This window comes from Bradyrhizobium sp. BRP56 (genome assembly GCF_020194035.1).
GTDB lineage: Bacteria > Pseudomonadota > Alphaproteobacteria > Rhizobiales > Xanthobacteraceae > Bradyrhizobium > Bradyrhizobium australafricanum.
In genome coordinates this window covers 112,269-164,803 of sequence record NZ_JADYVV010000009.1, presented here as the reverse complement: position 1 = coordinate 164,803, position 52,535 = coordinate 112,269, and the positions used below count along the sequence as shown (strand labels likewise).

The 52,535-nt window shown below is 64.9% G+C and carries 46 protein-coding genes (1 of these 46 only partly in view); 20 read left to right on the top strand and 26 right to left on the bottom strand.

Features of this window, described 5'->3' with window-relative positions; genetic code table 11:
• Positions 1–465: 465 nt before the first annotated feature.
• The gene (locus I6F38_RS09340) at positions 466–678 is read left to right on the top strand and encodes a hypothetical protein (RefSeq protein ID WP_057019242.1); all 213 of its coding nucleotides are present in this window, start codon (positions 466–468) and stop codon (positions 676–678) included.
• 139 nt (positions 679–817) lie between these two features.
• Here the strand turns inward: I6F38_RS09340 and I6F38_RS09335 are convergent, their stop codons facing one another.
• Both I6F38_RS09335 and I6F38_RS09330 read right to left on the bottom strand, forming a co-directional pair.
• Positions 818–1,168: a hypothetical protein gene (locus tag I6F38_RS09335; RefSeq protein ID WP_057019241.1), complete on the bottom strand. Its 351-nt coding sequence runs from the start codon at positions 1,166–1,168 to the stop codon at positions 818–820.
• A 168-nt stretch (positions 1,169–1,336) separates the two neighbouring features.
• Positions 1,337–2,695, bottom strand: coding sequence for a metallophosphoesterase (locus I6F38_RS09330; protein WP_225160117.1), 1,359 nt, complete (start codon positions 2,693–2,695; stop codon positions 1,337–1,339).
• Positions 2,696–2,844: 149 nt separating this feature from the next.
• On the opposite strand from I6F38_RS09330, the gene I6F38_RS09325 reads away from it, so the two are divergent.
• From I6F38_RS09325 to I6F38_RS09295, 7 genes are all read left to right on the top strand, one after another.
• Positions 2,845–3,939 carry a mandelate racemase/muconate lactonizing enzyme family protein gene (locus I6F38_RS09325; protein ID WP_225160116.1) on the top strand — a complete coding sequence of 365 codons (1,095 nt, stop codon included), beginning with the start codon at positions 2,845–2,847 and terminating at the stop codon, positions 3,937–3,939.
• 219 nt (positions 3,940–4,158) lie between these two features.
• A complete protein-coding gene (locus I6F38_RS09320; RefSeq protein WP_225160115.1) occupies positions 4,159–5,577 on the top strand; it encodes a M20 family metallopeptidase in 1,419 nt (472 codons plus the stop codon).
• 445 nt (positions 5,578–6,022) lie between these two features.
• The gene (locus I6F38_RS09315) at positions 6,023–7,813 is read left to right on the top strand and encodes a peptide ABC transporter substrate-binding protein (protein ID WP_225160114.1); all 1,791 of its coding nucleotides are present in this window, start codon (positions 6,023–6,025) and stop codon (positions 7,811–7,813) included.
• Between the two features lie 280 nt (positions 7,814–8,093).
• On the top strand, positions 8,094–9,050 hold the full coding sequence (locus tag I6F38_RS09310) for an ABC transporter permease (RefSeq protein WP_016842735.1): 957 nt from the start codon (positions 8,094–8,096) through the stop codon (positions 9,048–9,050).
• Positions 9,016–9,933: an ABC transporter permease gene (locus I6F38_RS09305; protein ID WP_028334911.1), complete on the top strand. Its 918-nt coding sequence runs from the start codon at positions 9,016–9,018 to the stop codon at positions 9,931–9,933. The genes I6F38_RS09310 and I6F38_RS09305 overlap by 35 nt, the downstream gene beginning before the upstream one ends.
• Positions 9,930–10,910 carry an ABC transporter ATP-binding protein gene (locus I6F38_RS09300; RefSeq protein ID WP_141340051.1) on the top strand — a complete coding sequence of 327 codons (981 nt, stop codon included), beginning with the start codon at positions 9,930–9,932 and terminating at the stop codon, positions 10,908–10,910. The genes I6F38_RS09305 and I6F38_RS09300 overlap by 4 nt, the downstream gene beginning before the upstream one ends.
• Complete coding sequence (locus I6F38_RS09295) at positions 10,907–11,875, top strand: dipeptide ABC transporter ATP-binding protein (protein ID WP_057019236.1); 969 nt, start codon at positions 10,907–10,909, stop codon at positions 11,873–11,875. Before I6F38_RS09300 ends, I6F38_RS09295 begins: the two co-directional genes overlap by 4 nt.
• A gap of 188 nt (positions 11,876–12,063) precedes the next feature.
• On the opposite strand, the gene I6F38_RS09290 is transcribed toward I6F38_RS09295, so the two are convergent.
• Entirely contained in the window at positions 12,064–13,026 is a 963-nt protein-coding gene (locus I6F38_RS09290; protein ID WP_225160113.1) for a LysR family transcriptional regulator, read from the bottom strand.
• Positions 13,027–13,126: 100 nt separating this feature from the next.
• Here I6F38_RS09290 and bla point away from each other — a divergent pair, with 100 nt between their 5' ends.
• A complete protein-coding gene (gene bla / locus I6F38_RS09285) occupies positions 13,127–14,026 on the top strand; it encodes a class A beta-lactamase (RefSeq protein ID WP_225160112.1) in 900 nt (299 codons plus the stop codon).
• Positions 14,027–14,060: 34 nt separating this feature from the next.
• Here the strand turns inward: bla and I6F38_RS09280 are convergent, their stop codons facing one another.
• Positions 14,061–15,482: an amidase gene (locus tag I6F38_RS09280; RefSeq protein WP_225160111.1), complete on the bottom strand. Its 1,422-nt coding sequence runs from the start codon at positions 15,480–15,482 to the stop codon at positions 14,061–14,063.
• A 207-nt stretch (positions 15,483–15,689) separates the two neighbouring features.
• Here I6F38_RS09280 and I6F38_RS09275 point away from each other — a divergent pair, with 207 nt between their 5' ends.
• Positions 15,690–16,622 (top strand): ankyrin repeat domain-containing protein, encoded by a 933-nt coding sequence (locus I6F38_RS09275; protein ID WP_225160110.1) that lies wholly within the window; start codon positions 15,690–15,692, stop codon positions 16,620–16,622.
• Positions 16,623–16,736: 114 nt separating this feature from the next.
• Here I6F38_RS09275 and I6F38_RS09270 read toward each other — a convergent pair whose 3' ends face one another.
• From I6F38_RS09270 to I6F38_RS09220, 11 genes are all read right to left on the bottom strand, one after another.
• Positions 16,737–17,303, bottom strand: coding sequence for a c-type cytochrome (locus tag I6F38_RS09270; protein WP_225160109.1), 567 nt, complete (start codon positions 17,301–17,303; stop codon positions 16,737–16,739).
• An 89-nt stretch (positions 17,304–17,392) separates the two neighbouring features.
• Complete coding sequence (locus I6F38_RS09265) at positions 17,393–19,102, bottom strand: PQQ-binding-like beta-propeller repeat protein (protein ID WP_225160108.1); 1,710 nt, start codon at positions 19,100–19,102, stop codon at positions 17,393–17,395.
• 407 nt (positions 19,103–19,509) lie between these two features.
• A complete protein-coding gene (locus I6F38_RS09260) occupies positions 19,510–20,448 on the bottom strand; it encodes a carbohydrate kinase (protein ID WP_225160107.1) in 939 nt (312 codons plus the stop codon).
• A 10-nt stretch (positions 20,449–20,458) separates the two neighbouring features.
• Positions 20,459–22,111 carry an FGGY-family carbohydrate kinase gene (locus tag I6F38_RS09255; RefSeq protein ID WP_225160106.1) on the bottom strand — a complete coding sequence of 551 codons (1,653 nt, stop codon included), beginning with the start codon at positions 22,109–22,111 and terminating at the stop codon, positions 20,459–20,461.
• Between the two features lie 42 nt (positions 22,112–22,153).
• Positions 22,154–22,927 (bottom strand): SDR family oxidoreductase, encoded by a 774-nt coding sequence (locus I6F38_RS09250; RefSeq protein ID WP_225160105.1) that lies wholly within the window; start codon positions 22,925–22,927, stop codon positions 22,154–22,156.
• A 93-nt stretch (positions 22,928–23,020) separates the two neighbouring features.
• Positions 23,021–24,028, bottom strand: coding sequence for an ABC transporter ATP-binding protein (locus I6F38_RS09245; RefSeq protein ID WP_225160104.1), 1,008 nt, complete (start codon positions 24,026–24,028; stop codon positions 23,021–23,023).
• A 16-nt stretch (positions 24,029–24,044) separates the two neighbouring features.
• Entirely contained in the window at positions 24,045–24,875 is an 831-nt protein-coding gene (locus tag I6F38_RS09240; RefSeq protein ID WP_225160103.1) for a carbohydrate ABC transporter permease, read from the bottom strand.
• A 4-nt stretch (positions 24,876–24,879) separates the two neighbouring features.
• Positions 24,880–25,752, bottom strand: coding sequence for a sugar ABC transporter permease (locus tag I6F38_RS09235; protein WP_225160102.1), 873 nt, complete (start codon positions 25,750–25,752; stop codon positions 24,880–24,882).
• Between the two features lie 188 nt (positions 25,753–25,940).
• Entirely contained in the window at positions 25,941–27,254 is a 1,314-nt protein-coding gene (locus I6F38_RS09230; RefSeq protein ID WP_225160101.1) for a sugar ABC transporter substrate-binding protein, read from the bottom strand.
• Between the two features lie 366 nt (positions 27,255–27,620).
• Complete coding sequence (locus tag I6F38_RS09225; RefSeq protein WP_057019228.1) at positions 27,621–28,574, bottom strand: sugar-binding domain-containing protein; 954 nt, start codon at positions 28,572–28,574, stop codon at positions 27,621–27,623.
• A 9-nt stretch (positions 28,575–28,583) separates the two neighbouring features.
• Positions 28,584–29,249, bottom strand: coding sequence for an HAD family hydrolase (locus tag I6F38_RS09220; protein WP_225160100.1), 666 nt, complete (start codon positions 29,247–29,249; stop codon positions 28,584–28,586).
• A 114-nt stretch (positions 29,250–29,363) separates the two neighbouring features.
• Here I6F38_RS09220 and ybaL point away from each other — a divergent pair, with 114 nt between their 5' ends.
• Together ybaL and I6F38_RS09210 are read left to right on the top strand one after the other, a co-directional pair.
• Entirely contained in the window at positions 29,364–31,085 is a 1,722-nt protein-coding gene (gene ybaL, locus I6F38_RS09215; protein ID WP_225160099.1) for a YbaL family putative K(+) efflux transporter, read from the top strand.
• A gap of 61 nt (positions 31,086–31,146) precedes the next feature.
• On the top strand, positions 31,147–31,380 hold the full coding sequence (locus tag I6F38_RS09210; protein ID WP_028343292.1) for a hypothetical protein: 234 nt from the start codon (positions 31,147–31,149) through the stop codon (positions 31,378–31,380).
• Positions 31,381–31,640: 260 nt separating this feature from the next.
• Here the strand turns inward: I6F38_RS09210 and I6F38_RS09205 are convergent, their stop codons facing one another.
• The 5 genes from I6F38_RS09205 to I6F38_RS09185 form a co-directional block, all read right to left on the bottom strand.
• Complete coding sequence (locus I6F38_RS09205) at positions 31,641–31,865, bottom strand: hypothetical protein (protein ID WP_016843345.1); 225 nt, start codon at positions 31,863–31,865, stop codon at positions 31,641–31,643.
• A 64-nt stretch (positions 31,866–31,929) separates the two neighbouring features.
• Positions 31,930–32,205 carry a chaperone modulator CbpM gene (locus I6F38_RS09200; protein WP_225160098.1) on the bottom strand — a complete coding sequence of 92 codons (276 nt, stop codon included), beginning with the start codon at positions 32,203–32,205 and terminating at the stop codon, positions 31,930–31,932.
• Positions 32,202–33,104: a J domain-containing protein gene (locus I6F38_RS09195; RefSeq protein WP_212056530.1), complete on the bottom strand. Its 903-nt coding sequence runs from the start codon at positions 33,102–33,104 to the stop codon at positions 32,202–32,204. The genes I6F38_RS09200 and I6F38_RS09195 overlap by 4 nt, the downstream gene beginning before the upstream one ends.
• A 125-nt stretch (positions 33,105–33,229) precedes the next feature.
• Positions 33,230–33,412, bottom strand: a complete 183-nt coding sequence (locus I6F38_RS09190) for a hypothetical protein (RefSeq protein ID WP_028343296.1) — start codon at positions 33,410–33,412, stop codon at positions 33,230–33,232.
• Positions 33,413–33,495: 83 nt separating this feature from the next.
• Complete coding sequence (locus I6F38_RS09185) at positions 33,496–34,908, bottom strand: hypothetical protein (protein ID WP_225160097.1); 1,413 nt, start codon at positions 34,906–34,908, stop codon at positions 33,496–33,498.
• Positions 34,909–35,575: 667 nt separating this feature from the next.
• Here I6F38_RS09185 and clpB point away from each other — a divergent pair.
• From clpB to I6F38_RS09160, 5 genes are all read left to right on the top strand, one after another.
• Positions 35,576–38,188, top strand: a complete 2,613-nt coding sequence (clpB, locus tag I6F38_RS09180) for an ATP-dependent chaperone ClpB (protein ID WP_225160096.1) — start codon at positions 35,576–35,578, stop codon at positions 38,186–38,188.
• Between the two features lie 100 nt (positions 38,189–38,288).
• Positions 38,289–38,543 carry a DUF2171 domain-containing protein gene (locus I6F38_RS09175; protein WP_057019219.1) on the top strand — a complete coding sequence of 85 codons (255 nt, stop codon included), beginning with the start codon at positions 38,289–38,291 and terminating at the stop codon, positions 38,541–38,543.
• A 147-nt stretch (positions 38,544–38,690) separates the two neighbouring features.
• Positions 38,691–39,749: a Dyp-type peroxidase gene (locus tag I6F38_RS09170; protein WP_225160095.1), complete on the top strand. Its 1,059-nt coding sequence runs from the start codon at positions 38,691–38,693 to the stop codon at positions 39,747–39,749.
• On the top strand, positions 39,742–40,557 hold the full coding sequence (locus tag I6F38_RS09165) for a family 1 encapsulin nanocompartment shell protein (protein WP_225160094.1): 816 nt from the start codon (positions 39,742–39,744) through the stop codon (positions 40,555–40,557). Before I6F38_RS09170 ends, I6F38_RS09165 begins: the two co-directional genes overlap by 8 nt.
• 82 nt (positions 40,558–40,639) lie before the next feature.
• On the top strand, positions 40,640–40,831 hold the full coding sequence (locus I6F38_RS09160) for a hypothetical protein (protein WP_028334885.1): 192 nt from the start codon (positions 40,640–40,642) through the stop codon (positions 40,829–40,831).
• Positions 40,832–40,846: 15 nt separating this feature from the next.
• Here I6F38_RS09160 and I6F38_RS09155 read toward each other — a convergent pair whose 3' ends face one another.
• Positions 40,847–42,136, bottom strand: a complete 1,290-nt coding sequence (locus tag I6F38_RS09155; protein WP_225160093.1) for an MFS transporter — start codon at positions 42,134–42,136, stop codon at positions 40,847–40,849.
• A gap of 118 nt (positions 42,137–42,254) precedes the next feature.
• On the opposite strand from I6F38_RS09155, the gene I6F38_RS09150 reads away from it, so the two are divergent.
• Positions 42,255–43,466 carry an amidohydrolase family protein gene (locus tag I6F38_RS09150; RefSeq protein WP_225160092.1) on the top strand — a complete coding sequence of 404 codons (1,212 nt, stop codon included), beginning with the start codon at positions 42,255–42,257 and terminating at the stop codon, positions 43,464–43,466.
• 27 nt (positions 43,467–43,493) lie between these two features.
• On the opposite strand, the gene I6F38_RS09145 is transcribed toward I6F38_RS09150, so the two are convergent.
• The 3 genes from I6F38_RS09145 to I6F38_RS09135 form a co-directional block, all read right to left on the bottom strand.
• Positions 43,494–44,516, bottom strand: coding sequence for a cellulase family glycosylhydrolase (locus I6F38_RS09145; RefSeq protein ID WP_225160091.1), 1,023 nt, complete (start codon positions 44,514–44,516; stop codon positions 43,494–43,496).
• Entirely contained in the window at positions 44,513–45,802 is a 1,290-nt protein-coding gene (locus tag I6F38_RS09140) for an O-antigen ligase family protein (RefSeq protein WP_225160090.1), read from the bottom strand. The genes I6F38_RS09145 and I6F38_RS09140 overlap by 4 nt, the downstream gene beginning before the upstream one ends.
• Before the next feature lie 75 nt (positions 45,803–45,877).
• A complete protein-coding gene (locus I6F38_RS09135) occupies positions 45,878–46,732 on the bottom strand; it encodes a WecB/TagA/CpsF family glycosyltransferase (protein WP_225160089.1) in 855 nt (284 codons plus the stop codon).
• Positions 46,733–47,264: 532 nt separating this feature from the next.
• On the opposite strand from I6F38_RS09135, the gene I6F38_RS09130 reads away from it, so the two are divergent.
• Positions 47,265–48,326, top strand: coding sequence for a GNAT family N-acetyltransferase (locus I6F38_RS09130; protein ID WP_225160088.1), 1,062 nt, complete (start codon positions 47,265–47,267; stop codon positions 48,324–48,326).
• A 24-nt stretch (positions 48,327–48,350) separates the two neighbouring features.
• On the opposite strand, the gene I6F38_RS09125 is transcribed toward I6F38_RS09130, so the two are convergent.
• The gene (locus I6F38_RS09125) at positions 48,351–49,571 is read right to left on the bottom strand and encodes an NAD(P)/FAD-dependent oxidoreductase (RefSeq protein WP_225160087.1); all 1,221 of its coding nucleotides are present in this window, start codon (positions 49,569–49,571) and stop codon (positions 48,351–48,353) included.
• 597 nt (positions 49,572–50,168) lie between these two features.
• On the opposite strand from I6F38_RS09125, the gene I6F38_RS09120 reads away from it, so the two are divergent.
• Positions 50,169–51,515, top strand: coding sequence for a polysaccharide biosynthesis C-terminal domain-containing protein (locus tag I6F38_RS09120; RefSeq protein WP_225160086.1), 1,347 nt, complete (start codon positions 50,169–50,171; stop codon positions 51,513–51,515).
• A 74-nt stretch (positions 51,516–51,589) separates the two neighbouring features.
• Here the strand turns inward: I6F38_RS09120 and I6F38_RS09115 are convergent, their stop codons facing one another.
• Positions 51,590–52,535: the final stretch of a GumC family protein gene (locus I6F38_RS09115; RefSeq protein ID WP_225160124.1), read on the bottom strand. 992 nt of this gene lie beyond the right edge of the window; only the last 946 of its 1,938 coding nucleotides appear in the window; its start codon lies beyond the right edge, outside the window; the stop codon is at positions 51,590–51,592.

Here is a 52,535-nt window from a genome sequence, read left to right as displayed (position 1 = left end):
CGCAAAACTCGGCGGATGGACCGGCTACGCCTCCCACCGTCCACCTGGACCAATCACCTTCCACACCGGAATGGCCCGCTTCCAAATCCTCGCAAATGGCCCGACAAACGTGTAGATGCACTAGTGCGAAAGCAAGGACCCATACGCCGCGACGGATGTTGCAGGCGGGACTCGTCATTGTCGTCCTGGCGAAAGCCGGGACCTTAACCACCGCATTTGACGGTGAACGAGATCGTGGCCCTAGCGTCGCGCAACAGTGCGCACTTGGGGTAATGGGTCCTGGCCTTCGCCAGGACGACTGCGAATCTTCGTGCGCACTCGTCAGTTGCACGCAGCCACTGCACAGCGACCCCAAATCAGTGATTTGGAAAATTCCGCCCTGCGGACACCCGACTCAGTATTCGACCGGATACAGACGCCTTCACGATCTGGCTATGCAATCTTCAGCCAACAAGAAGAAACGGCATGAAGAAGCTGATCGGTCGTCATCGGGACATTCAATACACACTCACCAACATCGAACCCGACCTCTGGGCCTGGTCGTTCGACATCAACGGCAAGACCAGGCAAGGCACCACGCGCGCGCGGCTCGACCTGCTGGCGCGGCGGCGCGTCTGCACGCTGATCGATCGCGAGTTGAAACGCGCGGAACGTACCAGGCCCAACGAGCCCGACTGATCGCTCTCCCCGGTGAAGGTCCATTGGACGGGCCGCGCCTATCAGAAATGAAAACTCCCGCAGCGCCGGCTGCGGGAGTTGTTGGCATCGGTGACCGCGGGGAGGTCCAACCACCGATACCGACATTCGCTGACCCTGGTCAGGCTGTTTTGGCGAACATCGTCAGCACGCCATCGGCGATGTTGATAGCGACGACCTGCGACGAAGTCAGGCCCTTGGCCTTGAGCGCGGAGACCGCCTGCGGTGTCGCGTCAATCGACTTCCGAAGCGACTGGATGTCGTCCTCCTTGGTCTTTGCCATCGCATCCTCGATCTTCGATCGCATCTCGGGCTTGAGGTCCTTGATGTCGACGACCTGTATGCTCCGGATGACGGTGGACTGATCAGATGACTGCGGCGGCGCATTGGGTTGCGTGCCTTGCGCTTGCACCAAGGCGGGCGTTCCGAGGACGAGCGCGGCAACAGTGACGAATGCTGTGAGATTGCGCATGGTCGATTCCTTTTCGAGGTCAGCAAGCGATAAAACCTACGCGCGAAGTTTGGCTGGCATCTGATTTTTCCATGGCCATTCATTGGAGCCAATGCGACCGCAATGCGGGCGTCGAAGCCCGCTCAGCCGCAGCGCCGACGTCCAGCGCGTCGGCCCGGGCGCGATTGACTACAATGCGATGACGGAAATAGCGATCTCGAGCCGTGGTCCGGCATAGCGCCTGTCATCCGGCCCACCCTCGCCGCACCCGACGTTCCAGACCGCCGGCCATGCGAACCGCTCCAGCCCCGTTGCCGATATCGCCGCGCACGACGTCCAGCGCGTGTCACCGCTGCGTCGCCACAGCACGCCGCCCGGTCCCATGTCCGGATAGAAGGCGATGTCGAGGTCGAAATCGCTGTTGGCACCGAGATCGGGACCGATCCAGTAATAGGGACTGCGTCCACGCTCGCGTCCAAGGATCAAGGTGAGCGTCTGATTCGGCCCGCGCAAGCCAAGCCAGAGCGGTGCGATCACGCCGGGCGCGGGCGTGCAGAGCAGCGTTTGTGGCGCGGCGGTTCCCGCAGCGGTGCGGCCCGCCAGTTTCAGCGCGATGACCGTCGCGGGCGCCAATGTCCCCGACAGCGGTGCAGGGCTGGTCCCGCGCGGCAGCGGCGACCACGCGGCCTGGTCCAGCGATGGCAGCGGCCATGCCAGCTGCTCGCGCGCCACACCTTCGGTATCGAGCACCTGATAGCGGAACCCATCCTGATCGAGCGCGGCCTGCACGCAATGCAGATACTCGACGCCTTCGGGCATCCGGTGCGCGGTGCCGGCGCCCGCCGTGCAGACCTGCAGCACACCGCGATGAACCTGGACGTCGAATGCGAGAATGTGGCTGCACAGATAGGCGGTGACATCGGCGCGGACGAGGATATCCCAGAACCGCTCGCGGTATTCGTGGCCGATCTCGCGCTGATAGCTGCCGCTGTAGCCGTTGATGGCGTACACGGGATGATGGCCCAGCACCAGCTTGTGCCTGGCGTGCTTGTGCTGTGCGAGGACCGCTTGCAGCCAGTCGGTCTCGACGTGCCCCTCGCCGCCGAGGCCGCTCCAGAGCGTGTGCACGAACACCATCACGAGATCGCCGCGGCGAACCCAGTAGGACAGCCCCTCCTGACCGGGCGGGCCGTTGCGCGGCAGCTGCAGCACCTCGCGGAACACCGCCTCGCTCATCTCGTCATAGGTGGTGTGGTTGCCGGTCGTGTGCCACAGCGGCACCGCGCGCCGGTCGAACCAGGACATCTCGACCTCGAACCAATGCCGCCATTGCGCGCGCAGCGCGTCGGCATCGGCGGTGAGGCCGATGATCTCGTCGCCGGGGAACAGAATGAATTCGGGCGCAGGATGCAGCCGGCGCACCACATCGTTCACCGATGCGAAGGTGCGCTCATGCAGCGCGCCCGGAACGCCCGAGCAGGCATCGGCATAGATCACGAACTGGTGGCCCGAATATCTCGGTAACAGAGCCGGAATTGCATCATCCATGGTCGGACCACGTCCTCGCGAGCCACATCATAAAGGAAGGCAGACCAATCGCTCAAGGCAGACATTCGCAGGCGCAAGGTTGCAGGCAGCCGGGGCTTTTGAGATCGTGTGTCACGCATTGCAGTCGTCCCATGACAAGGAGTTCCGGCGTGGCCATCCTCAAGGACCTCAGCATCGGATTCTACAAGATCCCGCTCCCGGTGGTGCTGAGCGACAGCACGCATGGCGAGATCAAGGCGTTCGAGCTCGTCACGATCCGCGCCCGCGATGCCGACGGCGCGGAAGGCACCGGCTACACCTACACGGTCGGCCGCAATGGCGGCGCCATCGCCGATATCCTGGGCCGCGAAATCACCGAGATCGCGCGCGAGATGGAGGCCGACGACACCGAGCAGCTTTGGCACAAGGTGTGGTGGGCGCTGCATTATGGCGGCCGCGGCGGCCCGGCGGTGCTGGCGCTGTCCGCGCTCGACATCGCGTTGTGGGACCTCAAGGCGCGGCGGGCATCGCTGCCGCTGTGGCGGCTGCTCGGCGGCTTCGACCGCCGCGTGCCCTGCTATGCCGGCGGCATCGATCTCGATCTGCCGCTCGATCGCCTGCTCAAGCAGACCGACGACAATCTGGCCAAGGGCTTTCGCGCCATCAAGATGAAGGTCGGCCGGCCGAGCCTTGCGTCCGACGTGGCGCGCGTGAAGGCGATGCGCGGCCATCTCGGCGACGAGTTTCCGCTGATGGCCGACGCCAACATGAAATGGACCGTCGAGGAAGCGATCCGCGCCGCGCGCGCCCTGCAACCGTTCGACCTGACCTGGCTCGAGGAGCCGACGATTCCGGACGACGTCGCGGGACACGTCCGCATCGTGCAGGCCGGCGGCGTGCCGATCGCGGCCGGCGAGAACCTCCGCAGCCTGTGGGAGTTCAAGCCGTATATCGCCGGTGGCGCGCTGTCCTATGCCGAGCCCGACGTCACCAATTGCGGCGGTGTGACCAGCTTCATGAAGGTCGCCCGGCTCGCCGAGGCCTTCAATATTCCCGTCACCAGCCATGGCGCGCATGACATCACCGTGCATCTGCTGGCTGCGTGCCCGAACCGGTCGTATCTCGAGGCGCACGGCTTGGGCCTCGACCGCTATATCGAGCACCCGCTGGTTCTGGAGCAGGGCATGGCGATCGCGCCCGATCATCGCCCGGGGCACGGCATCGCCTTCGACTGGAAAGGCCTTGAGCGGCTCAGCGTCGCCTGACGCAGAAACATTTCTGCACACCAAGACGTGACATTCGGAAATGCAGGTCTGCCGACGCGCGCTAGGCGGCGTCGCGACAAGCTGCTAGCGTTTCGCGCTTCAGATTGCCCAAAGCGCGATGAGATCATCGCGCTTCGGCTCATTGTCTGAGCATGATCTTTTCGGAAAACCGCTTCACACTTTTCCGGATCATGCTCTAGCGTTAAGGGATCGGAGCAAATGGACAACCGTAGTGATGTTTGGCGCGGCGTCGACGCGATCAAGCCGCGTTTCATCGAATTGAGCGACCGGGTCTGGGCGATGCCCGAGGTCTGCTACACCGAGGCGCGCTCATCCGCCGAACATCTGGCCGAACTGCGCCATCAGGGTTTTCGCATCACCGAGAACGTCGCCCAGATCCCGACCGCGGTGATGGGCGAATGGGGCGAAGGCGGCCCGGTGATCGCCTTCCTCGGCGAATATGACGCCCTGCCCGGCCTCAGCCAGGAGGCCGGAATCGCCGAGCATCGCCCGGTCGAAAGCGGCGGCCACGGCCATGGCTGCGGACATAATCTGCTCGGCTCCTCCGCGCTGCTCGCCGCGACCGCGGTGAAGGACTGGCTGGCCGCCAACAAGGTGCCGGGGCGCGTGCGCTATTACGGATGCCCCGCCGAGGAAGGTGGCGCGGCAAAGGCCTTCATGGTGCGCTGTGGCGCGTTCGAGGACGCCGACATAGCCATCACCTGGCATCCGCACAGCTTCTGGGAGGTGGCGGTGACGCCGTCGCTCGCCAATACCCGCGCCGATTTCATCTTCACCGGACGCACCTCGCATGCGGCAGCCTCGCCGCATCTCGGCCGCAGCGCGCTCGATGCGGTGGAATTGATGAATGTCGGCGTCAACTACATGCGCGAGCACATGCCGAGCGACGCCCGGGTGCACTACGCACTGCTCGACACCGGCGGCATCGCGCCCAACGTGGTGCAGGCCCATGCCCGGGTGCGCTATTCGATCCGCGCCCGCGACCTGCCCGGCATGAACGAGCTGGTCGAGCGCGTGCACAAGATCGCACAGGGCGCGGCGCTGATGACCGAGACCAAGGTGGAGATGAAGATCATCTCCGCGGTCTCCAACATCCTGCCCAACACGCCGCTGGAACAGACGCTGCACCGGATCATGGAAGAGCTCGGCCCCCCGCATTTCGACGATGCCGACAAGGATTTCGCCGGCAAGATCCGCGCGACCCTGACCGACAAGGACATCGCTTCGGTCTATTATGCGATCGGCATGGAGCCGACCGACCGGCCGCTCGCCGATTTCCTGGTGCCGATCGACGCCACACGCAATCCGCTGATCGGCTCGACCGACGTCGGCGACGTCAGCTGGGTGGTGCCGACCGTGCAGGTCCATGCACCGACGGTTGCAATCGGCACGCCGTTCCACACCTGGCAGGTTGTGGCGCAGGGCAAGACGCCGGCCGCGCACAAGGCGATGGTGCAGGCCGCCAAGGCGATGGCAGGCCTCGGCGTCAAGGCGCTGATGGAGCCGGAGCTGATCGCGGCCGCCAAGGCCGACCTCAAGAAGCGGACCACAAGAACGCCTTATGTCAGTCCGCTGCCGGCGAATGTTGCACCGCCGTTGGACATGTCGATCGCCTGAGAGCCGCGTGTGCGGGCCGGACCTGCTCTCCGGGATCAAGCAATCGCATATCCCCATCGTCATGGCCGGGCTTGTCCCTGCCAACCACGACTTTCTCACGCGGAAACGGAGACGTGGATGCCCAGCACAAGGCCGGGCATGACGAGTTTGTGGACGGATCGCTTCAGACGCGAACTCCGGCCTGCGTGGCAAAAGCATCTCGGAACAAAGGATAACGAACAAATTTTCCGCACTGCGAGGCGCGCAAGGGCGCGCTTTTGGCGCCGATCTGCTGAACCGGTGTGCGGCAAGGGGAGGTTCTGCACAAGCGATAGCCAAAAGACCTAGGCGCTGAAGGGCGGGAGGCGTTGACCTTCGCGGTCATTCGGTGTGCCATCCTGCCGCCAACACGGCGGCCGGTTCCACGGCCCGCCGCAATAACCAATTGAGCCGGACCGAGGGGACAATGTTCGACAGGAATCTGCGTGGCATGATCGACGACGTGAAGGACTGGCGGATGGATCGCCGCGCCTTCGTCAAGCGAATGATTGCCGTCGGCCTCACCGCGCCGATGGCCAACCAGATCCTTGCGATCGGCGGCGTCGCGATGGCGCAGAGCCCGAATCCCTACAAGCCGACCAAGCGCGGCGGCGGCGGTCCGCTGAAGCTGTTGTGGTGGCAGGGCCCCACCCTGCTCAATCCGCACTTCGCCACCGGCACCAAGGACCAGGACGGCTCGCGGCTGTTCTACGAACCGCTGGCAAGCTGGGACGTCGACGGCCATCTCAACCCGATCCTCGCCGCCGAAATCCCCTCGATCCAGAACGGCGGGCTTTCCAAAGACGCCAAGTCGGTGGTCTGGAAACTCAAGCCCGGCGTCAAATGGCATGACGGCAAACCCTTCACCGCCGACGACGTCGTGTTCAACTGGGAATATGCCACCGACCCCGCGACCGCAGCCGTCTCGAGCGGGACCTATTCCGGCATGACCGTGGAGAAGGTCGACGACCTCACGGTCCGCATCAAGTTCAAGGATCCGACGCCGTTCTGGGCCAATGCGTTCGTCGGCGCCTATGGCTGCATCATCCCGAAACATCTCTTCGCGGAGTACAAGGGCAGCAAATCGCGCGAGGCGCCGAACAATCTGAAGCCGGTCGGCACCAGCCCCTACAAGTTCGTCGAGTTCAAGCCGGGCGATCTGGTGCGCGGCGAGATTAATCCCGATTACCACATGCCGAACCGGCCCTATTTCGACACGATCGAGATGAAGGGCGGCGGCGATGCGGTGTCGGCGGCGCGCGCGGTGATCCAGACCGGCGAATATGATTTCGCCTGGAACATCCAGGTCGAGGACGAGGTGCTGCTGCGGCTGGAAAAGGGCGGCAAGGGCAAGACGCTCTATGCCGTCGGCGGCGACATCGAATTCATCGCCATCAACTTCACCGACCCGAACACCGAGGTCGACGGCGAACGCTCGTCGATCAAGACCAAGCATCCGATCCTGTCGGATCCGGCGGTGCGCAAGGCGCTGGCGCTGCTGGTCGACCGCGACTCCGTCAAGAAGGTGATCTACGGCCGCGCCGGCCGCGCCACCGCCAATTATCTCAACGGCCCCGAGGAGTTCGTTTCCAAGAACACCAGATGGGAGTTCTCGGTCGAGAAGGCGAGCGCGCTGCTCGAACAGGCCGGCTGGAAGGTCGGCTCCGACGGCATCCGCGAGAAGGACGGCAAGAAGCTGAAGCTGCTGTACCAGACCTCGATCAACGGCCCGCGGCAGAAGACCCAGGCGATCGTCAAGCAGGCCTGCCAGAAGGCCGGCATCGACGTCGAGCTGAAGTCGGTGGTGGCCTCGGTGTTCTTCTCCTCCGACGTCGCCAACCCCGACACCTATTCCAAGTTCTACGCCGACATCGAGATGTTCCAGATCCCGATGACGCAACCCGACCCGGGCTTGCACATGCGCCGCTATCTGTCGCGCAATGTCGCGACCAAGGAGAACAAGTGGCAAGGGCAGAACTTCCCGCGCTGGGTCAACAAGGATTTCGACGCCGCGATCGAGGCGGCCGATATCGAGACCGATCCGATCAAGCGGGCCGAGCTCTACATCAAGTGCAACGATCTGATGTGGCAGGACACGGTGGTGATCCCGGTGATGCACCGCCTCGCGGTGGAAGCCTGCTCCAACACGGTGCGGCCCGCGCTCTCCGGCTGGGCCAACCAGACCGACAATCTGCAAGACTGGTATCGTGAAACCTGAGACACGGGGACAGGTTCGGAGTTTGAGTAGGTGCATCTTCTCCCTCTCCCCGTTCTTACGGGGTCGAGACGAGCGGAGCTCGCTCTTGGAGGGTTGGGGTGAGGGGCTTTCGCAGCAAACACCGTGAAAGATGAGTTCGTGGAGACTCCCCCTCACCCGGAATTCAAGCCGTGCTTGAATTCCGACCTCTTCCCGCACGCGGGGCGAGGTGAAGCTCGCCTTTCGACTGGAAGCAAGATCAACGTGCTCAAGGTGCGAGCGTTAGTTAGATGATCTCTCGATGAGTCAATATATCCTGCGTCGCCTGATGATCGCGATTCCGAGCCTGCTCGGGATCTCGCTCGTGCTGTTTGTCGTGCTGGCGCTCGCGCCGGGCGATCCGTTCAGCGAGCTCGCGACTAATCCGAACGTGCCTCCCGAGGTGCAGGCCGCGCTGCGCGCCAAGTTCGGCCTCGACGACCCGATCTATCTTCGCTACCTGCACTGGCTCGCGGCGATGGCCCAGGGCGACTGGGGCTTTTCCTTTGTCAGCCGGATCAATGTCGACACGCTGATCCTGCAGCGGCTGCCGACCACGCTCTACGTGATCGGCTCGGCGCAGCTGCTGGCGCTGCTGATCGCGATCCCGGTCGGCGTCTATGCCGCCACCCGGCCCTATTCGATCTTCGACCAGCTCGCCAACACCTTCGCCTTCATCGGCTTCTCGCTGCCGACCTTCTTCACCGGCATCCTGTTCATCCTGGTGTTCTCGGTGAAGCTGGACTGGCTGCCCTTCGTCTACACCGACGTGCCGGGCAGCGGCATTCCCTGGCTGCTGGAGATGATCCGGCAGGCGATCATGCCGGTGATGGTGCTCGGCCTGTTCCAGGCGGCGTCGATGACCCGCTTCGTGCGCTCGGCGATGCTCGACGTGATCCGGCTCGACTATGTCACCACGGCCCGCGCCAAGGGACTCGGGCAGGCCAAGGTGATCGTCAAGCACGTGATGCGCAACGCGATGATCCCGGTCGTCACGCTGATTGCGCTGCAAATGCCTGCCGTGTTCGGCGGCGCCATCGTCACCGAGCAGATCTTCCGGATTCCCGGCATCGGCTCGCTGCTGATTTCCTCCATCCTCGCCAATGACACGCCGGTCGTGATGGCCGTGACCTTCGTCTTCGCGTGTCTCGTGGTGCTGTTCAACCTGATCGCAGATGTCCTCTATGGCTGGCTTGACCCTCGCATCTCCTTCCGCTGAGCGGCGCGGCTATTCGCCCTGGCGCGAAACCTGGCGGCGCTACCGCCGGCACCGGCCGGCCGTGGTCAGCGCCGTGCTGCTGCTGCTGCTGATCGCGGCCGTCGTGATCGGCCCGTTCGTCTGGCGCGTCTCGATCAGCGACATGGACGTTGTGGCCGGCCTGCAGGGGCCGTCGCTGGCGCATCCGTTCGGCACCGACGATCTCGGCCAGGACCTGCTCGCCCGCATGATCTATGGCGGGCGCATCTCGCTCGCGGTCGGCCTCGCCGCGATGCTGGTCTCGGTGTTCGTCGGCACGCTGATCGGCGCGCTCGCCGGCATGTCGCGCGGCGCGCTCGGCTACGCGCTGATGTGGCTGACCGATCTGTTCCTGTCGCTGCCGCAACTGCCGCTGCTGTTGATGCTGATCTACCTGTTCCGCGACGGGCTGAAGGCGATGTTCGGCCCGGAGGGCGGCATCTTCATCCTGATCGTGCTGGTGATCGGCGGCTTGCGCTGGATGCCGGTCGCGCGCCTGGTGCGCGCCCAGTTCCTGTCGCTGCGCGAGAAGGAATTCGTCGAGGCGGCGCGCGCGCTCGGCGCGAGCCCGGTGCGCCAGGTGGTGCGCCACATCCTGCCCAACGCGCTGGGACCCGTGATCATCGCCGGCACGATCGACGTCGCCGCCGCCATCATCGCCGAATCGACGCTCTCGTTCCTCGGCCTCGGCTTCCCGCCGGATACGCCGACCTGGGGCCGCATCCTCTATGACGCCAAGGACTTCCTCGACATCGGCCCGCATTGGGCGCTGTTTCCGGGCGGCGCGATCTTCATCGCGGTCGTCGCCATCAACTTCATCGGCGACGGGCTGCGCGACGCGCTCGACGCGCGCAAGGTGATCTGATGGCGCTGCTCGACATCAAGGGCCTGAAAACCCATTTCACCACCGACGACGGCATCCTCCAGGCAGTCGACGGCGTCGACATCAGCATCAACCGCGGCGAGACGCTGTGCGTGGTCGGCGAATCCGGCTGCGGCAAGACCGTCACCGCGATGTCGATCCTGAAGCTGATCGCGATGCCACCGGGCAAGATCGTCGAAGGCGAGATCATCTTCGAGGGTCGCGACCTGGTGCCGCTGACCAGCCACCAGCTCGACGACATCAGGGCCAAGGAAATCGGCTTCATCTTCCAGGAGCCGATGACTTCGCTCAATCCGGTGCTGACCATCGGCGAGCAGATCGCCGAGAGCCTGCGCCGCCACGAGGCGGTGACCAAGAAGCAGGCGCTCGAGCGCACCATCGAGATGCTGAAGCTGGTGCAGATCCCCAATGCCGCGGGCCGCGTGCATCATTATCCGCACCAGTTCTCCGGCGGCATGCGCCAGCGCGTGATGATCGCGATGGCGCTGGCGTGCCGTCCCAAGCTCGTCATCGCCGACGAGCCGACCACCGCGCTCGACGTCACCATCCAGGCGCAGATCCTCGACCTGTTGCAGGACATGAAGGAGCGCTTCGGCATGGCGGTGATGCTGATCACGCACGCGATGGGCGTGGTCGCCGAGACCGCGCAACGCGTCGTCGTGATGTACGCCGGCAAGGTGGTGGAGGAGGCGCCGGTCGACGAACTGTTCGGCAATCCCGGCCATCCCTACACCCAGGGCCTGATCCGCTCGATACCGCGCATCGATCTCGACGCCGCGCACAAGACGCGGCTGGAGGCGATCGGCGGCTCGGTGCCGATCCTGATCAACCCGCCGCCCGGCTGCCGCTTTGCCGCCCGCTGCAAATACGCCATGAGCATCTGCACCGAAAAGGAGCCGCGGCTGCGCGAGATCGCGCCCGGCCACCGCATGGCCTGCCACCTCGGAGACGCGTCATGAGCGAACCGCTGCTGCGCGTTTCCAATCTGAAGAAGCATTTTCCGGTGCTGGGCGGCCTGCTCTCGCGCGAGGTCGGTCAGGTCTATGCGGTCGACGGCGTGTCGTTCTCGGTCAACCGCGGCGAGACGCTCGGCCTCGTCGGCGAATCCGGCTGCGGCAAGTCGACCACTGGCCGCTGCGTGCTGCGCCTGATCGAGCCGACCTCGGGCGAGGTCGTGTTCGACGGCCGGAGCGTCACCGGCCTCGGCGGCGGCGACCTGCGCGCCATGCGGCGCAACATGCAGCTGGTGTTCCAGGACCCGTTCGCCTCGCTCAATCCGCGCATGACCGTCGGCGCGATCCTCGGCGAGCCCTTCATCATCCATAACCTCGTGAGCTCGGCCAGCGAGCGCGAGGACCGCGTCGCGAGCCTCCTGGTCAAGGTCGGGCTGAAGGCCGAGCACATGCGCCGCTACCCGCACGAATTCTCCGGCGGCCAGCGCCAGCGCATCGCCATCGCCCGCGCGCTGACGCTGGAGCCGAAGCTGATCGTGTGCGACGAGCCGGTCTCCGCGCTCGACGTCTCGATCCAGGCCCAGGTCATCAACCTGCTCGAGGATCTGCAGGCCGAGCTGAACCTCACCTATCTGTTCGTCGCCCACGATCTCTCGGTCGTGGAGCACATCTCCGACCGAGTCGCGGTGATGTATCTCGGCCGCATCGTCGAGCTCGCCAAGGCCAGCGATCTCTACCGCAACCCGCAGCACCCCTACACCAAGGCACTGCTCTCGGCGGTGCCGGTGCCGGATCCCAAGGCGAAGCGCGACCGCATCCGCCTGAAGGGCGACGTGCCGAGCCCGATGAATCCGCCCAAGGGCTGCCACTTCCACACGAGATGTCCAATCGCCGAGGAGCGCTGCCGGCAGAGCGCGCCGGAGTTGCTGGAAGGCAGGAACGGGCATTCCGTGGCGTGCCATCTGGCGTAGGTCGCGCGCCAGATGCGATAGCCAGCCGGCGCGGGAGCGCACCGCCTAAAATATCGAAAACAACCCCATGCAAAGTAGCCGGCGGCTGCGGGCGTTCGACACGGCACTTGACATGTCGGGCAAATCAGCGGCATCATTCGATAATTCCGAAATAATGGCGACGATAGTTGAAATCACGTCGTCAGACGTTAACGCCGCTTGGTCTTGGTCCGCGGCTTCGGTCCGGCCTTTGTCTTGATCTTCCGCCGCGGTGCAGGCGCGACGGCGTCCTCCACCTCATTCGCCTCCGTCCGCAGCGTCTCGAGCAGCCAGTCGCGAAACGCGCGCATGCCCGGCGTTACCTCGCGCGACTTCAGCCAGGTGAGCCAATAGGATCCCGCCGGGACCTCGGCCGCGAACGGACGCAGCAGCCGGCCGGAGACCAGCTCATTTTCGAACATCGCGATCGGCACCAGCCCGACGCCGACGCCGCGCGCGGCGGCCTCGGCCATCGCGACCGAACTGTCGAAGATCGGCCCCTGGATTTTCGGACACGGCGCGCCGGCGACCGCAAACCACAGCGGCCATTCCTCGGCGCGGTAGGACCGCAGCAGGAATTCCTGCGCGAGATCGGACGGCTTGCGCAGCCGGTCCGCCGTGTCGGGACAGCACACCGGCGACAACGGCGCGGACAACAGATGGATCGCCTCGGTGCCGTGCCACGAACCGTCGCCGAAGCGCAGCGCGAGATCGAGCCCGTCGCCCGCGATGTCGACGCGGTTGTTGTTGGTGAGCAGGCGCAAATCGATATAGGGATGCGCGCGCTTGAAGCGGTCGACCCTTTGCAACAGCCACCCGGTCGCGAACGTCGTGACGCAGCCGACGGTCACGACCTCGCGCGTGCCCTTGGCCTCGATGCGGTCGATCGCGGCGCCGATCCGGTCGAGCGCGTCTGACAGCACCGGCAGCAGCGCCAGCCCCTCGTCGGTGAGCACCAGCCCGCGCGGCAGCCGGCGGAACAGGCTCGTGCCCAGGAGATCCTCGAGCTGCTTGACCTGATGGCTGATCGCGGTCTGCGTCACCCGCAGCTCCAGCCCGGCGCGGGTGAAGCTGAGCAGCCGCGCGGAGGCCTCGAAGGCGCGCAGCGCGTTCAGCGGGAGATGCCGGCGCACGGCGTCATGACCAAGTTTTCCTCATGTCTCGCTGTATAAATGATTGTTTGTGCGCCGTCACGCCGCCCGGCAGGTTCGCGCCGCCAACGGGAGATTCGACATGCTGACGAGACGGACATTTGGATTGCGCGCGCTGGGCCTTGCGGTGTCCTGCACCCTGCCGCGGCAAGGCGCGGCGGCGGGACCAAGCGAGCCGGCGCAGCGGCTGCAGCAGGAGTTTGCGCGCATCGAGCTGGCAACCAGCGGCCGGCTCGGCGTCGCCGCGCTCGACATGGAGACGGGATTGCGCGCGAGCCGGCGCGGCGACGAGCGGTTCCCGATGTGCAGCACCTTCAAGGCGTTGGCCTCGGCTGCGGTGCTGCACCGGGTCGACCGCGGCGAATCCAGCCTCGATCAGCGCGTGCAAATCGAGGCCAAGGATATCTTGGCCTACGCGCCGGTCACCAAGGCGCACGTCGGATCGGCCATGACTCTGTCCGAACTCTGCGCGGCCGCCATCACGCTCAGCGACAACACCGCCGCCAACCTGCTGCTGCGCGAGATCGGCGGGCCCGCCGGCTTTACCAGCTTCTTCCGCACCATCGGCGACAATGTCAGCCGGCTCGACCGCTGGGAGGTGGAGCTGAACGAAGCCGTGCCCGGCGACCAGCGCGACACCACGAGTCCTGTCGCGATGCTGAAGGATTTGCAGCGCGTCGTGCTCGGCGACGTTCTGCAGACCGTCTCGCGCCAGAAGCTGGTGGACTGGATGGTCGCCAACAAAACCGGCGACGCAAGGCTGCGTGCCGGCGTGCCCCGCGACTGGCGGGTTGCCGACAAGACTGGCACCGGCGAGCGCGGCACCTACAACGACATCGGCGTGTTCTGGCCGCCCGGCCGCAAGCCGATCGTGGTGACGGTTTACCTGACCGGGGCAAGTGCCCCCGTCGAGAAGTGCAACGAGGTGATCGCCAATGTCGCGCGCGCCGTCGCCAATGCGAGCACCGGGCAGACCGGCTAAACCGGCGACGCCGCGATCAGCGGCGCCGACAACATCAGGCCGGCCAGCGACCAAGCAAGTCGCTCGCCGCCTCGAACAACGCTGCAACGCGCAACAGTTCGGCATCGGCCCGGAAGCGGCCGACCAGGTGCAGTCCGATCGGCAGGCCGTCGCGGCCGAAACCTGCGGGGATGCTGACGGCGGGATGACCTGTCATGTTGAACAGCATGGTCCAGGGAAACCAGTGCGGCCGCACGCTGTCGAAACTCCGGCCGTCGATCTCGATCGTGCCGAACAGATCCTGGTCGATCGGCAGCGCCGACCGGGTCAAGGTCGGCATCACCAGGAGATCGCCGCGCGCGAACAACGACTGCACCCGGCGGAACAGCGCGGTGCGCTCGAACATCGCCCGCTGGTAGTCGACACCGCTGACCTGCGCCGCCAGCGCGAGCTGCCTCAGGAAGGTTGCGCTGAGATCATCCGGATGATCGGCCGCGAGCTTCTCGAAGCGGGTGCGCCAGACGGTGTGATTGATCGCACGCCAGATCGGCTCGATGTCAAAGCCGTCGCCGGAAAACTCTTCGAGCTCGGCGCCGAGGCTCGCCAGACGGTCGAGGCTTGCCTTGAACGCCGCAGCCACATCGGACGTGACCGGACGCCCCGGCGGCGACAGGCAGAACAGCACCCGCCGGCCCTTGAGGTCGCCGCGCGGGGCGGCAAGCCCGAGATAGTCAGGCACCGGCACCCCGATCGACCAGGGGTCCGACGGATCTTCTCCCGCCATCGCCTGCATCATCAGCGCCGTATCGGCAACGGTGCGCGTGGTCGGCGTGACATAGGTCTGGTTGCCGAAAGCGTCCTGCACCTGGCTATGCGGGATCACCCCGTTGCTCTGCTTGATTCCGACCACACCGTTGCAGGCGGCGGGAATCCGGGTGGAGCCGCCGCCATCGGTCGCAACCGCCAGCGGCGCGATGCCGCTCGCGACGGCCGCCGCCGCGCCGCCGCTGGAGCCGCCACTGGACCGCTCGGCACTCCATGCATTGCGGGTTCGCCCGAACAGCGGCGAGTCGGTCAGGCACTTGCTGCCGAACTCCGGCGTCGTGGTCTTGCCGATCAGTATGCCGCCCTGGGCACGGAGGCGGGCCACCGCGACGGCGTCATTGTCGGGCACGTTGTCCCGGTACGGCACCGCGCCGAAGGTCGTCCGGACGTCTTTGGTGTTGACGATGTCCTTCACGGTGAAAGGGATGCCGTGGAGCAGACCTAGCGGCTCGCCGGCCGTGATTTGCCGCTCGGCGGCTTTGGCCTGCGCCATCGCCTCATCACCGCACAGCGTGATGAAGCAGTTCAATTCGGGTTGCAGCCGCTCGGCACGGGCGAGCACCGCGCGCGTAACCTCGACAGGCGAAACCTCCTTGCGAGCGATGCGCCCACGAAGCTCAACGGCAGACAGCAGACATAGATCGTCGCTCATTAGGGCAAGGACTCGCGTCAGACATGGTCGACGCCAGCATCGTGCCGCGCGGCATGCGGCAAGTCCATCGGCCCGGACGCATGGCGCTACGCCGTGGAGCCGCGAGGGGTGCATGGCCTGTCGGTGCCGACGGTCAGTTCCCGGCCGCGCGGCTTGGCAGCGACGGAGGATCATGCGACGCTCGAACCGAATGGCGCTGCTGTCAGCATGACGGAGGACCACGCCTTGTATCGCCGCATCGCCCTCGCCTCGCTGATCGTTGCCGGCAGCGTGCACGGCAGCCTCGCGGCGCCCGATCCGGCGCGGTGCCGCGAGCTGATCCGCAAATACGAAACCGACAAGGCCCAGCTCAGCGCGATCGAGATCTCGCTGTCGCTGTTTGCGGCCGCCAATGCCGATTGCATCAACCTTGCCGCCGAACTGCTCGATCACGGCGCCTCGGTCGACGCGCGGGACCGGCTGGGCGCAAGGCCGCTGAGCCATGCCGCCCGCTCCGGCCATCTTGCCATGGTCGACCTGCTGCTGGCACGCGGCGCGCCGCTCGATGCGCGCAACCTCGCGGGATCGACCGCGCTGTATTTTGCCGCCGAGCGCGGCCATGTCGCGATCGTGCAGCGCCTGATCGACCGCGGCGCCGACGTCAATCTCACCGGACGCAGCGGCGCCTCCCCGGTCGCGGCCGCCGCCTATGCCGGCAGGGACATGGTGGTGCGCATGCTGCTGGCGCACGGCGCCGACGGCCGCAAGGCAGACGACACCGGCAAGCCGCCGGTCGTCTACGCCGCGGCGGGCGGCCAGCTCGGCATCGTCAAGCAGCTGCTCGCGCACGAGATCGACATCAACGCGCGCTACGCCAACGATCTGACGCTCCTGATGTGGGCCGCCGGCCCTGACGAGACCGTGCCGGAGGCGCAGGCACTAGAGGTCGTCTCGTACCTGCTGGAAGGCGGTGCCAAGGTCGACGACCGCGATGCGCGCGGCCGCACCGCGCTGATGATCGCCGCCGAAGGCAATCATCCGGCGATTGCCAGGACACTGCTGGCGCACGGCGCCGACCCTGCGCTGGCCGACAAGGCCGGCAAGCACGCCGCCGATCTCACCATCCTGTCGGCGCTGCGCGAAGAGCTGACGCCGCGCTGAGGCGACTTGCTCGGACGTCATGGCCGGGCTTGTCCCGGCCATCCACGTCTTCTTTTGCCTGGATATCAAGACGTGGATGCCCGGGACAAGCCCGGGCATGACGAGTGTCCGCAGCTATAGCCCCGCCAGATAGTCCACCAGTGCGGCAAGGTCGTCGGGCGACGTTGCCAGCATCAGGTCGGACATGCCGGGATTGTTGCCCCGCGCGCGGGTGCGGAAATCGGCGATGGTCTTGGCGAGGTAATCCCGTCCCATGCCGGCAAGCCGCGGCACCGTGCCGTCGCCCTGGAAGCGATCGAGATGGCAGGCTGGGCAGCCGACCGAGCGGCTGGCGCTGACCGCCTTCTCCGCCACGTTTTTGGGCGCGCGCGGCTGGCCGAGGTCAGGCCACGGCTTCTGCGAAAAATATTCCGCAATCGCCAGCATGTCGTCGCGCTCGAACTGCGCCGCGATCGGCTGCATGATCTCGCTCTTGCGATCGCCGCGCTTGAAATCGCGCAGCTGGATGTAGAGATAGCCGGCCTGCTGGCCCCAGATCGTCGGAATGGTCTTGTCGACCGGCTTGCCGTTCTCGCCGTGGCAGCCGGCGCAGACCTGTACTTTTTCCTCAATCGTCTCTGCGCGCGCCTGCGCCGCAATCAGCAACAACGCGGCGCCGCAAATCATCAATCTACTGAACATCTGCTCATCCGTAGAAAACAGAAGCGGGACCGAACCGGTCCCGCCTCGCCGTCAATGTTTGCACGCGTGATGATGCATCAGGCCCGGGCTCAGTCGAGCGTGAAGGCGATGATGTTGTTGCCACGCTTGTAGTCGAGCTGGGTGTTACCCCCCGCGCCGACCACGATATATTGCTTGCCGCCGACCATGTAGCTCGACGGCGGCGCGTTGACGCCGGCGCCGGCCCGGAAGCTCCACAGCTCCTTGCCGTTCGACGAATTGTAGGCCGCGAACTTGCCGTTGCCTTCGCCGGTGAAGACCAGGCCACCGGCGGTGGCGAGGATGCCGCCGATCATCGGCTCGGGCGTGTTGACCTGCCATTTGATCTTGCCGTTGTTGTAGTTCACCGCGGTGATGTTGCCCGCCTGCTTCTCGCCCGGGATCACCTTGAAGGCACCGCCCAGCCACAGCTTGCCGTTCGGATAGGCCGAGCTCTCGACGTGGTAGGTCATCGGCTGGTGCAGGTTGATGGCGTAGGCCAACTCCTGTCCCGGATCGGTCGCGATCGGCGACCATTCGACGCCGCCATTGGCGCCGGGCAGCATGCGCGCGCCTTCCTTGGTCGGCAGCACCCACATGTTCTCCTGTGGCACCATCGCCTCGGAGAAGCGGATCAGGCTGCAGTCCTTGCGATCGTGCACATAGATGTGCCCGGTCTTGCCGGCATGGATGACGCCGGGAATCGTCTTGCCGCTCTTGTCCTTGACGTTGACCAGCACCGTCGGGCTGACCGCGTCGAGGTCCCAGACGTCATGGGCGATGTACTGGAAGTGGCAGACATACTTGCCGGTGTCGAGATCGAGCGAGACCAGCGAGTTGGTGTAGAGGTTGTCACCGGGCCGGTTCGAGCCGTCGAGGTCGGGCGATGGGTTGCCGACGACGAAGTAGATCCGGTTGGTCGCGAGATCGACCGACGGGTTCTGCCACACACCGCCACCGAGCTTGGCATAGGGATCGCCGATCTTGGCGAGCATGTCCTTCTCGGCCTGGATATTGCGATGCATGTCGCGGCCCGTGGCATCCTTGGTCGCCCAGACACCGACGGAGTTCTCCGGAATGGTGTGGAAATTCCAGAGTTGCTTGCCGGTCTTGGCGTCATAGGCGCGCACGAAGCCGCGGATGCCGTATTCGCCGCCATTGGTTCCGATCAGTACCTTGTCCTTCACCACAGTCGGCGCCATCGTCTCGCTGTAGCCGAGCTCGGGATCGGCGATGTTGGTGGTCCAGATCACCTCGCCGGTCTTGGCATTCAGCGCCATCAGCTTGGAATCGAGCGTCGCCAGATAGACCCGGTCGCCGAGCACCTGGACGCCGCGATTGTTGGGACCGCAGCAATAAACCGTGATCGGGCCCATCTTGTGGGCGTAGTGCCAGAGCTGCTGGCCGGTCTTGGCGTCGAGCGCATAGACATGGCTGAACGACGTCGTGACGAACATCACGCCATCGACGACGATCGGAGATGTCTCAAGCGATTCCTTGACGTCGGTCTGGAAGATCCATGCGACGTGCAGGTCCTTGACATTGTCCCGGCTGATCTGCTTGCCCGGATAGAATCGCGTCTGGGCATAGTTGCCGTTGGTGAGCAGGAAGTCCCTGCTGTTCTTGTCGGCGGCGTTGAGCTGCTCCTGGGTCACCGGAGAAACATTGGCGTTGCCGAGGACCGACTGCTTCTCCTGCTTGACTTCCTGCGCGATGGCGGCGCCCGACAACAGGCCAACGCCGAGTGCGGCGGCGAATGCCGCAATCCCTCTCACATACATATCTTCCCCCGTTATTTCTTGGTTGCAATATTAGGGATGCGTGTCTGCTACTTCCCTTCGAGGCCCGGTCGCCCTGGCGAGCCCGCAACCCCGTTGCGTGGCTTGGTTGCGCTGCAATAGACGATCAAAAAAGGACGAAGACAGGTATCGATGGATGGGTTCCATGTTAGCGCGGTCTTTCACAAAGACAACCGATGCGCTCAATGCGAAGCCGAAGCAGCATGACTTCGTGCGATCGAAATGCAGCGATCGCGGGTTGGCATCAAATCCAAGCGATATCGGGTGCTTCGGACGCCTTCACGCATCACCGGGCGGATTTGCCTTCGCAGGCGCAGCACGCAAAATGAGACTAAGCGTCAAGCGACGGCATCGCGCAAGACACCGCGCCGGCTAAGGCCGTGCATGCCCTACCAATAGTCGGCCGGCAACTCCCGGCTGCGCGGCGGATCGGCGCCGGGCCGCGTGCAGGTGAAGGCGGCGCATTTGCAGGCAAAGGACAACGCACGGGTCAGCTCGGCTGCGGAGACGTCGCGCAACTGCGGCTGCGCGATCCGGTCCAACCGATGCAACGCGGCGAGCAGCGCCGCCTGAAAGCTGTCGCCGGCGCCGATCGTATCGACGACGTTGACCACCGGCGCTTCGGCCGCGATCGGTCCGGCCTTGCGATGCCAGGCACAGGCACCATCATTGCCGCGCGTGATGACGACGAGCGACGCGCCGCCCGACAGCAGGGCCTCGGCCCTTGCAGCATGGGCCTCGTCACCGAACAGATAGGCGAAGTCGACGTCGGACATCTTCACGATGTCGGCCTTGCCGCAGAACGCCAGCATGCGCGCGCGATAGGCGTCCTTGTCCTTGACGAGGTTCGGCCGGCAGTTCGGATCGAGCGAGATCGTCACGTTCGGCCGCGCATCCTCGATCAAGGCCAGCGTCTCCGCCGCACCCTTGTCATGGACCAGCGTGGTCGAGCCGGTGTGCACGCAGGTGACCTCGTCAAGCGCTACGGCATCGCGCCGATAGGTCCAGTTCCGCGATGCGGTGTCGGCGTCGTAGAAGGCGTATTGCGTCTCGGTGCCGGTGACGCGCGCAAAGGCCAGCGTGGCCTGGCGATTGCTGCGGGTGGCGCGACGAAGATCGACGCCGGACGCCGCGGCATGATCGGCGATCATCCTGCCGAAGGTGTCGGTCGAGATGCCGCCGACAAAGCCGGTGGGAACATCGAGCCGGGCGCTGCCGATCGCGATGTTGAGGCAGGAGCCGCCGACGGCGGGCGTCAAGGCCTCACGTCCATCCGCCGTCTTCGACGGCAGGAAATCGATCAGCGCATCTCCGCAACTCAGCAGCATGGGGCAAACCTTACGTCGGCGCTTCGCCGGGCGCCCGCCTCATCGCCTCGCGGCTGTCGCGGTCGAGCTCCCGCAGCAGCTTGTGCACGCCGCGCTTCTTGCGGTGGAACCCGGCGAGCTCCGGCCTGGTCGGCTCGCTCAACCGCCCAAGCGCCGACATGCCGGCCATCGCCGCATTGATCGAGTTGTGCGCGCCGCTGGCGACCGCGCCCAGCATCGCGGCGCCGAGCAAGACGGGTTCTTGGGTCTGCGGCAGCGCCACCGTGTAGCCGGTCGTGTCGGCCATGATCTGGCGCACCAGGGGGCTGCGGCTCGCGCCGCCGCCGATCACGATGGTCTTGCCGTTGACGCCATGCGCCTGCAAGGCGTCGATGACGTCGGCAAGGCCATAGGCCAGCCCGCACAGGCCGGCGATGAACAGCCGCTCCAGCGCCGACACGTCGGTGTCGAGATCGAGCCCCGCGATCACCGCGCGCGAGCCGGGATCGGCATAGGGCGAACGGTTGCCGAGGAACTCAGGCAGAACGTGAACGTTGCGCGCGAGCAACGCCGCAGCACAGGCATTGCCGCTGCGCGCCAGGATGCGCTTCTCGAGATATTCGATGACGTCGACGCCGTCGGTCTTCGCCGCGAGCGCAACCTCGGCATGCGCCGGATGCGACTTGAGCAGGTGATCGATCGCGGCGCCCGCCGCCGATTGGCCGCCCTCGTTCAGCCAGAAGCCCGGCACCATGCCTTCGAAATACGGGCCCCAGACGCCGGGCACGAAGCAGGGATCGACCGTCGTCGCCATGATGCAGGCCGACGTTCCCATGATGTAGGCGAGCCGTTGGCAGACATCGACCTCGGCGCCGGAGCCATCGCGGCCGCCGATCGCGCCGACGCCGCCGGCATGGGCATCGATCAGGGAGGCACCGACCGCGGTTCCCGGCAGCAGGCCGAGATCGCGCGCGGCATCCTCGGACAGCCCGCGACCGAGCGGCGAGCCGGGCGGCACGATCTCGCTGCCGATCCGCCCAAAACGGTCGGCCGCGAGCGCCTCGAGCCCGACCCGCTTGAAAAAGGATTCGCTCCAGCCGCCCTCGCCCGCGACATAGGTCCATTTGCAGGTGACCGTGCAGGTCGAGCGCGCCAGCGAGCCGGACGCGCGGAACGACAGATAGTCGGCAAGATCGAAGAAATGCCCGGCGGCCTCGAAGGTCGCGGGCAGATGCCGCTTCAGCCAGAGGATTTTCGGGATCTCCATCTCCGGCGAGATGGCGCCGCCGACATAGCGCAGCACCTTGTCGCCGGTCGCATTGACGAATTCGGTTTCGTCCATCGCGCGGTGGTCCATCCAGACCACGACATTGCGTACGGGATCGCCGGACGGGCTGACGGTGAGCGGCCGGCCTTCCCCATCCAGCACAACCAGCGAACAGGTCGCGTCGAAGCCGATGCCTTTGACGTGTTCGGCGGCAACCGCAGCCTCCCGCATCGCGCCGCGCACGGAGGCGACGCAGGCCGCCCAGATGTCGTCGGACGATTGCTCGACGATATCGCCGGGCTCGTGCCAGACCCGGATCGGATGCCGGGCCGACCCGAGCAGCTTCCCCGACTCGTCGAACACGCCCGCCCGGGCGCTGGTGCTTCCGACGTCCACCCCGATACAGGCTTGCCGCATGACCGCTCTATCTTCCGTTGAGCACGATCCCCGGGCGCAAGCCTACCAGCAAGTGTAGCCGCCATCGACCAGAACGATGCTTCCGGTCATCAGGCTCGCCGCCTCGGACGCCAGGAACAGCACCACGGAGGCGATCTCGTCAACCTGCCCCATCCGCGCCATCGGGGTTCCACCGATCCAGGCGTCGTACATTCTGGGGCTGTTCTTCACGAAGGCGTTCAGCGGCGTCTCGATATAGGTCGGCGCCACGGCGTTAACGCGAACCCCGCGCGCGCCCCATTCGGCGGCGAGCGATTTCGTCAGGTGATGCACCGCGGCCTTGGAGGCGTTGTAGAAGCACTGTTCCTGCGGCTTGTTGACGATGAAGCCGGACATCGAGCCGACATTGACGATGGTGCCGGATTTCGCCTTCAGCATGTGATTGCCGAAGGCGCGACAGCACCAGAAGGTGCCGTTCAGGTTGACGTCGATCACGTTGAGCCAGTGCTCGTCGGTCACGGTCTCGGCCGGCGTCTCGCTGCGGGCGATGCCGGCATTGTTGACGAGAATGTCGACCTTGCCGTACTTGCGCACCAGCTCGTCGGCGACCGCAGAGACGCGGCCGGAATCCGTGACGTCCATCAGGGCGATATCGGCGTCAAAGCCCTTGGCCTTCAGCGCGGCTAACGCGTCATTGGCGACCTTGACGTCACGGTCGCCGATGATGACCTTGGCGCCCGCCTCGGCGAGCGCTTCGGCGCAGGCGAGCCCGATGCCCTGACCCGCGCCGGTGATGATGGCAGTCTTGCCGCCGAGCCTGAATTTTTCGAGATACATTTTCTTCTTCCTTAGCTTCTTTTTGAGCATGATCTGTTCGGAAAACCGCTTCAGACTTTGCGCTAACGCGGCCCTCCGGGTCCGGATCATGCTCTACGCGTGAATCGATTTTCCGCTGTCGTCGAAACGGTGGATGCGCGCCGGATCCGGGATCAGCGACACCCGGTCGCCGGGATGCAGATCGAGCTCGCCGATATAACGCGCGGTCAGCATTCCCAGCGGTCCGGCGTCGACATAGAGGAAGGTGTCGCTGCCGAGATGCTCGGCGACCGAGACGGTGCCGTGCCAGCCGCCCTGCCCGTCGCGCTCGACCCTCAAATGCTCGGGTCGCACCCCGATGGTCGCGGCGCCCTGCTGCTTGGCGATCTCACCGGTGACGAAATTCATCTTCGGCGAGCCGATGAAGCCGGCGACGAACAGGTTGGCAGGCTTCTCATAGAGCTCGAGCGGCGAACCGTATTGCTCGATCTTGCCGCCGTTCAGCACCACGATCTTGTCGGCCATGGTCATGGCCTCGACCTGGTCGTGGGTGACGTAGATCGCCGTGGTGCCGAGCTGCTTCTGCAACCGCGTCACCTCGAGCCGCATCTGCACGCGCAGCGCGGCATCGAGATTGGACAGCGGCTCGTCGAACAGGAACGCCTTCGGCTCGCGCACGATGGCGCGCCCGATCGCGACGCGCTGGCGCTGGCCGCCGGAGAGCTCGCGCGGCTTGCGGTCGAGATAGGGCGTCAGGTTGAGCGTCGCCGCGGCCGCCTCGACCTTGCGGTTGATCTCGCCCCTGGCGATGCCGGCCATCTTCAGGCCGAACGCGATGTTGCCGCGCACGCTCATATGCGGATAGAGCGCGTAGGACTGGAACACCATCGACAGCCCGCGCTTGGCCGGCGGCACGTCGACCACGTTGCGCCCGTCGATCAGGATGGCGCCGCCGGTGACATCCTCGAGCCCCGCGATCAGCCGCAGCAGCGTGGTCTTGCCGCAGCCGGACGGACCGACGAAGACGACAAAGGAGCCGTCGGCGATGTCGAGATCGGCGCCCTTGATGATGTGGACCGGCCCGAACGATTTTTGCACACCCTGCAGCGTAATCTGACCCATGGCAAAAGCCTTTCTGCTACTTGACCGCGCCGAAGGTCAGTCCGCGGACGAGCTGCCGCTGACTGAACCAGCCGAGCACGAGAATGGGCGCGATCGCGAGCGTCGACGCCGCCGACAATTTCGCCCAGAACAATCCTTCCGGGCTGGAATAGGACGCGATGAAGACGGTGAGCGGCGCCGCCTCGAGCGTCGACAGATTGAGGGTCCAGAACGCCTCGTTCCACGCCAGGATCAGATTGAGCAGCAACGTCGAGGCGAGCCCCGGCACCGCCATCGGCGTCAGCACGTAGATCAGCTCGCGCCCGATCGTGGCGCCGTCCATCCGCGCCGCCTCGAGGATGTCCTTGGGGATCTCCTTGAAATAGGTGAACAGCATCCAGATCACGATCGGCAGATTGCCGAGGCACAGGATGAAGATCAGACCAGAGCGGGTGTCGAGCAGGCCGAAGGTGCGGTAAATCAGATAGATCGGCACCAGCACGCCGACCGGCGGCATCATCTTGGTGGACAGCATCCAGAGCAGCACGTCCTTGGTCCGCTTGGTCGGCGAGAACGCCATCGACCACGCCGCCGGGATCGCGATCAGCATCGCGATCAAGGTCGAGCCGCCGGCGATGATGATCGAGTTGAGCGCGTGATGGAAATAGTCGCTGCGCTCCTGCACCGTGGCGTAGTTCTCGGTGGTCCAGTGGAAGAACAGGAACGAGGGCGGGATCGCGAACGCCTCGAGCTCGGTCTTGAAGCTCGCCAGCACCATCCAGAGGATCGGGAAGAAGATCAGGAAGCCGACCAGCCAGGCCGCCACCGTCGAGATCGCCTTGCGCCGTGTCGTGACCATCCGCGCCATGACGTTACGCCTCCAGATTCCGGCCGACGATACGAACGAGGAAGAAGGCGACGATGTTGGCGAGCACCACCGCGACCAGGCCGCCCGCCGAGGCGCTGCCGACGTCGTACTGGATCAGCGCCTGCGAATAGATCAGGAAGGCGATGTTGGTGGTCTGCAGGCCGGGGCCGCCGCCGGTGGTGACGAAGATCTCCGCGAACACCGTGAGCAGGAAGATGGTTTCGATCAGGATCACCACGGTGATCGGGCGCGCCAAATGCGGCAGCGTGATGTAGATGAAGGTCGAGATCGCGCTCGCGCCGTCCATCTCGGCGGCCTCCTTCTGCTCCTCGTCGAGCGATTGCAGCGCGGTCAGCAGGATCAGGGTCGCGAACGGCAGCCATTGCCAGGAGATGATCAGGATCACCGAGAACAACGGCGCGTCGTTGAACCAGTCGATCGCCGGCAGCCCGAACAGACGCGCGATCCAGGCGAACAGGCCCGACACCGGATGCATCAACAGGTTCTTCCAGACCAGCGCGCTCACCGTCGGCATCACGAAGAACGGCGCGATCACCATCAGCCGGACGATCGAGAGCCCGACCACCTGCTGGTCGAGCAGCAGCGCCAGCGGCACGCCGAGGATGATCGTGATCGCGAGCACCGAGCCGACCAGCACCAGGGTGTTCTGCAACGAGGCGAGGAATGCAGGATCGGTCAGGAAGTAGCGGAAATTCTCCAGCCCGACGAACGATTCAGAGCCGGGATCGAGCAGATTGTAATGCAGGGTCGCGAAATAGATCGTAAGCGCCAGCGGCACGATCATCCAGACGAACAGCAGCGCCACCGCGGGCGTGAGCAGCGTGCGTGCAAGCAGTTGGGTCTGCTGGGTCGCCATCCCCGCCTCCTTCTCAAGGAAAGGAGCGACCATCCCGCTGCGGGACAGGATGGTCGCAAGTGGCCCAGCTCGGGAGGTCTAAGCTGGTCGGGCGGCCAAGGCGGCTGTCGCGCCTTAGCTATCGAGTCGCCGCTTTGTTTTGAGCATGATCTTTTCGGAAAACCGCTTCACACTTTTCCGGATCATGCTCATTTGATGTAGCCCGCGCGCTTCATTTCGCGCTCGGTCACGGACTGCGCAGCGGTGAGCGCCGCATCGACGGTGGTCGAGCCTGAGAGCGCCGCGGAGAACTGCTGGCCCACCTGGGTGCCGATACCCTGGAATTCAGGGATCGCCGCGTACTGCACGCCGACGTAAGGCACCGGCTTCACCGTCGGCTTGTTCGGATCGGCGGCATCGATCGAGGCCAAGGTCAGCTTGGCGAAGGGCGCGACCTTCAGATAGTCGGGGTTCTTGTACAGCGAGGTGCGCGTGCCCGGCGGCACGTTGGCCCAACCTTCCTTCGACGCGACGAGCTTGGTGTAGTCCTTGCTGGTCGCCCAGGCGATGAACTTCTCGGCCGCGTCGACCTTCTTCGAGCCAGCGGGGACCGCGAGACTCCACGCCCACAGCCAGTTGGCGTTCTTGCCGAGCCCGGTGTTCGGCGCCAGCGCAAAGCCGACCTTGCCGGCGACCGTGGATTCCTTCGGATTGCTCACGAACGACGCCGCCACCGTGGCATCGATCCACATCGCGCATTTGCCGGCGTTGAACAGCGCGAGGTTCTCGTTGAAGCCGTTGGAAGAGGCGCCGGGAGGGCCGGCCTGCTTCATCAGGTCGACATAGGTCGTCAGCGTCTTCTTCCATTCCGGCGAATTGAATTGCGGCTCCCACTTCTCGTCGAACCAGCGCGCACCAAAGGAATTCGCCATCGCGGTCAGGAACGCCATGTTCTCGCCCCAGCCGGCCTTGCCGCGCAGGCAGATGCCATAGACGCCGGCGGACTTGTCGGTCAGCTTCTTGGCGGCGTCGACCACGAAGTCCCAGGTCGGGCTCTCCGGCATCTTCAGGCCGGCCTTGTCGAACAGGTCGGTGCGATACATCACCATCGAGCTTTCGCCGTAGAACGGCGCGGCATAGAGCTTGCCGTCGACCGAGACCGCATCCTTGATCTTGGGCAGGAGGTCGCCGACGTCGTAATCGGCACCGAGCTTGTCGAGCGGCACCAGCCAGTTCTTCTTGGCCCAGATCGGCACCTCATAGGTGCCGATGGTGAGCACGTCGAACTGGCCGCCCTTGGTGGCGATGTCGGTGGTCACGCGCTGGCGCAGCACGTTCTCCTCGAGCGTCACCCATTTGACGGTGATGTCGGGATTCTTCGCGGTGAATTCGCTGGTGAGCCCCTGCATGCGGATCATGTCGCCATTGTTGACGGTCGCCACCGTCAGCGTGGTCTGGGCGATCGAGGGGGCAGAGATCAAAACAGCAGCCGCGCCCGCAACGGCGCAAAGGACGTTTTTCAAGGTGACCTCCCTTATGTCACGTTGAGCATATGCCCACGTGTTGAGCGTATGTTCAACCTGTCGCCAAATTTTGTCAAGCGCGCGGGAGCGCCGTCCCGCGCGCTTGCGGGTTCCACTGCACGCTGGAATGGAGGTGTTTGCGGAGATGAAGAAGGGCGCTGAGACCCAGAAGGCAACTTGATTTGCGGCCACAGCGGGACTGCGCTCCCTCGCCCCGTTCTTACGGGGAAAGGGTTGGGGTGAGGGGCTCTTTCCACGCATACGAAGCGGACGAATGCGCGGAGACTCCCCCTCACCCGGATCGCATCTCCGATGCGATCCGACCTCTCCCCGCAAGCGGGCGAGGTGAAGTACGACTCGCGACGTCTACCGATCCAGCACCGCGCGCGCGGTGGCCTCATCGGTGATGAGGCCGTTGACCACCCGGCCCGCCAATGCGGCCTTGATCGACGGCACCTTGGCGGCGCCGACGGCTGCCGCGATCGTGGTCGCTTCCGCGGGGATCTGCGGCGGGATGCTGGTCAGCCGCTTGTTGGTGCCGCCCTTGATCAGGCGGCCCTTGGCGTCATAGGCCCAGCCCGTCACCTCGCCGACCGCGCCGAGCCGCATCATCTCGAGCAGCTCCTCGCGGGTGACGAAGCCGTCGACATGGACCTGGGCCTTCTGGTCCATCTGGCCGATGCCGATCAGCCGCAGATCGGCCTTGGCGGCGACCGCCCTCACCCGCGCGATCGGGTCGATGCGAACCATGCGGTTGCGCTCGTCCTCGCTCGACATCAGGAACGGCAGCGGCATCGGGTAATGGCGCGCACCGGTGCGGTCGGCGAGCCGTCCCACCGTGTCGTAGAAGCTCGCCGAGCCGTCGGCGGAGATGTTGCCGACCAGCGAGACGATCTGGTGATCGGGCCGCTCGATCGGCGAGACCCGCTCGACCGCGGCGCGCACCGCGCGGCCGGTGCCGAGCGCCACGATCACGGGCGTCTCCGAGCGCAGCGTCGTCTCCAGCAGATTGGCGCTGCGCTCAGCGATTCCCGCATTCGACAGCGGCGCCGCCGGATCGGTCGGCACGACGTCGCAATGCACCAGATCAAACCGCGCCTTCAGCCGGGAGGCCAGCTCCATGCAGGCCGCGATGGGATGTTCGAGGCGAAACGTGATCAGCCGCTCCGCCAGGCACAGCGACACCAGGCGCTGCGCCGAGGCGCGCGACACCTGCAGCATTTTCGCAATCTCATCCTGGGTGTGGCCCGCTATGAAATACAGCCAGCCGGCGCGCGCCGCATCGTCGAGGCGAGACTTTTCGTTGTCGGGCGCAGCCATCGTCTTGCGTCAGCCTTCCATCCAGAAATCCGTCATCGCGGCGAAGATTCGATCCGCCCCCGCTTGCCGCAGCAGAGCACTGCCATCCGCCAACCGATAGTGGGCGCCGCCGACAAATCCCCACACTTTCATGCCCGCCGCCTTCGCGGCCATCACGCCGCTGACGCTGTCCTCGATCACGAGCGTGCGGCGCGGCGCGGCGCTCATGGCGCTTGCCGCATGCAGGAACAGATCCGGGGCCGGCTTGCCGCGCTTGACCATCTGCGCGGTGTAGAGCCGCGGCCCGAAGCTGGCAGCGAGGCCGGTCAGCTCCAGCGAGAACCTCACCCGCTCGAGATCGCTCGATGAGGCGACACAATATGGCAGCCGCAATTCCTCAAGCACCGCCGCGATGCCGGCGATCGGCTTCAGCCGGGAGCGGAAGGTCTCACGGACCTGCAGCGCGAGGTCAGGCAGAAACGTCTCGGGCAGCGGCTTTCCCACGCCCCGGCAGTAGTCGACCAGGGCCGCGGTGCTGCGGCCGAGAAAGAGCTCGAGCGCCCGCTCGGTGCTCATCCCGATGCCGGCCCGAACCATCGCCTCGGCAAGACAGCGGCAGCTCAATTCCTCGCTGTCGACGAGCACGCCGTCGCAGTCGAAGATGACGAGATCAGTCTCGGGAAGCCGCGGATCCATCCCGACATGAGATCATATGCTCACGTCATGAGCAATAGATCACAGTTTCCGCGCGGAATGCCGCGCCTCAAATGGTCGCGGTGCACCGCCAGGGATGCTGTGCGACAAGGCGAAATGCCGCATGACACACCTCTGATCGCGACCGTCGTCGCGGGCCTCGGCCTCGCTTTTGTCTTCGGAACCATCGCCCAGCGCTTTCGGGTTCCGCCACTGGTCGGTTATCTGCTCGCGGGCGTGGCCGTCGGTCCCTTCACGCCCGGCTTCGTTGCCGATCAGGCGCTGGCAACCGAGCTGGCGGAGCTCGGTATCATTCTCCTGATGTTCGGCGTCGGCCTGCATTTCTCGCTAAACGATCTGTTGTCGGTGCGGGCGATCGCGGTGCCCGGCGCGATTGCGCAGATTGCGGTCGCCACATTAATGGGCCTCGGCCTCGCGCTATTGATGGGCTGGACCGTCGGCGCGGGTCTGGTGTTCGGCCTCGCGCTGTCGGTCGCAAGTACCGTCGTGCTGTTGCGCGCGCTGCAGGAGCGCCGCCTGATGGACACCGAACGCGGCAAGATCGCGGTCGGCTGGCTGATCGTCGAAGACCTCGCCATGGTGCTGGCGCTGGTGCTGTTCCCGGCGGTGGCGAGCTTGCAGGGCGGCGATGGCGCGGCGCTCACCTCCGACCCGCTCGCCGCCCGTTTCGGTCTCGGGCTCACCGGCGTGCTGGTGCTGACGCTGATCAAGATCGCCGTGTTCATCGCGCTGATGCTGGTGGTCGGACGCCGGCTGATCCCGTGGGTCCTGCACTACATCGCGCATACCGGCTCGCGCGAGCTGTTCCGGCTGACCGTGCTCGCGATCGCGCTCTGCATCGCGTTCGGCGCGACCAAGCTGTTCGGCGTCTCGCTGGCGCTCGGCGCCTTCTTCGCCGGAATGATGCTGCGGGAATCGCCGCTCAGCCAGCGCGCGGCCCAGGAGACCTTGCCGCTGCGCGACGCGTTCGCGGTGCTGTTCTTCGTCTCCGTCGGCATGCTGTTCGACCCGATGAGCGTGGTCCGCGAGCCCTGGCCATTCGTCGCGACGCTGTTCGTCATCGTGGTCGGCAAGTCGATCGCCGCCCTTCTGATCGTCGTGCTGTTCCGTCATCCGATGGCAACCGCCCTGATGATCTCGGCGAGCCTCGCCCAGATCGGCGAATTCTCCTTCATCCTGGCCGAACTCGGCGTTGCGCTCAATCTGCTGCCGAAGGCCGGCCGCGACCTGATCCTGGCGGGCGCGATCTTCTCGATCATGCTCAACCCGCTGGTGTTCGCGGTGGTCGACTGGCTGACGTCGCGGCTCGAGAAGCCGCAGACCTCCTCGCCAACCGCCGCGGCCTCTGAACCAATCCCAGTCACCGAATTGCAGGATCACACCATCCTGGTCGGCTACGGCCGGGTCGGCAGCATCGTCGGCGATGCGCTGCATCAACGCAGCGCGCCGTTCCTCGCGGTCGAGGCGTCCGACGACATGGTTGCCAAGCTCAAGGAGCGCGGCATCGAAGCTCTGATGGGCAACGCCGCGCGCGCCAGCGTGCTGCGCGCGACCAATCCGGCCGGCGCGCGATCGCTGGTCATCGCCATTCCCGAAGCCTTCGAGGCCGGCCAGATCGTCGAGCAGGCGCGCGCCGCGAATACCGATATCCAGATCATCGCCCGTGCACATTCCGACGCCGAGGTCGATCATCTCAAGGCACTTGGCGCCGACATCGTGATCATGGGCGAGCGCGAGATCGCCCGCGGCATGATCGAGGAGCTCGACAGGGCGCGTCCGGCTGCTATGCGAACGGCCGAGCAGGATTCGGCAGCTTGAGATAGACTGCGCCCATCGTACCGATGCGCGCCGCGCGTCACGCGATGAGGGAGATCGAGCGATGGCCTTCAAGAGCCCGCACGTATCGCTGGTGTCGTTCTCGGTCGAGATCGGCGCCGCGGACACGACAAACGTCATGCAGATCGAGACCGACTTGCATCTGAACACCCGTCATCCGAGCTATGACGCGGCCGCCGTGGAGCGGCTGGTGCGTGACGCACAAGCCTATCTCGCCGGCAATGCCGGCCAAGTCACGCGGATCCGGCTGGTCTCCACCCGCGGCGGCCAGACCTGAAGCCTCATTATTTGAGCTCTTTGTTTGAGCGTGATCTCCGCGCAAACGCTTTGCGTCTGTCGCGCGGGAAAACCGGCTTCCACTTTTCCGGATCATGCGCTAGTGTGCTGAATGCGAAGTTCGTGCAACTTCGCGGCAGCCACTTTCACGAACTTCGCATTCATAAAGCACACTAGAATCATAAGTTCGCTAGTGTCCTTATCGAATCCGAAGTTCGCTCCGAAGGTGCGGCAAATGATGCGAACTTCGGATTCGGGACACTAGCCGCCAAGGAATGCCGGCGCCAGATCCTCCTGCACGATGATGTTGGCGGCTTCCGTCGTCAGTTCGCTGCCGACCAGGTCAAGATTCTTGGCGGCCTCGAACAGCATCGACCGGACGTCGTCCGGCGTCAGCACGCCCTTCGCGATCAGCTTGCGCACCAGCGCCTGCAGGATAAGAACGTCGATCTCGCCATGCGCCAGCGGCGTCGGCTTGTCCGTCATGATCGTCTCCCAGGCTGATCCCAAGGTTGAGTCCCAAGGCTGAGGTTCGTCGCAAGTGAGGCGCCTAGCGCGATGGTGACGCCATGTCCTTGTGCAATTGCTCGAACGCGCGGCGCAGGCCGTGCAGCTGATCGACCAGATGAAGGATGACGTCGATGCCCTCGTCATTGACGCCGAAGTCGCCCTTCAGGTCGCGGATCAGATGCGCGCGCGCCACGTCGGTGTCGGAGAAGCTGATCTCGCTGGCGGTCTCGTCCGGCACCAGCCATTGCTGCTTGATCCAGAACTCCAGGGTCTGCACCTCCAGACCCGCATCGATGAGGAACTGCTGCTTGTTCATGATGCACCATCCTCGCGCGGATCGAATGCCTTTCGATCCCAGTTCGACACAAACGCCTCGAGCTCGGGATCGGGTCCCTTGGGCAGGACCACCTTGAGCTTGACGAGCTCGTCGCCATGGCCTCCGCCGACGCGGGGCGCGCCTTTGCCGCGCAACCGCATGGTCGTGCCGGTGTTCGATCCCTTCGGAACCGTCATGGTCACGGCACCGGTCGGCGTCGGAACGCGGACTTTTCCGCCGAGCACCGCCTCGGACAGCGAGATCGGCAGTTCCAGCGTAATGTCGTCACCCTCGCGGGTGAAGCGCGGGTCGGGGCGAACTTCCACCTCGATCAGCGCATCGCCGGGACCGCCCTTGCCGCTGCCGGGCATGCCCTTGCCGCGTAGACGAATGATCTGGCCATCGACGAGCCCCGGCGGGATCGTCACGTCGAGCGTACCGCCGTCGGGAAGCGTCAGCCGCTTGCTCGCACCAGTGATCGATTCCGCGAAGTCGATCGCGAGAGCGTAATGCAGATCGCGGCCGCGCCGGTTGGCGCGCGCCTGCTCGCTGCGCCTGAGCAATTCGGCGAAGGCGTCGTCCTGGTCCATGTAGTCGGCATAGCCGGAGCTGTCGGCATAGGGATGCCCCGCATCCGCGGTGGCGAAATCCCGGTAGTAGCGATGCTGCGGCCGCTCGGCGCCATCGGCATCGATCTCGCCGGCGTCGAAGCGCTTGCGCTTCTCGGCATCAGAGAGCAGATCGTTCGCAGCAGCGACTTCCTTGAATTTGTCTTCGGCCGCCTTGTCGCCCGGATTGAGATCCGGATGCAGCTTCTTCGCCAGCTTGCGATAGGCCTTCTGGATATCGGCCGCAGACGCCGTCGGGGCAACGCCAAGGACCTCGTACGGATTTCTCACAACCTGCTCCGCAACACCGAGAGTTCACCTGCAATCATGAGGGCGCAAAAGCAGGCGATTTGCAAGTGCGCAGGCGCGGCGCCCGGAAGCGGCCGACGCAGCATGCGCTCACGTCACATGACAAGTTAGGATGTATGTCCGGGGTCCAGATAGTTCGGCATGTTCTTTTGCTGCTGCGGCGTCATCTTGGCGGTATCCGCCTTGCCGGGCACGCCCCTCGGACCGAGCAAAGCGCGCTGCATGTCGTCCTCGCTCAAGCGCGGCTTGCCATCGTCGAGCTGTCCATCGCCGCCATGACTCTGTGCCATGACCAACCTCCAGTGATGATCGCTTGCACAGGCGGAACAATACCGCGCTCCGCCGGAACGAGCCAGCGGAGCGCGGACGTGCCCTAGTGTTGCTCCTGCCGCTTCTCCTCCGCGGGATGACCTGCCGCAGGCGCAGCATGCGGAGCGGCGTGCGGCTCCGGCCGTGCCGCCGGCTGGGGATGGGCGGCCTGCGGCTGCGGATGCGGCTCTGGGCGCGCCATCGTCTCCGGGTGCGCTTGCGGCTTTGCTGCTGGCTCCGGTCGCGCTTCGGGCCTCGCTGGCTCGGGCCGCGCGACGGGCTTCGCGGCAGGCTCGGGACGCGGCTCTTCCTTGCGCACCTCTTCGGGCCGCTTCTCCTGCACGGCAGGCCGCGCCGCTTCTGCAGGATGCGGCTCAAGCTTCGGCTCGGCGGCAGGCGCTGCGCGCTTCTCTTCGACCGCGGGCCTGTTCGCTTCGGCGGGCGGATGCGCCGCAACGCCCTTCTCGGGAACCGGAAGCGCGTGGGATCCGGCAGGCGCCGGCGCAGCAGGATGCGGCTCGGCCTTTGTCTCGGGAGCAGGTGCGGCGCGCTTCTCCTCGGCCGCGGGCTTGTTCGCCTCGGCGGGCGGATGCGCCGCCGGAAGCTCCTTTCCCGGGACCGGGAGCGCATGGGAAGCAGCCGGCGCTGTTGCGGGTGCGGGTGCAACTCCCGAGTGCCCCGGCTCCCCGGCCGCCGGCCGTGCGGCGTTGGCCGGCACCGCCTCGCCAGCCGGCCGCGCGCGAACCACGCCCGGTCCCTTCAATTCGCCGGGACGCGCCGTTGCGGCGACTGCGGGCACGCCATTGTTGGTCCGCTTGAACAGGCTCGGATCCTGGCTTGCGGTCTCGACCTGCTTGCGTTGCAACGACGTCGCCGCGAAGTGCTGCTCCTTGGCGACCGCGCGCTCGGCCGGCGTCGGCCGCACCTCGATGCCGCCGCGGCCGCCATTGTAGCTGACGTTGTTGACGGTGGTCTGATTGATCGTGACGTTCTTCTCGTAGACGTTGGTGATCCGCGCACCCTGCAGATTGTTCACGGTGCGATTGTAGAAGAAGTTGCCGTGATCCCAGCGGCCGCCTTCATAGCCCGACCCGCCGTAGCCGAAGCCGTAATTGATGCCGCCATAGAAGCCGACGCGATCACCCCAATAGCCCTGATGGAAGATGAAGCCGCCACCGAACGCGCCCCAGTAGCCGGGCGTCCACAGCAGTCCGACCCGCGGCGGCTGCACCCAGGTGCCCGGCACCCAGTAGTAATCGCCGCGATCCTCGTCCCACGACCAATTGCCCGGCGACCACATATAGCCGGGACCAGGCACCGGCGGCTGATCGTAGGTCGGCAACGGCGGCGGCGCGGTCTCGACGGCAGAGACCGGCGCGCATGCCGCATCCTGCGCGATTGCGGGCACCGCAGTCGCATAGAACAGCGCCGTGGTAATCGCTGCACACGACACGGTCGAAAGGAGACGAGTTGTCATTGGGAGCCTCTTCGATGAGCACGTTCAACGTGAGACGGAACAAAAGTTCCGTGCGTCGGCAATGCACCGACACACTTCATCGCTAGCGCCTTGACCTTACACCAGCCTGAAACGCATCGACGCAAACGGAAACGCGCTCACGCGGCTATTCATGGTCGGTTCAGAGTGCGCCGTGATGCAACGTTGCACGATTCAGTGGAACATCGCGCGTTGCCTCTGCATCATCGATGCGAGCTACGCGAAACGCGACGCGATCGATTCCGATAACGTGTCCCGATCATGACCTGGGCCTTTGTACGATCACAGCGGTCCATGCTCATCCAACACTCGCTTCGCGAGCCCGGCGATCCATCGAACCGTAGTCAGCGCGATGCGTGCACCCGGCTTGCCGGCGCGGCCGTAGCAGTGCCTCCCGATGAGTGCCAGCGACGAACGTCAGCCCTCGCAACGGCTTAACCGCAGCATCCCAGCGAGCGCGCTGCGCGATTGACACTCCCCTGAAAGGACCACACGATGCGAGACGCGGCAGCCTTGGGCCCGCGGTTTTCCGCCGGCGCAATTGCACGGGGCTGTTGCATGATGGATGTCATCGTTCCGCCATCTGTCGCCGACGGAACTGCGTGGCATAATGGATCTCGACGAGCCTGCGTTGCCTTGAGGTGCCACGATGAACATAGAAAAATATACTGATCGCGTTCGCGGCTTCATTCAGTCGGCGCAATCGCTCGCGATGCGTGAGGGGCATCAGCAGTTCTCGACGCTGCACATCCTGAAGGTGCTGCTCGACGACAATGAGGGCCTCGCGGCCGGCCTGATCGACCGCGCCGGCGGCAACTCGCGCGCGATCCTCAAGGCGACCGAGGACGCGCTGGCGAAGGTACCGAAGGTCAGCGGCGCCGGCTCGGGACAGATTTACCTGGCGCCCGAGACCGCGCGCGCCTTCGCCGCGGCGGAACAGGCCGCTGACAAGGCCGGCGACAGCTTTGTCTCGGTCGAACGCCTGCTGCAGGCGCTCGCAGCCGACAAGGACAGCGAGGCCGGCAAGCTGCTCGCCAAGGGCGGCGTCAATCCGCAGAACCTGAATGCGGCCATCAACGCGCTGCGCAAGGGCCGCACCGCCGACAGCGCATCGGCCGAGAACGCCTATGACGCGCTGAAGAAATATGCCCGCGACCTCACCCAGGCCGCGCGCGACGGCAAGCTCGACCCGGTGATCGGCCGCGACGAGGAGATTCGCCGCACCATCCAGGTGCTGTCGCGGCGGACCAAGAACAATCCTGTCCTGATCGGCGAGCCCGGTGTCGGCAAGACCGCGATCGTCGAGGGCCTCGCGCTGCGCATCGTCAACGGCGACGTGCCGGAAAGCCTGCAGGACAAGGCGCTGCTCGCACTCGATCTCGGCGCGCTGATCGCCGGCGCAAAGTATCGCGGCGAGTTCGAGGAACGGCTCAAGGCGGTGCTGCAGGAAGTGACCTCGGCCGAAGGCGGCATCATCCTGTTCATCGACGAGATGCACACGCTGATCGGCGCCGGCAAGGGCGACGGTGCGATGGACGCATCCAACCTCCTGAAGCCCGCGCTCGCCCGCGGCGAGCTGCATTGCATCGGCGCCACCACGCTGGACGAATACCGCAAGCATGTCGAGAAGGATGCAGCGCTGGCGCGGCGCTTCCAGCCGGTGTTCGTCTCCGAGCCGACGGTCGAGGACACCATCTCGATCCTGCGCGGCTTGAAGGACAAATACGAGCAACATCACGGCGTGCGCATCGCGGATTCGGCGCTGGTCGCCGCTGCCACCCTGTCGAACCGCTACATCACCGACCGCTTCCTGCCCGACAAGGCGATCGACCTGATGGACGAGGCGGCCGCCCGGCTGAAGATGCAGGTCGATTCCAAGCCTGAAGAACTCGATTCGCTCGACCGCGAGATCATCCGGCTGAAGATCGAGCAGGAAGCGCTGAAGAAGGAGACCGATCTCGGCTCCAAGACCCGCCTGCAGACGCTCGAGAAGGATCTCACCGACCTGGAAAAGAAATCGGCGGATATGACTTCGAAATGGCGGTCGGAAAAGAGCAAGCTCTCCGATGCGCAGAAGATGAAGGGCGAACTCGAACAGTTGCGTACCGAGCTCGCCAACGCGCAGCGCAAGGGAGAATTCCAGAAGGCGGGCGAGCTCGCCTATGGCCGCATTCCCGAGCTCGAGAAGAAGCTCGCGGCGGTCGAGGCCAGCGAGACCGCGTCCGCGAGCGAAACCGTGACCGCCGACAATATCGCGCAGGTGGTGTCGCGCTGGACCGGCGTGCCGGTCGACAAGATGCTCGAGGGCGAGAAGGACAAGCTGCTGCGCATGGAGGAGATGCTCGGCAAGCGCGTCGTCGGCCAGGCCGAGGCGGTCCGCGCGGTGTCGACCGCGGTGCGCCGCGCCCGCGCCGGCTTGCAAGATCCCAACCGGCCGATCGGCTCGTTCATGTTCCTGGGTCCCACCGGCGTCGGCAAGACCGAGCTTGCGAAGGCACTTGCCGAATATTTGTTCGATGACGAGACCGCGATGATCCGCCTCGACATGTCCGAATACATGGAGAAGCATTCGGTCTCGCGGCTGATCGGCGCGCCTCCAGGTTATGTCGGCTATGACGAGGGCGGTGCCCTGACCGAAGCGGTGCGGCGGCGGCCTTATCAAGTAGTGCTGTTCGACGAGATCGAGAAGGCCCATCCCGACGTCTTCAATGTGCTGCTGCAGGTGCTCGACGACGGCCGCCTGACCGACGGCCAGGGCCGCACCGTCGACTTCCGCAACACGCTGATCATCATGACCTCGAACATCGGCGCCGAATATCTGGTCAACCAGCCGGAAGGCCAGAGCACGAGCGCGGTGCGCGAGCAGGTGATGAACATGGTACGGGCGCACTTCCGGCCCGAATTCCTCAACCGGATCGACGAGATCATCCTGTTTCACCGACTGCAGAAGAGCGACATGGGCCGCATCGTCGAGATCCAGTTCTCGCGGCTGCGCAAGCTGCTCGAGGATCGCAAGATCGAGCTGGAGCTCGATCCGAAGGCGCGCGACTGGCTCGCCGAGAAGGGGTGGGATCCGGCTTACGGCGCCCGCCCGCTGAAGCGGGTGATCCAGCGCAGCGTGCAGGATCCGCTGGCGGAGATGATCCTTTCCGGCGACGTGCGCGACGGCTCAGAGGTGAAGCTCTCGGCCACCAGGGCCGGCCTCACCTTCAACGGCAAGAAGCCGGAGAACGCGGCGGCGGACGAATTCGAACCGGTGTGAGACAGGCCGGATCGCCAGCGACGCGCTGTCATCGCCGCGTCGTCTGCCGGCATCATATGCAAGCCGAACATACAAGCTGACCTGCAACCAGGAGAGCGCCATGACGCAGCACAAGATCAAGGACAACATGGAGGTCATCGGCGCCGATGGTGTGCATGTCGGCACCGTCGATCACGTCGAGGGCAACCGCATCAAGCTCAAGAAGAGCGAGAGCGACGGCTTCCACAAGGGCCATCACCACTTCATCGAGCTCGGCTTCGTGGCGGGTGTCGAAGGCTCCAAGGTTCGGCTCTCGGCCAACGCCGCGATTGCGGTGACCCTCGAGGAAGAGAAGTCCGGCAAGCCCGTCGATTGAGGCAGGCACCTCTGCAAGAGCGTGAGCCATTCGAGCCCTTGTAAAGGCTCCACTGGCATGCTCCTCTGCCCCAGTCTGGACGCCGATCCGGCGTCCAGCGCCTGCCTTTTGTCCTCGTGGAAGTGCCGTTTAGTCAAGGAGACATGCGTGCCATCAGCCGTTCCGCAACCGGTCGCTGCGAAGCTGACGCGCGCGGCCATCTTCCTTGCGGTCACGCTCAAGCCCAATCCGGAATATGACGCGGTGGTGCGGTCGCTGTGCGCCGACCTGGGCGCGCTGCTGCGTGCGGTGGGCTTCCGCGATCTCGAGGGCCGGCTGTCATGCGTCATGGGCATCGGCTCCGACGCATGGGACAGGCTGTTCGGTGCGCCGAAGCCGAAAGGTCTGCATCCGTTCCGCGAGATCAATGGCGTCCACCACGCCGTCGCAACGCCGGGCGACCTGCTGTTTCACATCCGCGCCGTGCCGATGGATCTGTGCTTCGAGCTGGCGACCCAGATCATGACGCGGCTCGGCGATGCGGTTGCGACCTCCGACGAGGTGCACGGCTTCAAATATTTCGACGAACGCGACCTGCTCGGCTTCGTCGACGGCACGGAGAATCCGGAGGACCAGGCAGCCACCGACGCCACCATCATCGGCGACGAGGACGCGGCGTTCGCCGGCGGCAGCTATGTGATCGTGCAAAAATACCTGCACGACCTGAAGAAGTGGAACGAGCTGCCGGTCGAGATGCAGGAAAAGATCATCGGCCGAACCAAACTGTCCGACATCGAGCTCGACGACGCGGTGAAGCCGAGCTACGCGCACAACGCGCTGACCACGATCGTCGAGAATGGCGAGGAGCTCGATATCGTCCGCGACAACATGCCGTTCGGCAATATCAGCAAGGGCGAGTTCGGAACCTATTTCATCGGCTATGCCAAGTCCCCGCACCGGATCGAGCAGATGCTCGAGAACATGTTCGTCGGCAAGCCGCCGGGCAATTACGACCGCCTGCTCGACTTCAGCCGCGCCGTCACCGGCATGCTGTTCTTCGTCCCGTCGGCGACCTTCCTGGAGGACGTCGCGAGCGAAGCGCCGGTAGCTTCGCCCGCCGAGCCGTCGCTGGACGACGCCGGGGCCGACACACCTGCACCAGGAATACCGCCGTCCGACGGCTCGCTCGGGATCGGCTCACTGAAAGGAGAGGCTGGACATGAATAATCTTCATCGGGGACTCGCTCCCATCTCGGACGCGGCATGGGCCCAGATCGAAGAGGAGGCCTCGCGCACGTTGAAGCGCCATCTGGCGGCGCGCCGTGTCGTCGACGTCGACGGTCCGAAGGGAACGGATTTCTCCGCGGTCGGCACCGGTCATCTCAAGAAGATTGCGGCGCCGGGCGACGGGGTCGAGGCGACGCAGCGCGACGTCCGCGCGCTGGTCGAGCTGCGCGTGCCGTTCGAGCTCTCGCGCCAGGCGATCGACGATGTCGAGCGCGGCGCGAATGATTCCGACTGGGATCCGCTCAAGGATGCCGCGCGCAAGATCGCCTTCGCCGAGGATCGCGCGGTGTTCGACGGCTATGCGGCCGCCGGCATTGAGGGCATCCGTCAAGGCACCAGCAACCCGGTGCTGACGTTGCCGGCGAGCGTCAAGAACTATCCCGCCGTGGTCGCGCAGGCGGTCAGCCAGTTACGGCTTGCCGGCGTCAACGGTCCCTATACGCTGCTGCTCGGCACCGAGCCCTATACCGCGATCGGCGGGGCGACCGACGACGGCTATCCGGTGCTGCAGCACATTCAGCGCCTGATCGACGGCAAGATCATCTGGGCGCCCGCGATCGAGGGTGGTGTCCTGCTCACCACCCGCGGCGGCGATTTCCAGCTCTCGATCGGCCAGGACCTTTCGATCGGCTATCTCAGCCACTCGGCGAAATCGGTTCAGCTGTATTTCCAGGAGACCATCACCTTCCTGATGCTGACGAGCGAAGCGTCGGTGGTGCTTGCGCCGGAGGCGAAGAAACCCGCCTAGTCTTGCCGGCGTTGACCTATCCGGGAAGTCTCCGGCCGTTGCCGGAGCTTCCGCCAAACGTGAAACGGAGAGGAGGCGCGCAATGGACTACGATCTCTACATCAATCCGAAGAAGACATCGGTCGGTCTCTACGTCCGCAAGGGCGCGGGTCTTCCCGACCTCGCCGATGCCAAGGACTGGGTGTTCGACGGCACCTCGGCGCAGGCCAATCTGCCGCCGCAGCTCGTGAAGGAAATCGAGGCCAACGGCCACGCCTTTCGCGACATGGATTGAGCGCGTCTGCCGGCGTTATTTCTCGCCGACCTTCACCGGGGCGGTCTCGGGCATCAGGCTCATGGCCACGATGCCGACCGCCGCCGCGAGCAGAAGATACCAGGACGGCGCCAGCGGATCGCCTGACACGTGCAGCAGCCACGTGACCACGAGTTGCGCGGTGCCGCCGAACGTCGCGATGGCGACCGCGTAGATCGTGGCGAACACGCCGCCGCGAATGCTCTGCGGCAGCGCTTCGGTGAAGGCGGCATAGAACGCCGTGAACGGCAGCGATCCGATGAACGACAGGATGCCGAAGCCGAACAACAGCGACCACGCGCCGGGGTCCTGGACGATCCACAGGAAGGCCGGATAGGTCAGCACCAGCACGACCAGCTGCGGCCAGATCATGATCGGCTTGCGTCCGAGCCGGTCGGCAAGCCAGCCGCCCAGCACCGCGCCGATGATCTGCAGTCCGTTGCTGACCAGCGATACCGTGAACGCCAGAGACGGCGACACATGCAGCGTATTCTTGGCGTAGGTCGTCATGTATTGCGTCACATAAGTCGAGATCGTGCCGCTGGCCAGGATCATCACCGCCAGCACGATGACGCGAAGATGCCGCCGCGCCAGCGCGACATGGCTCGAGCGTTCGACCCGCCCACCGACGTGCTCGCCATGCGAGACCGTTTCCGGCAGCGTGCGGCGCATCCAGATGCCGAACGGCAGACAAACGGCCCCGAGCAGGAACGCGACGCGCCATCCATAGGCCTGCAGCATGTCGGGCGCCATCGTGCTGCTCAGGATGACACCGACAAGCGCGCCCACCGTCGCCGCGATCTCCTGGCTGGCAGGCTGCCAGGCGACCACGAGGCCGCGGTTCCTCGGGGCAGCGATCTCGATCAGATAGGCCGTGGTCGGTCCGACCTCGCCGCCCAGCGCAAATCCTTGCACCATCCGCGCCAGGATCACGGTGATCGGCGCCACAATGCCGATGGCGGCATAGGAAGGCGTCAGCGCGATGGTCAGGATCGCGCCGCCCATCAGCGCGAAACTCAGCAGCATCGCCGGCCGCCGTCCGACCCGGTCGGAGAAGATGCCGAGCACGATGCCGCCGATCGGCCGCGTCAGGAAACCGGCGCCGAAGGTCGCAAGCGACAGCATGAGGCTGCCGTATTCGCTGTGCGCGGGGAAGAAGGTGCGCCCGATCTCGGTCGCAAAGAAGCTGTAGGTGATGAAGTCGTAGAACTCCAGCATGTTGCCGATGGTCGCGGCAAAGGCTGCGCGCTTGACATCGAACTGTTCCCTGCTCGCAATCTCCGGCAACGCTCTCGGTTCCTTGTCTGCTGGTGCGAGCGGAGTATTATTCCTCAGACCATGTTAGGCAAGGCATGGCACATAGCGCGGTCTGCATGCGACGCAAGCGACAAGAGGAACAGATCCGATGCCAGCCGACAAACTCTTCATCAACGCCAGGTTCGGTGACGGCACCAGCCGCGATCTGCTGGTCCGTGGCGGCCGCATCGTTGCGATCGAGGCGAAAGGCGAACGCCCGAGCGGGGTCGAGATCGTCGATCTCCGCAATGCGCTGGTCGTGCCCGGCTTCGTCGAAGGCCACATCCATCTCGACACCAGTTTTTACGGCGATAGCTGGCGGCCGCACCGTCCCTGCACCAACGGATTCGACGTCCATGAGCGGGTGGCGTTTCAGGCCGAGAACCTTGCCGCCGCCGCGCCCATGGACGTGCGCGCGCGGAACCAGCTCGACCTCTGCATCGGCCATGGCACGACGCAGATGCGCAGCCACGTCATGGTCGACGGCTCTGTGGGGCTGAAGTCGCTGGAGACCATCCTCGGGGTTCGCGAGAAATACAGGGACTTGATCGATATCCAGCTCGTGGCGTTCCCGCAGAACGGGATCCTCACCAGCCCCGGCACGCCGCAACTGCTCGACGAGGCCGTCAAGCTCGGGGCCAATGCGGTCGGCGGGCTCGATCCCGCAAGCTTCGACCGGGATGTCGAGGGCCATCTCGATGTCGTGTTCGGCGTTGCGCAAAAGCACGGCGTCGATGTCGATATCCATCTTCATGACGGCGGCATGCTCGGTGCCTTCGAGGTCGAGCAGATCGCGGCGCGAACCCGCGCGCTCGGCATGGCGGGCCGCGTCACCGTCAGCCACGCTTACGGGCTCGGAGACATTCCCGCCGATGCGCTGAAGAAGACCGCCGACAGCCTGGCGCGCTCGGGCGTGGCGATCATGACGAATGCGCCGGGCAGCCGGCCGTTCCCGCCGGTCGCGCTGTTGCGGAAAGCCGGCGTCACGGTGTTCAGCGGCAACGACAACATCCGCGACTCCTGGTGGCCCTATGGCGACGGCGACATGCTGGGCCGTGCCATGATGATCGGATACCGCTCGGGCTTCTACACCGATGAGGAGCTCGCGATCGCGTTCGACATGATCACCGCGGCCGGCGCCAAGGCGCTCAGGCTCGAGGACTACGGCCTGCATGTGGGGGCCAAGGCCGATTTCGTGACCTTGAACGCCGTGCATATCCAGGAGGCCGTGGTGGCGCGGCCGTCCGGGCGTTCGGTCTACAAGGGCGGCGTGCTCACTGCGCGGGACAATCGCGTCGTCAAGGCCGCCGGCCGATCCTGAATCGGACGCCGCGCCCGGCAACGGCGCCTAGCGGACCGGAGGAATGATCGCGCGGAGGATGTCCGCCTTCCAGCGTTGCCGGGCGCCGTCGAAGGCCGCAAAATCGTGGTCGAACTGCCAGTAGGCCCACGCCCAGCCATTTCGTTCCGCGCGTCTCGCCATGAACGACAGATACGTCGCGCGGCTCTCCGCGGGCGCGCGTTCATAGACACCGAACTCGCCAAGATAGATCGGGCGCTGCTCCTTCTCGGACCAGGATCGGATCTTGTCGAAATCGGCCGAGGCCGTGGCCAAGTCTTCCGCAGAGCCCCAGCGCAACGGACCGATCTTCGAGAAGGTCGGCGACCACGGCGCGCCCTGATGGGTGAATTGCAGCGGCAGGTAATAGTGGAATGTGACGATCAGGTTTCGGTCGCCGGCCGGCAGCGCCAGCTGATCGATCGGCAACTCCTCGGTGTTCAGGATCGCGACCACGACATTGCGTTTCGGGTTGGTATCCCGGATGATGGCAAGACAATTGCCGAGCAGCGCATTCCATTCGGCCGAGGTCATGTTGCCGCCGGGCTCGTTCAGGATCTCGAACACCAGCGCCGGGTATTTCCCCGCATAGCGCGATGCGATCTGGCGCCAGAATGCCTTGAGCTTCACGCCGCATTCGGCCACGTCGCGTTGGCAGAGATCGGTGTCGTGCTCATCGAGGATCGGAACGAGCCTATTCTCCAGCACCTGCTCGATCACCGCATCGAGGCGCCGCAGGACGGCATCATAGAGGATGTTGCCGGACTCCATATGCCTGAAGCCGAAGAAGTTGATCCGGACATGGGAAAATCCGGCCCTGCGAATCGCGGCGAGGTTTTCCAGCCGGAACGGCGCGTTCCGGTAGCCTTCCCAGATGCCGTCATAGCCGAGAATATTGATGCCGCGCCCCAATGGCGCGGCGTCCGGCGATGCGCCCTGCCCCGCAGCATTCGCCGGCGCGATCAGCGGGAGAGCAAGTGCCGCCGCCAGCATGACGAAGGCTCTTAGCAGAAGCAATCGGAACGCGGTCATGGCTGCTCCAACTCGCGCGGCTCTACGCGCGATGACGGCACCGGCCGGCAGATGGCGAGGAAGAAGGCGATCAGCAGCACCGACGTGAACATCGTCGAGCGAAGGAAGACCGTCTCGGTGAAATTGGTCTGGCAGTTGAGGAAGACGAACCCGATGATCAACGCGCAGTGCAGACGGTCGATCGCCCGCGCTGCGATCAGGCAGAGCACCTTGTAGGAAAACAGGAACACGCTCGCCGTGAACAGGAAATAGCCGAGGAACCCGGTCTCGACCAGAATGGCGACATAGCCGCTGTGATAATTGTCGAGCACCCAGCCGTGGTTCTGGTTGAAATAGTCGTAGATCGCCGGATTGGTCCAGAATCCGTTGATGCCGAATCCGAACAGCGGCGCGTCATCGAAATGGCTGATGGCGTACTGCCAGATGAAGGTTCGCTCGGTGAAGTCGATCGTCGTGTCGAAGGCATGAATCGAATCGTATCCGGTCGTGTAGAAATACAGGATCAATAGCGCGGCCGCGACGCACATGACACATGGCAGGATCGCGTAGACCTGCATGCACCGGACCGACCACAGGGAGGTGAGCAGCAGCGCGCAGGCAGCCAGCGACAGGGCGCCGGCGCCGCGCGACTCCGACAGCATGACGCAGGTGGAGGCCAGCACGAACGTCACGAGGAACGGCAGCCATCGTTGTCCCGCTATCTTTCGATAGCAGGCGAAGAACATGAGATAGGCGCCGGCGAAGCCGAGGGTTTGCTTCGACTCGAAGACCCCCTGCCACTGCCCCTTGTGCATCCAGGTCTGATCGATCCCGATGTCCGGGAGGACGACCGCACAAAGCGCAGAGGCCGCGATCAGCACGAACAGGCCGCGAGTGGCCGATGTCACGATGTCGTCGATATCGACGCGGGTGATCATGCAGAACGCGCCAAGCGTCGTGATTGCGAGCGCCGCGGCCTTCATCAGGGCCGCCATGCCGAGGTTGGTCCACAGCACGGAAACAGTGGCGAACGCATAGAACGCGACGATCACGAGCGTGTCGAGATTGAGGGCCAGCCGCAGGCAGGGACGGATGAACAGGCTTGCGTAAATCAGGACGCCCCACATCAACAGGGCGACGGCCTGCTGCACCAGGGTCAACTCGGTCGGAAGCAGCGCGGCGTGGAAGGTCCCCATCGACATGATCACATTGATGGTGATCGACCAACCGACGACGGTCCTGGCGAAATTCTCCGCCCCGACGCCGGGTGCCTGCCAGATCGAACTGTCGATCGCACGTCCGTCCATTCGGTTGTACCCCCCTCATGGAATGAGCTTGCTGCTCCGGTGGATCGGAGCAGCACATTGCACTCGCGAGAGGCGTCAGTCCTTCGTTGAGGAGGATCGGGTGCGGTTGAACAGCAGATAGAGCGCGTGCGGATTGGTCGTCAGGTAGCGCCAGAACAGCCGCCGCGGCTCGAGCCACAGGCGCCAGGCCCATTCGAGGCCGACGATCTGCATCCATCTCGGCGCACGCGGCCGCGAGCCGGACAGGAAGTTGAACAGCCCGCCCGAGGTCTTGATGACGCCGACATTGCCGAGCCGGGGCATGAATTCGTCGACGAAAGCCTGCTCATAGGGCACGCCGAGCGCGACCCAGAGAAAATCCGGCGCCAGAGCGTTGATCTCGTCGACCTTGGCCCGCAGCGCGTCACCGCGCAGATAGCCGTGCGAATGGCCGACGATCTTGAGCGCCGGATAGGCCCGGCGGACATTGGCGATGGCAGCCTTGTTCTCGGTCTCGTTGGCGCCGAACAGATAGAAAGTCAGCCCGAGTTCTTCCGCCTTGCGCGCGACGTCGTGAAACAGGTCCGTGGTCGCGACGCGCTCGGGAAGCGGATTCGGCGACCGAAGCTTGGACACCATGACCAGCGGTTGCCCGTCGGCGTTGATAAGGTCGGCGGTACGGAACAGCCGGTCCGTCATCGGCTCGGTCGAGCAGCGCGACAGCACCTCGCCGTTGGCGGAGGTCAGATACAGCGGACGATTGACACGCCGGTTCGGATGCACCGCCTCGACCATGAACTCGGCGGTCTGCTCGCGATCGAGCACGGCGAGCCGCAGTCCACCGATGGTTGCCCGGGGAACACCGGCAGTCGCAGCCCTGCCGACAGGATTGATACGCCGCTCCGGCGCACCGTGTGGCAATGATCCGATCTGCGCCGGCGCCGAGGACATCCGCTCGGCCCGCGACGTGTCGCAAATCCGGACAGGCGGAGCAGCGATGTCCGAATTGAGACGCCGAGGCGGCTTGCGGTCGGCCTGCGGGGACGAAATTGCGTAGGAAGCGCGGGTTTTTTGGCTGTGACTCAGCATTTCGGCGGGACTCCAGGACTTGCGAGCCCTTAACTGCAATATCCGGTCCAGACCGCGTGCGATATCTCACCACGGCGCGATTGAACGCATCCTTAAAGGATTGTTAACGATGCTGATCCTTCGGACGCGGCCACGTTGAGATGACGGCCGATCGCAGTCGATGCGATGAAGGCAATGGCTCGACCCAGCAACAATGTGCAAAGGTCGAGGCATTACATTAATACAAATCGTATTCTGCCGCTGCCCGAGCCGATCGACCTTTGCTATAAGGGCGGCGTGCCGGATACAATCGGCGCTTTGAAACTGTCGTTTTGTTTGGTCTCACATGAATAAGAATGATGACGCGTTCGATGTCAGCATCGACGACGCATTCGACTTCTTGTCTGAAGAGTACGTGAAGTTATTTGAAGGCTCGGACGCGACCGCCTTCCAGCATCCGATATGGCTGGACAGCCTTTATCGCAAGCTCGCTCCCGCAGCGTCGGCCAAGCCGCTGGTCGTCGCCGTCCGCCATCGTGCGAACAAGTCGCTTGCGGCCGTGCTGCCGATGCTGCGCGTGCGGCGCGGCCCGATGCGCACCATCGAATTCGCCGATCTCCGCGTGTCCGACTATCTGTCGCCGGTGTGCAGCATCGCGACATTCACTGACCTGCTGCAAGACCGGGGTGCCTGCGAAAGGCTTCGACAGTTGCTGCGACCGTTCGACCTGCTGCGCATACCCAAGCTGCTCGATGCGAGGATGCCGATCGAGAATCTGCTGGGAGCGCCCCATCGCAGCCTGATGGATACCAATGCTTACGCGACGGTCCTGGTTGCACCGTTCGAGCAGTGGCAGATCAATGCAATGGGAAAGTCGTACCAGAAGGAGCTGGCAAAGAAATGGCGCCAGATCCACAAGAAGGGCACGCTCACCTTCTCATGCTGCGACGATAGCGCTTCCGTCGGCGAAGCCATGGAGACGATGAGAAAGTTTCGCGGTCCGCGGTTTCACGAACAGGGTGATGGCGACCTGTTGCAGCGACCGGAGTATTTCGATTTCTACTCGAGCGTGGCGCTTCGCGGCATGGGCTCGTTTACCCGGCTCTACGCCATGAAGATGGACGGCAAAGTCATCGCGGCGGCCCTTGGGCTGGTTCACCGTGACAGCCTCCTTGTCGTCATGACGGCGTTCGATGTCGAGGGGTACAAGAGCCAATCGATCGGCGCGCTGACATTCGAGAGCGTCGCCAGGGATTGCATCGAGCGCGGCGGTCGGGTGCTGGACTTCACCATCGGTGACGAACCCTACAAGACGTACTTCGGCGGTCAGCCGACGCCGATGTCGGCCGTGACGCGGGCCGGGAGCGCGGCCGGCTCGCTCGCGCTGTTTGCCTTGAAGCAGGCGCCCTGGATCAAGCAGGCCGCCAAGCGTGTGACCGATTTCAGGCCGGTCCGCACCTCGACCGGCACGCGCTAGCGCCGCCCGGCGCTGGCAGCCCGATCAGCGGAGCGCGCTGCGGACGCGCATCACCCATCCCGGATGAATCCGGTCCACCCGGTGTGTGATCATGCGGCGCAGGAAGTGCAGCTTCCGCCGCAAGTTCCAGCGCACACCGGTGTTCAACGTCAAGGCCTGGCGGAAGCTCGCCAGGTGCAGCGAGTGCTGATCCGCGGCGAGCTTGTCCCGATCGGAATAGAACTGCGCAATCTTGTCCGCGCCCATACCGGCGGTCTCCAGCCAGCGCGGCACATAGTCCGTGCAAAGACGTTCGACGTCCACCAGCAGTCGGCCAACGCCGGTTCCGGCTGCGGGACAATTGGTCTGAAACGCATCGCCGATCAACACGACGCCGGGCTGCAGATGGCCCTCGGTCACGGTCAGATCCATGACCCAGTTCTGCACCTGGCCGACCACCTCGAAATCCCCGAGATAGGGCTGCAATCCCGGCATCAGGCGAAGCAGCGTCCGTCTGGTGTCGCGGCGCAGCTCGCGCATGATCGGATCGGTCGGATCGCGGAACATGAACAGGTTCGCCCGCATGCCGCCCGACATCGGAAACAGGCTGAGATAGTCGACGCCGTCAGCCGCCTGCTCGCCATAGCAGGTCAGCGCATCGAAATCGAATGGCGCGTTGTCCGGCCGTGCGATCGTGAAGCCGAACGAGACAGAGTGGCGCGCAGCAAGCATCTGCCGGCGCATTCCGAGACTGTGGCCGAGCATGTTCGCCATGCCGGTCGCCAGAACGACCAGACGCGAGACGACGCGTTTTCCCGAGGCCAGCGTCAATTGCTGACGTTCCTCGCTGCAACTGACATTGGTCACCTGGTCGAGCAGCAAGGTCGACGCATCAGGCGTCAGGCCGCGTGCCATGTTGACGAGGTTGGCATAGGAAATCCCGTAGGACCGGCCGACGCCGATATCGACCAGTTTGCCGCCCCTGATGTTGAGCACCCGGTCATAGGGCGCGGCAATGGCCTCGACGTCGTCGATGAAGCCGAGGCGGCGCAGGATATCGATCTGCCGTCCGGCGATTTTTTCGACCCGGAATTCATCCGGCGGGATCGAACGCTTGTCGATCAGGACGACGCGGTATCCGGCTCGGGCGAGCACAGCCCTTGCAAGCGAGCCCGCCAGACCGGCTCCGACAATTGCGACGTCCGCTTCGATGACCTCGGTCTCGCAGGCCACGATCGGCTTGATCGCACTTTTCTCGGCAATCATGTCTGTCCGCTCCGACGGTTAGAGCGTTTTCCAGCGAAGTGGATACCGGTTCGCGTGAAGAAAACGCGTCAAAACAAGATGCTTGAGCCCCGTTCCGATTCCATCGGAACGGGAAAAGCTCTGGTTGGCCGCAGAACTGCAATTTCCTTGCCTGCGGGGCCGCCTTGCCGATCGAGCATGGCGAGTTCCAGAATTGCGGTTAATGAAAACCTCCGGACCACGATCAGCGGTCTCTCGGCACATGGCTTGCACGACGGTCGGCCATGAAACCGAACCTTTGCAGGCTCCGCAGCGGGATGGCGAGGCAATTGCCAGGCCATCGAGCAGCGACAAGTGGCGTTGACGCGCGAGCGCGGTCTCTTCCGGCAAGGTCCGCGCCACTGGACCGGACGCTGGAGGCAAATCCAACCTGCGCCGTTTGGAGACAGGGCAGACGGCGCCGTTCCAGAATGGAGCAACGCGACCTGGCCCTGTTCACAACTGCGTTGGGCCCGGCAGCCATTCGAAAGGAACGGAATCTTAGCAAGAGAACATTAACACTCCAGGCTTCACCGATTGCTGCGGTCAACAGCCCGACTGGATATTGAGACGTCTCTGGTGATTGCCTCCGTGCTCCAACTGTTACGGCGCGACGTTACGCGCGGCGTTGCCGGGACCATCCTGCTCAAGGTTGGTAGCGGCGGGCTCGCATTCGCGTTGTTCTCGCTCGCCGCGCGGGCGATGACGCCGGACGCGTTTGGAAACTTCGCAACCCTGCTCTCCGTCGCCCAGATCGCCTCGGTGGTGGGCCTGGTCGGCCAGGAGCTGCTCCTGGTTCGGTTTCTCAATGAGTATGAGGTGCGCGGCCAGGCCGAGTTCACCAAGGGTGTGCTGCTGTCAAGCCTGAAGAACTCCGCCATCGGGATGCTGATTTCGATCGCCGCGATCGCCGCGGTGGCAAGCATTCGCGGCGAGTGGTGGCTCTTGATCCTGTCGGTCTCGGCGTTCACCGCGATCAATGCAGGGCTGATGCTCGGCAGCCAGATCGCGCGATCGCTGGTCAGCATCCTGATGGGCGAAGGCAATCGGGAGTTCTTCTGGCGCGTCGCCGTCGTCTTGTTCCTGATCGCGGTACTGTTCGGCCACCGGCAGCTCAGCCCCGCCGAGCTGTTCAGCGCGATGTCGGCCGCCATGGCCCTCGGGCTCGTCGTGCAGATCGTATCGATCATGCGGGTGCTGCCGAACCTGCGGTCGGTCACGGCGCGCTTCGAGGCCTCGCGTTGGAACAAGAGCGCATTCCGGTTCTGGCTCGCCTCCATTCTCGAAGCGGCAAACCAGTATTTCGACGTCATCCTGGTCTACTGGATGCTGGATCCGGCCACCGCCGGCGTCTATTTCGCCGCCTCGCGGCTGGCGAACATCTTCGCGATGCTGTCGGCTGCGCTGTACACGTTCGGCGCGCGCCGGCTTCCCTCGCTGTATTTCAGCAAGAACCACGGCGAGCTCGAACATACGCTGAAGCTGATGGCCGAGGTGACCGCGCTCTGCGTGCTCAGCGGGCTCGTCATCGTCTGGGTGGGCGCTCCCCATCTGCTCGGCCTGTTCGGGCCGCACTTTGCAGCCCAGCAGTGGGTGTTGATCGTGCTCGCGATCGGAACGGCCTTCCAGGCGGCGGGCGGACCCTCTGCCGCTGTTCTGCAGCTGACAGGCCATGAGCGCGATTATGTTCCCGTCGTTGCAGCCAATGTGGCGTTGCGGCTGCTGGGATTTGTCGTGCTGATCCCGTGGCTCGGCGTGCTCGGCGCCGCGATCTCGGCGACGGTTTCGCTGGTCGTCGCCACCATCGCGCTCAACGTGCTGTGCCGGCGGCGGACCGGCGGCGACCCATCCATTCTGGTGCTGTCGCATCTGTGGCCGTCGAAAGGTGACGCCTACGCGGTCCGCGTTGCAGACAGCAACGACTAGAGCGTTTTTCGAGCGAAGAGCCGCGTTCCGATACTATCGGAACGGAAAAGGCGCTAGCTTCAGCCGAACCGCCTTCAGCTCGCCAGGCCGAGCGCCTCGCCCTGGCGACCGCGAACGGCGGCATCGACCGCCACGCGATTGACGACCAGCGCGGTCGGGACCGAACCATACCCGGATAAATCGGCCCGCGCCTTGCCAATCGCAGCCGAGTTGGCCGCCCCTTCGCGAACCACGAGGATCACCAGGTCGGCATGGGCAGCCAGCGCCACCGCGGCCGGCTGCAGGGCAAGCGACGATGCGTCGACGATGATCAGGCCGAAATCGGCGCGAATATCGTCCGGCGGATAGGGCGGCGCCTTGCTGCTGGCAGCCAGCAGTTCGACGACGGACGGCAGATCGGCCTTGATGATCCCCGATCCTTGCGACGGCGCCGACTCGGCGCGCCTGGATTCCATCTCGATCAGGACGCTGAGCATCCCGTTCTTGACGGCGGATCGGTTCAGCGACCGTGCAACGGTGCTGCCGCCCGCACCGCCCTCAACCGATAGCAGGAGCGCCACCTTGCCGTGCTCTCCCGGAAGCTGCTCGATGTTCTCGATCAGCAGCTGAAGATGCGGCGCGAGATCGGGCTCGGCCGTCGTCGAGATCGGGGTCTGCCAGACGCTCCTGACGGCATCCGGCGACGCGATGTTGGGAATGCGGGCCAGCACCGGCAATTCCGGCGGCAGCGCAGGTTGCGGCGCGGCGGGCGCCGGCGGTGCGGGCGCCTCGGCCCGACGAAGCGGCGGAATGGCCTTGATCGGGAGCTGCTTCAGATTCAGGCCGGGAACGGCGATGATCGCCGTCGACGTCAACAGCGAGACGATCGCGAGCGCGACCAGCAACAGCGGAAGCGGCGGCAGCGTCGAGCGCACCGGCGGCGTCGCCGACGATGCGACCTTGGTCTGCGAGCTCTGCAGCAGCCGCTGCTCGTCGGTGGTCTTGTAGCGTGAGAGGAATTGCTCGTAGATATTCTTGTTG

Bases quoted from the DNA above. Each gene is read 5' to 3' on its own strand.
- I6F38_RS09270 (WP_225160109.1), bottom strand. From the start codon at position 17,303: ATGTTCAGTAGATTGATGATTTGCGGCGCCGCGTTGTTGCTGATTGCG.
- I6F38_RS09320 (WP_225160115.1), top strand. From the start codon at position 4,159: ATGGACAACCGTAGTGATGTTTGGCGCGGCGTCGACGCGATCAAGCCG.
- I6F38_RS09240 (WP_225160103.1), bottom strand. From the start codon at position 24,875: ATGGCGCGGATGGTCACGACACGGCGCAAGGCGATCTCGACGGTGGCG.
- I6F38_RS09305 (WP_028334911.1), top strand. From the start codon at position 9,016: ATGGCTGGCTTGACCCTCGCATCTCCTTCCGCTGAGCGGCGCGGCTAT.
- I6F38_RS09140 (WP_225160090.1), bottom strand. From the start codon at position 45,802: ATGGACGGACGTGCGATCGACAGTTCGATCTGGCAGGCACCCGGCGTC.
- I6F38_RS09160 (WP_028334885.1), top strand. From the start codon at position 40,640: ATGGACTACGATCTCTACATCAATCCGAAGAAGACATCGGTCGGTCTC.
- I6F38_RS09330 (WP_225160117.1), bottom strand. From the start codon at position 2,695: ATGGATGATGCAATTCCGGCTCTGTTACCGAGATATTCGGGCCACCAG.
- I6F38_RS09265 (WP_225160108.1), bottom strand. From the start codon at position 19,102: ATGTATGTGAGAGGGATTGCGGCATTCGCCGCCGCACTCGGCGTTGGC.
- I6F38_RS09190 (WP_028343296.1), bottom strand. From the start codon at position 33,412: ATGGCACAGAGTCATGGCGGCGATGGACAGCTCGACGATGGCAAGCCG.
- bla (WP_225160112.1), top strand. From the start codon at position 13,127: ATGCTGACGAGACGGACATTTGGATTGCGCGCGCTGGGCCTTGCGGTG.
- I6F38_RS09340 (WP_057019242.1), top strand. From the start codon at position 466: ATGAAGAAGCTGATCGGTCGTCATCGGGACATTCAATACACACTCACC.
- I6F38_RS09245 (WP_225160104.1), bottom strand. From the start codon at position 24,028: ATGGGTCAGATTACGCTGCAGGGTGTGCAAAAATCGTTCGGGCCGGTC.
- I6F38_RS09275 (WP_225160110.1), top strand. From the start codon at position 15,690: ATGACGGAGGACCACGCCTTGTATCGCCGCATCGCCCTCGCCTCGCTG.
- I6F38_RS09175 (WP_057019219.1), top strand. From the start codon at position 38,289: ATGACGCAGCACAAGATCAAGGACAACATGGAGGTCATCGGCGCCGAT.
- I6F38_RS09250 (WP_225160105.1), bottom strand. From the start codon at position 22,927: ATGTATCTCGAAAAATTCAGGCTCGGCGGCAAGACTGCCATCATCACC.
- I6F38_RS09225 (WP_057019228.1), bottom strand. From the start codon at position 28,574: ATGGCTGCGCCCGACAACGAAAAGTCTCGCCTCGACGATGCGGCGCGC.
- I6F38_RS09220 (WP_225160100.1), bottom strand. From the start codon at position 29,249: ATGGATCCGCGGCTTCCCGAGACTGATCTCGTCATCTTCGACTGCGAC.
- I6F38_RS09150 (WP_225160092.1), top strand. From the start codon at position 42,255: ATGCCAGCCGACAAACTCTTCATCAACGCCAGGTTCGGTGACGGCACC.
- I6F38_RS09125 (WP_225160087.1), bottom strand. From the start codon at position 49,571: ATGATTGCCGAGAAAAGTGCGATCAAGCCGATCGTGGCCTGCGAGACC.
- I6F38_RS09165 (WP_225160094.1), top strand. From the start codon at position 39,742: ATGAATAATCTTCATCGGGGACTCGCTCCCATCTCGGACGCGGCATGG.
- I6F38_RS09185 (WP_225160097.1), bottom strand. From the start codon at position 34,908: ATGACAACTCGTCTCCTTTCGACCGTGTCGTGTGCAGCGATTACCACG.
- I6F38_RS09260 (WP_225160107.1), bottom strand. From the start codon at position 20,448: ATGCTGCTGAGTTGCGGAGATGCGCTGATCGATTTCCTGCCGTCGAAG.
- I6F38_RS09315 (WP_225160114.1), top strand. From the start codon at position 6,023: ATGTTCGACAGGAATCTGCGTGGCATGATCGACGACGTGAAGGACTGG.
- I6F38_RS09205 (WP_016843345.1), bottom strand. From the start codon at position 31,865: ATGACGGACAAGCCGACGCCGCTGGCGCATGGCGAGATCGACGTTCTT.
- I6F38_RS09145 (WP_225160091.1), bottom strand. From the start codon at position 44,516: ATGACCGCGTTCCGATTGCTTCTGCTAAGAGCCTTCGTCATGCTGGCG.
- I6F38_RS09255 (WP_225160106.1), bottom strand. From the start codon at position 22,111: ATGCGGCAAGCCTGTATCGGGGTGGACGTCGGAAGCACCAGCGCCCGG.
- I6F38_RS09280 (WP_225160111.1), bottom strand. From the start codon at position 15,482: ATGAGCGACGATCTATGTCTGCTGTCTGCCGTTGAGCTTCGTGGGCGC.
- I6F38_RS09135 (WP_225160089.1), bottom strand. From the start codon at position 46,732: ATGTCCTCGGCGCCGGCGCAGATCGGATCATTGCCACACGGTGCGCCG.
- I6F38_RS09210 (WP_028343292.1), top strand. From the start codon at position 31,147: ATGGCCTTCAAGAGCCCGCACGTATCGCTGGTGTCGTTCTCGGTCGAG.
- ybaL (WP_225160099.1), top strand. From the start codon at position 29,364: ATGCCGCATGACACACCTCTGATCGCGACCGTCGTCGCGGGCCTCGGC.
- clpB (WP_225160096.1), top strand. From the start codon at position 35,576: ATGAACATAGAAAAATATACTGATCGCGTTCGCGGCTTCATTCAGTCG.
- I6F38_RS09200 (WP_225160098.1), bottom strand. From the start codon at position 32,205: ATGAACAAGCAGCAGTTCCTCATCGATGCGGGTCTGGAGGTGCAGACC.
- I6F38_RS09310 (WP_016842735.1), top strand. From the start codon at position 8,094: ATGAGTCAATATATCCTGCGTCGCCTGATGATCGCGATTCCGAGCCTG.
- I6F38_RS09335 (WP_057019241.1), bottom strand. From the start codon at position 1,168: ATGCGCAATCTCACAGCATTCGTCACTGTTGCCGCGCTCGTCCTCGGA.
- I6F38_RS09295 (WP_057019236.1), top strand. From the start codon at position 10,907: ATGAGCGAACCGCTGCTGCGCGTTTCCAATCTGAAGAAGCATTTTCCG.
- I6F38_RS09235 (WP_225160102.1), bottom strand. From the start codon at position 25,752: ATGGCGACCCAGCAGACCCAACTGCTTGCACGCACGCTGCTCACGCCC.